This is a genomic window from Mycobacterium sp. HM-7 (assembly GCF_053852335.1).
In genome coordinates, this window is record NZ_CM132657.1 from 4192596 (window position 1) to 4250266 (window position 57671).

44 protein-coding genes and 12 pseudogenes (1 of these 56 only partly in view) are annotated in these 57671 nt (G+C 62.8%); 20 read left to right on the forward strand and 36 right to left on the reverse strand.

Annotated features, from left to right (window positions below; translation table 11 throughout):
* Window positions 1-341: 341 nt before the first annotated feature.
* The 3 pseudogenes from ACWW1C_RS20195 to istA (ACWW1C_RS20205) form a co-directional block, all read right to left on the reverse strand.
* Window positions 342-443 (reverse strand): annotated as a pseudogene (locus tag ACWW1C_RS20195) (ATP-binding protein); the annotation flags it as partial.
* 111 nt (window positions 444-554) lie between these two features.
* A pseudogene (gene istB, locus ACWW1C_RS20200) lies at window positions 555-1305 on the reverse strand (IS21-like element helper ATPase IstB); the annotation flags it as partial.
* Between the two features lie 49 nt (window positions 1306-1354).
* Window positions 1355-2916 (reverse strand): annotated as a pseudogene (gene istA / locus ACWW1C_RS20205) (IS21 family transposase).
* A 42-nt stretch (window positions 2917-2958) separates the two neighbouring features.
* On the opposite strand from istA (ACWW1C_RS20205), the pseudogene ACWW1C_RS20210 reads away from it, so the two are divergent.
* Window positions 2959-3223, forward strand: a pseudogene (locus ACWW1C_RS20210) (ATP-binding protein); the annotation flags it as partial.
* Between the two features lie 569 nt (window positions 3224-3792).
* On the opposite strand, the gene ACWW1C_RS20215 reads toward ACWW1C_RS20210, so the two are convergent.
* From ACWW1C_RS20215 to ACWW1C_RS20235, 5 genes and pseudogenes are all read right to left on the reverse strand, one after another.
* Window positions 3793-5397: a class I adenylate-forming enzyme family protein gene (locus ACWW1C_RS20215; RefSeq protein WP_061001026.1), complete on the reverse strand. Its 1605-nt coding sequence runs from the start codon at window positions 5395-5397 to the stop codon at window positions 3793-3795.
* A gap of 31 nt (window positions 5398-5428) precedes the next feature.
* Window positions 5429-6322, reverse strand: a complete 894-nt coding sequence (locus ACWW1C_RS20220; protein WP_061001030.1) for an SDR family oxidoreductase — start codon at window positions 6320-6322, stop codon at window positions 5429-5431.
* Window positions 6323-6620: 298 nt separating this feature from the next.
* Complete coding sequence (locus tag ACWW1C_RS20225) at window positions 6621-7763, reverse strand: thiolase family protein (RefSeq protein ID WP_110917514.1); 1143 nt, start codon at window positions 7761-7763, stop codon at window positions 6621-6623.
* Window positions 7763-8188 carry a Zn-ribbon domain-containing OB-fold protein gene (locus tag ACWW1C_RS20230; protein ID WP_061009849.1) on the reverse strand — a complete coding sequence of 142 codons (426 nt, stop codon included), beginning with the start codon at window positions 8186-8188 and terminating at the stop codon, window positions 7763-7765. Before ACWW1C_RS20230 ends, ACWW1C_RS20225 begins: the two co-directional genes overlap by 1 nt.
* Before the next feature lie 600 nt (window positions 8189-8788).
* Window positions 8789-9414: pseudogene (locus ACWW1C_RS20235) on the reverse strand (DDE-type integrase/transposase/recombinase); the annotation flags it as partial.
* Here ACWW1C_RS20235 and istA (ACWW1C_RS20240) point away from each other — a divergent pair.
* Window positions 9413-10484: pseudogene (istA, locus tag ACWW1C_RS20240) on the forward strand (IS21 family transposase); the annotation flags it as partial. The pseudogenes ACWW1C_RS20235 and istA (ACWW1C_RS20240) sit on opposite strands and share 2 nt — an antisense overlap.
* Window positions 10485-10957: 473 nt before the next feature.
* Here the strand turns inward: istA (ACWW1C_RS20240) and ACWW1C_RS20245 are convergent.
* Window positions 10958-11500 (reverse strand): PaaI family thioesterase, encoded by a 543-nt coding sequence (locus tag ACWW1C_RS20245; RefSeq protein WP_082761949.1) that lies wholly within the window; start codon window positions 11498-11500, stop codon window positions 10958-10960.
* Window positions 11501-11823: 323 nt separating this feature from the next.
* On the opposite strand from ACWW1C_RS20245, the gene ACWW1C_RS20250 reads away from it, so the two are divergent.
* The 3 genes from ACWW1C_RS20250 to ACWW1C_RS20260 are packed head-to-tail and all read left to right on the forward strand — an operon-like array spanning window position 11824 to window position 13846.
* Entirely contained in the window at window positions 11824-12366 is a 543-nt protein-coding gene (locus tag ACWW1C_RS20250) for an IS3 family transposase (protein ID WP_260939838.1), read from the forward strand.
* Window positions 12257-12562, forward strand: a complete 306-nt coding sequence (locus ACWW1C_RS20255) for a hypothetical protein (RefSeq protein WP_407667541.1) — start codon at window positions 12257-12259, stop codon at window positions 12560-12562. The genes ACWW1C_RS20250 and ACWW1C_RS20255 overlap by 110 nt, the downstream gene beginning before the upstream one ends.
* Window positions 12563-12613: 51 nt before the next feature.
* Window positions 12614-13846, forward strand: coding sequence for an IS110 family RNA-guided transposase (locus ACWW1C_RS20260; RefSeq protein WP_082762236.1), 1233 nt, complete (start codon window positions 12614-12616; stop codon window positions 13844-13846).
* A gap of 314 nt (window positions 13847-14160) precedes the next feature.
* On the opposite strand, the pseudogene ACWW1C_RS20265 reads toward ACWW1C_RS20260, so the two are convergent.
* From ACWW1C_RS20265 to ACWW1C_RS20275, 3 genes and pseudogenes are all read right to left on the reverse strand, one after another.
* A pseudogene (locus ACWW1C_RS20265) lies at window positions 14161-14640 on the reverse strand (CAP domain-containing protein); the annotation flags it as partial.
* Between the two features lie 4 nt (window positions 14641-14644).
* Window positions 14645-15082, reverse strand: coding sequence for a hypothetical protein (locus ACWW1C_RS20270; RefSeq protein WP_260973653.1), 438 nt, complete (start codon window positions 15080-15082; stop codon window positions 14645-14647).
* 254 nt (window positions 15083-15336) lie between these two features.
* Complete coding sequence (locus tag ACWW1C_RS20275) at window positions 15337-16020, reverse strand: hypothetical protein (protein WP_061003258.1); 684 nt, start codon at window positions 16018-16020, stop codon at window positions 15337-15339.
* Between the two features lie 771 nt (window positions 16021-16791).
* On the opposite strand from ACWW1C_RS20275, the gene ACWW1C_RS20280 reads away from it, so the two are divergent.
* From ACWW1C_RS20280 to ACWW1C_RS20290, 3 genes are all read left to right on the forward strand, one after another.
* Complete coding sequence (locus ACWW1C_RS20280; RefSeq protein WP_234785433.1) at window positions 16792-18150, forward strand: aldehyde dehydrogenase family protein; 1359 nt, start codon at window positions 16792-16794, stop codon at window positions 18148-18150.
* 504 nt (window positions 18151-18654) lie between these two features.
* A complete protein-coding gene (locus tag ACWW1C_RS20285) occupies window positions 18655-19065 on the forward strand; it encodes an SCP2 sterol-binding domain-containing protein (RefSeq protein WP_061003262.1) in 411 nt (136 codons plus the stop codon).
* 118 nt (window positions 19066-19183) lie between these two features.
* Complete coding sequence (locus ACWW1C_RS20290) at window positions 19184-20290, forward strand: NDMA-dependent alcohol dehydrogenase (RefSeq protein WP_260939843.1); 1107 nt, start codon at window positions 19184-19186, stop codon at window positions 20288-20290.
* 553 nt (window positions 20291-20843) lie between these two features.
* On the opposite strand, the pseudogene ACWW1C_RS20295 reads toward ACWW1C_RS20290, so the two are convergent.
* Window positions 20844-21557: pseudogene (locus ACWW1C_RS20295) on the reverse strand (NAD(P)/FAD-dependent oxidoreductase); the annotation flags it as partial.
* A 1113-nt stretch (window positions 21558-22670) separates the two neighbouring features.
* Between ACWW1C_RS20295 and ACWW1C_RS20300 the strand changes: the two are divergent.
* Window positions 22671-22901, forward strand: coding sequence for a hypothetical protein (locus ACWW1C_RS20300; protein ID WP_162563499.1), 231 nt, complete (start codon window positions 22671-22673; stop codon window positions 22899-22901).
* Between the two features lie 508 nt (window positions 22902-23409).
* On the opposite strand, the gene ACWW1C_RS20305 is transcribed toward ACWW1C_RS20300, so the two are convergent.
* The 3 genes and pseudogenes from ACWW1C_RS20305 to ACWW1C_RS20315 all read right to left on the reverse strand — a co-directional run bounded on the left by ACWW1C_RS20305 (window position 23410) and on the right by ACWW1C_RS20315 (window position 27466).
* Complete coding sequence (locus tag ACWW1C_RS20305) at window positions 23410-23772, reverse strand: DUF732 domain-containing protein (protein WP_260973475.1); 363 nt, start codon at window positions 23770-23772, stop codon at window positions 23410-23412.
* Window positions 23773-24156: 384 nt separating this feature from the next.
* Window positions 24157-25513: pseudogene (locus tag ACWW1C_RS20310) on the reverse strand (IS481 family transposase); the annotation flags it as partial.
* 777 nt (window positions 25514-26290) lie between these two features.
* The gene (locus ACWW1C_RS20315) at window positions 26291-27466 is read right to left on the reverse strand and encodes an acyl-CoA dehydrogenase family protein (RefSeq protein ID WP_260939849.1); all 1176 of its coding nucleotides are present in this window, start codon (window positions 27464-27466) and stop codon (window positions 26291-26293) included.
* A gap of 118 nt (window positions 27467-27584) precedes the next feature.
* Between ACWW1C_RS20315 and ACWW1C_RS20320 the strand changes: the two genes are divergently transcribed.
* From ACWW1C_RS20320 to ACWW1C_RS20340, 5 genes and pseudogenes are all read left to right on the forward strand, one after another.
* Window positions 27585-29186: an acyl-CoA carboxylase subunit beta gene (locus tag ACWW1C_RS20320; RefSeq protein ID WP_082763686.1), complete on the forward strand. Its 1602-nt coding sequence runs from the start codon at window positions 27585-27587 to the stop codon at window positions 29184-29186.
* A 5-nt stretch (window positions 29187-29191) separates the two neighbouring features.
* Window positions 29192-31222 (forward strand): acetyl/propionyl/methylcrotonyl-CoA carboxylase subunit alpha, encoded by a 2031-nt coding sequence (locus tag ACWW1C_RS20325; RefSeq protein WP_260939851.1) that lies wholly within the window; start codon window positions 29192-29194, stop codon window positions 31220-31222.
* A 56-nt stretch (window positions 31223-31278) separates the two neighbouring features.
* Window positions 31279-32433 carry an acyl-CoA dehydrogenase family protein gene (locus ACWW1C_RS20330; RefSeq protein ID WP_061003862.1) on the forward strand — a complete coding sequence of 385 codons (1155 nt, stop codon included), beginning with the start codon at window positions 31279-31281 and terminating at the stop codon, window positions 32431-32433.
* 25 nt (window positions 32434-32458) lie between these two features.
* Window positions 32459-34012, forward strand: a complete 1554-nt coding sequence (locus ACWW1C_RS20335; RefSeq protein WP_061003864.1) for an acyl-CoA synthetase — start codon at window positions 32459-32461, stop codon at window positions 34010-34012.
* Between the two features lie 202 nt (window positions 34013-34214).
* Window positions 34215-34808, forward strand: a pseudogene (locus ACWW1C_RS20340) (TetR/AcrR family transcriptional regulator).
* Between the two features lie 6 nt (window positions 34809-34814).
* On the opposite strand, the pseudogene ACWW1C_RS20345 reads toward ACWW1C_RS20340, so the two are convergent.
* The 12 genes and pseudogenes from ACWW1C_RS20345 to ACWW1C_RS20400 all read right to left on the reverse strand — a co-directional run bounded on the left by ACWW1C_RS20345 (window position 34815) and on the right by ACWW1C_RS20400 (window position 45849).
* Window positions 34815-35640 (reverse strand): annotated as a pseudogene (locus tag ACWW1C_RS20345) (SDR family NAD(P)-dependent oxidoreductase).
* Window positions 35641-35690: 50 nt separating this feature from the next.
* Window positions 35691-37322 carry an acyclic terpene utilization AtuA family protein gene (locus tag ACWW1C_RS20350; RefSeq protein WP_061003866.1) on the reverse strand — a complete coding sequence of 544 codons (1632 nt, stop codon included), beginning with the start codon at window positions 37320-37322 and terminating at the stop codon, window positions 35691-35693.
* Entirely contained in the window at window positions 37319-38131 is an 813-nt protein-coding gene (locus ACWW1C_RS20355; protein WP_061003868.1) for a TIGR03084 family metal-binding protein, read from the reverse strand. Before ACWW1C_RS20355 ends, ACWW1C_RS20350 begins: the two co-directional genes overlap by 4 nt.
* A gap of 1 nt (window position 38132) precedes the next feature.
* Window positions 38133-38900 (reverse strand): enoyl-CoA hydratase/isomerase family protein, encoded by a 768-nt coding sequence (locus ACWW1C_RS20360; RefSeq protein WP_061003870.1) that lies wholly within the window; start codon window positions 38898-38900, stop codon window positions 38133-38135.
* Window positions 38901-38945: 45 nt separating this feature from the next.
* Window positions 38946-39416 (reverse strand): hotdog family protein, encoded by a 471-nt coding sequence (locus ACWW1C_RS20365; RefSeq protein ID WP_061003872.1) that lies wholly within the window; start codon window positions 39414-39416, stop codon window positions 38946-38948.
* Window positions 39413-39904 carry an FAS1-like dehydratase domain-containing protein gene (locus ACWW1C_RS20370; RefSeq protein ID WP_204158393.1) on the reverse strand — a complete coding sequence of 164 codons (492 nt, stop codon included), beginning with the start codon at window positions 39902-39904 and terminating at the stop codon, window positions 39413-39415. The genes ACWW1C_RS20365 and ACWW1C_RS20370 overlap by 4 nt, the downstream gene beginning before the upstream one ends.
* Before the next feature lie 32 nt (window positions 39905-39936).
* Window positions 39937-40368, reverse strand: a complete 432-nt coding sequence (locus ACWW1C_RS20375; RefSeq protein WP_061003876.1) for a MaoC/PaaZ C-terminal domain-containing protein — start codon at window positions 40366-40368, stop codon at window positions 39937-39939.
* Window positions 40365-40820, reverse strand: a complete 456-nt coding sequence (locus tag ACWW1C_RS20380) for a MaoC family dehydratase N-terminal domain-containing protein (RefSeq protein ID WP_061003879.1) — start codon at window positions 40818-40820, stop codon at window positions 40365-40367. The genes ACWW1C_RS20375 and ACWW1C_RS20380 overlap by 4 nt, the downstream gene beginning before the upstream one ends.
* On the reverse strand, window positions 40813-41856 hold the full coding sequence (locus ACWW1C_RS20385; protein WP_061003881.1) for an LLM class flavin-dependent oxidoreductase: 1044 nt from the start codon (window positions 41854-41856) through the stop codon (window positions 40813-40815). The genes ACWW1C_RS20380 and ACWW1C_RS20385 overlap by 8 nt, the downstream gene beginning before the upstream one ends.
* Window positions 41853-42290 carry a Zn-ribbon domain-containing OB-fold protein gene (locus tag ACWW1C_RS20390; RefSeq protein WP_061003883.1) on the reverse strand — a complete coding sequence of 146 codons (438 nt, stop codon included), beginning with the start codon at window positions 42288-42290 and terminating at the stop codon, window positions 41853-41855. Before ACWW1C_RS20390 ends, ACWW1C_RS20385 begins: the two co-directional genes overlap by 4 nt.
* Window positions 42287-43453, reverse strand: coding sequence for a thiolase family protein (locus ACWW1C_RS20395; RefSeq protein ID WP_260939856.1), 1167 nt, complete (start codon window positions 43451-43453; stop codon window positions 42287-42289). Before ACWW1C_RS20395 ends, ACWW1C_RS20390 begins: the two co-directional genes overlap by 4 nt.
* A 1418-nt stretch (window positions 43454-44871) precedes the next feature.
* Window positions 44872-45849: a helix-turn-helix domain-containing protein gene (locus tag ACWW1C_RS20400; protein ID WP_276555457.1), complete on the reverse strand. Its 978-nt coding sequence runs from the start codon at window positions 45847-45849 to the stop codon at window positions 44872-44874.
* Window positions 45850-45979: 130 nt separating this feature from the next.
* Between ACWW1C_RS20400 and ACWW1C_RS20405 the strand changes: the two genes are divergently transcribed.
* The 3 genes from ACWW1C_RS20405 to ACWW1C_RS20415 are packed head-to-tail and all read left to right on the forward strand — an operon-like array spanning window position 45980 to window position 48906.
* Complete coding sequence (locus ACWW1C_RS20405; RefSeq protein WP_061004586.1) at window positions 45980-46300, forward strand: 2Fe-2S iron-sulfur cluster-binding protein; 321 nt, start codon at window positions 45980-45982, stop codon at window positions 46298-46300.
* Between the two features lie 21 nt (window positions 46301-46321).
* Window positions 46322-47710, forward strand: a complete 1389-nt coding sequence (locus ACWW1C_RS20410; protein ID WP_061004584.1) for a cytochrome P450 — start codon at window positions 46322-46324, stop codon at window positions 47708-47710.
* Window positions 47707-48906, forward strand: coding sequence for an NAD(P)/FAD-dependent oxidoreductase (locus ACWW1C_RS20415; protein WP_260939859.1), 1200 nt, complete (start codon window positions 47707-47709; stop codon window positions 48904-48906). Before ACWW1C_RS20410 ends, ACWW1C_RS20415 begins: the two co-directional genes overlap by 4 nt.
* 74 nt (window positions 48907-48980) lie before the next feature.
* Here ACWW1C_RS20415 and ACWW1C_RS20420 read toward each other — a convergent pair.
* Window positions 48981-49297: pseudogene (locus ACWW1C_RS20420) on the reverse strand (IS481 family transposase); the annotation flags it as partial.
* A 313-nt stretch (window positions 49298-49610) separates the two neighbouring features.
* On the opposite strand from ACWW1C_RS20420, the gene ACWW1C_RS20425 reads away from it, so the two are divergent.
* Window positions 49611-49760 carry a TetR family transcriptional regulator gene (locus ACWW1C_RS20425; protein ID WP_260940101.1) on the forward strand — a complete coding sequence of 50 codons (150 nt, stop codon included), beginning with the start codon at window positions 49611-49613 and terminating at the stop codon, window positions 49758-49760.
* Window positions 49708-49917 (forward strand): hypothetical protein, encoded by a 210-nt coding sequence (locus ACWW1C_RS20430; RefSeq protein ID WP_061002722.1) that lies wholly within the window; start codon window positions 49708-49710, stop codon window positions 49915-49917. Before ACWW1C_RS20425 ends, ACWW1C_RS20430 begins: the two co-directional genes overlap by 53 nt.
* A gap of 320 nt (window positions 49918-50237) precedes the next feature.
* Here the strand turns inward: ACWW1C_RS20430 and ACWW1C_RS20435 are convergent, their stop codons facing one another.
* On the reverse strand, window positions 50238-50363 hold the full coding sequence (locus tag ACWW1C_RS20435) for a hypothetical protein (RefSeq protein ID WP_267316129.1): 126 nt from the start codon (window positions 50361-50363) through the stop codon (window positions 50238-50240).
* A gap of 609 nt (window positions 50364-50972) precedes the next feature.
* Between ACWW1C_RS20435 and ACWW1C_RS20440 the strand changes: the two genes are divergently transcribed.
* Window positions 50973-52253 (forward strand): PucR family transcriptional regulator, encoded by a 1281-nt coding sequence (locus ACWW1C_RS20440; RefSeq protein WP_260939860.1) that lies wholly within the window; start codon window positions 50973-50975, stop codon window positions 52251-52253.
* A 102-nt stretch (window positions 52254-52355) separates the two neighbouring features.
* Here ACWW1C_RS20440 and ACWW1C_RS20445 read toward each other — a convergent pair whose 3' ends face one another.
* The 6 genes from ACWW1C_RS20445 to ACWW1C_RS20470 all read right to left on the reverse strand — a co-directional run.
* Entirely contained in the window at window positions 52356-53414 is a 1059-nt protein-coding gene (locus ACWW1C_RS20445; protein WP_260939861.1) for an acyl-CoA dehydrogenase family protein, read from the reverse strand.
* Between the two features lie 30 nt (window positions 53415-53444).
* A complete protein-coding gene (locus ACWW1C_RS20450) occupies window positions 53445-54551 on the reverse strand; it encodes an NDMA-dependent alcohol dehydrogenase (protein WP_071289738.1) in 1107 nt (368 codons plus the stop codon).
* Window positions 54552-54706: 155 nt separating this feature from the next.
* Entirely contained in the window at window positions 54707-55117 is a 411-nt protein-coding gene (locus ACWW1C_RS20455) for a sterol carrier protein (protein WP_071289739.1), read from the reverse strand.
* A 76-nt stretch (window positions 55118-55193) separates the two neighbouring features.
* A complete protein-coding gene (locus tag ACWW1C_RS20460) occupies window positions 55194-56273 on the reverse strand; it encodes a BtrH N-terminal domain-containing protein (RefSeq protein ID WP_071289740.1) in 1080 nt (359 codons plus the stop codon).
* A 42-nt stretch (window positions 56274-56315) separates the two neighbouring features.
* Window positions 56316-57437: an acyl-CoA dehydrogenase family protein gene (locus ACWW1C_RS20465; RefSeq protein ID WP_204354881.1), complete on the reverse strand. Its 1122-nt coding sequence runs from the start codon at window positions 57435-57437 to the stop codon at window positions 56316-56318.
* Between the two features lie 66 nt (window positions 57438-57503).
* Window positions 57504-57671, reverse strand: the final stretch of a protein-coding gene (locus ACWW1C_RS20470; RefSeq protein WP_110797519.1) for a fatty acid--CoA ligase. The gene runs 1446 nt beyond the window's last position; only the last 168 of its 1614 coding nucleotides appear in the window; its start codon lies off the right edge, out of view; its stop codon occupies window positions 57504-57506.

The following is a 57671-nucleotide window of genomic DNA, read 5'->3' on the forward strand; positions in this document are numbered from 1 at the left end:
GCACCAGCTTTTTCGGCGTGGGCGGCGCAACTACGGCGTTGGGCTCGCGAAGTGGATCAGGCGGGAGTTGCGGAATTCGGTGTAAATGGCCCAACACGCCGAGCGTGAGCTTGGCGGGAAGTGTCCACAGTGACCGAAACGATGAAGGCTGTGTCCTCTGCAGCTGATACCCACGATGATGTGTCCATGGCCAGCTCACCCACACCGGATGAGCTGGCGACCGCGCGGGACCTGGTTGTAGCCTACCAGGGTGATGGGACCACTGGTTTGCCATTCGCATGGGACCGGGTTGTTCCGATTTCAGGCCGTGTGTCGATGGTGACCGATGCGATGGTTGCCGGTCAATCCGACGAAGTCGGAGGGACCGGTTTTGACTTTCCGGGTTTCTGGCGTTGCCAGTAGGACTCGCCTTCCACGACGAGTTCGTAGGCTGCTGATTGCAGGTGTCAACGACGGACGAATGTCGTCCGTCACGCAATTCCCCGGCCTGCCGTCACGGAATTCCTCCAGGGCGGGCCTCGGTGTTGAGGGTAGCGCGGGCCTGAACTTGGGTCGGCTGTTGGGGCGGCCGGTCGTTTCCGGGGTCGGAAAGACGGGCCGTCCATGAGGACCTGGTGGCTGGTGTTGATCAGCCGGTCGAGCAGACTTTCGGCGACCACGGGGTTGGGAAACAGCGGGTACCAGTCTTTCGGGGCGCGGTTGGAGGTCAGGATCAACGGCTTGCCGTTGATCGCTCGGTCGCTGATGAGCTCATAGAGATTGTCGGCGTGCAGGGCGGTGTGCTCACGCATCGCGAAACCGTCGATGATCAGGACGTGGGGTTTGGTGTACTCGCGTATCCTTTTGCCCCAGGACCGGTCTGCGTAACCGCCAGCCAGATCGGCCAGCACCCGGCTGGTTTTGGCGAACCGGATGTCACCGCCGCGGCGGGCGACTGCACGCCCGAGTGCCTGTGCCACATGGGTTTTCCCACCCCGACCGGGCCATACAGAATCACGGATTCGCTGGCGTCGAGCCAGCGCACGGCTGCCAGGTCGCGGATCATCGCGGACGGGAGTTTCGGGCTGGCGGCGAAGTCGAAGTCTTCGAAGGTCGCTTGTTCCTCGAAGCGCGCGCGGCGGATTCTCCTTGCGAGAGCGTTGGTTTCACGGCGGGCGATCTCGTCTTCGCAGAGCACTTGCAGGAATTCCAGGTGCCCGAGCTCTCCCTCGCGGGTTTGGGCCAGGCGGGCGTCGAGGGTGTCGAGCATGCCGGTGAGTTTGAGGGTGCGCAGCGGTTACGCAGCGCGGGGTCACTGATAGACATCATGATTCCTAAAAGGTGCGTTGGGAAAGTGTATGGTGGGCAGCAGCTTTCAGGCGGCGCCGCAATCACCGAACTCGTCGGGGCCGCGCAGGAACGCCGGGACCGCCGCGATCTTGCGGCCACTGGTGGTGCTGATCGGGTCATCGGTGTCGGTGCCGGCGAACAGGATCCCTTTCACGGTGCGATAAGTCGGGATCGCCAGCGTCGATGGCGCGGGCGCAGGCAGCTTCCAGACGGTCCATGCCGTGCTTTTCGCGGAGCCGCGGTGTCCCCTGAGCGGCGCGCAGGCGGTGGATCGCATTGGGTGACAACAACTCACCGATCACCAGTTCGCAGGCCGGGCCGACTTCGGCGGCGATCTTGCGGCACCAGGTCGGGCCTTGCAGGTGGAAGGCGATCTTCTCCGGAGGGTAGTGCTCCAGGTTGGTTGCCCGCCTCGACAGGTGCAGCACGTGGGTGGCCACGACGTTCTGGTCACGGAAGATTTGCACGATGTCGCCGCTGGTGCGGGCGTGCCGCCGTTGCCCGATCAGCCGACATGGCACCGAATACAGGGGCTTTGCCGATTTTCATGTGGGTGTCCGAGCCCACCACCCCAATGGACCATACCGATAGCGTGAACGGCGCCGCCGGTAGCGGTGCCAGCTCACCTGCTTCGAGGCTTCGAATACCCGCACCGGCTGCCCACCATCGAGAGCCCACGAGTTCCGCATTCCGGCGACCTGCAGACTCCACCGGATCGCTTCGGCTTACATCGCCGTGATGCTGGTGAATTCCCTTCCCCGCCAGAAAGACGCGCACGTACTGCATGGGGCGTTCGACCCGGGGTTTGTTGTTGGGCTTGCTGGCCCGTGCCGGATCGATCAGCGTGCCGTAATGCGCCGCCAGTTCGGCGTAGGTGCCGTTGAGCTTCGGGTCGTAGAGATCGGGCTTGTCGACCCCGGTCTTGAGATTGTCGATCACCAACCGGGCCGGGACCCCGCCGAAGAACTCAAATGCCGCCAAATGCGATGCGCACCATGATTTTTGGTCCATCTTGAGCACCGGTTTCAGGAACAGATGCCGCGAACAAGACAGCACCATCACGAACGCCCATACCGCCACCCGCCGGCCGCTGCCCGGATCGAGCCACATCCCGAGCTTGCCGTAATCGGTCTGCGCTTCGCTACCCGGATCCACCGGACCACGCGGCACCGTCACCTTCTGTCGTGCCGCTTCCTCTGCGAAATATGCTGCGACCCAACGCCGCACCGACGACTCCGACGCGGCCACGTCATGCTCGTCACGCAGCCGTTGGGCGATCCTGGCCACCGTCACCTCAGCGGCCAGCCAGTCCATAATCTGCTCGGCGTGCCCGGCGATTGCCGGCCACGTAACTGCGCGGGCGGTCGGATCTTGAAGTGCCGGAAACCATTGCGCCGCTTTGACTGCCCACTGCTCCATCGATAGCTGTCAACGACGGTCGAAAATTGACCCCGTAGCGTCGATAGGGGGTCAGTTTTCAGGCGTCGTCAACAATAGCGGTGGCCCGCCCGGTTTGATGCCCTCAGCGATCGCCGGGGCGGTGTATTTACGGATCGTTTTCCGGTCGATCCCTAGCGATGCGGCCATCTCTCACGCCCACACCTGGAGGAATTACATGACCGCTGACACATCCTCGACGAGATCAGATTCGCCCCGCTCGATGACACCGGCACCAAACTGTTGTTCAGAATCGTAGCCGCCGGCTATGAACGCCGTTCGCTGGCCGTCGCCTCACATTGGCCGTGGGAGCAGCGGGGCCGCTTCCTGCCCAAAACACACCACCGCAGCCAGCATCCTGGACCGCCTGCTGCACCACGCCAGCATCGTCATCACCTCCGGCCAGTCCTACCGGATGCGCCACGCCGACCACAGGAACGGGACCCTAAAAAGTTAGCCAATCACCGCAACTGAGTGGGGACTTTCCCCGGCCAAAAACGAAGACTTCTACATGGCCGTTGCCAGCCGGCAAGCGGTTCCGCCGCGTCAATGGCCACCTGCACCTCGCGGCACTGCGCACCGCTCGTGAGCATCAGTTCGCCGAAACTGTCGGACCCGTCGTGCACAATGACAAGCTGAGCGCAGCCTGACGCTCACCGGGCCGCAGCCGCAGTTCCACGGAACTCGGGACAACCTCGTGTGGTAACCACACCGATACCGGAGGTCCTCACCTATCTGCGCTCACCACGCCGTTCACAACCTGTATGGGAACTACATCTAGGTCAATCCCGTTGCTGTGCAATGGATTACGCAGTGTTCTATCGGGTGACCGATTCTGGTGAAATTTCTGATCACGTCACAGCCCCGATGCTTCAAGTGGCCCAGTTCCACGCCTTGCTTGATCGCCGGCCGGCTTCGCTGTCTGGCTGCACCCAGGGCTTATGGGGACAACGCCACGCCGATTGCCGCCGCTCTGTCAAGAGACTACTGAAGTTAAGACGAATCACCTGTCCGGTCTGCGGCGATTCACCGTCGGTCGAGCACGTACTCACGGAAGCGTTGTCGGAGTTCGGCCTTCATTACCTTGGCCATCGCATTCTTCGGCAGTTCGTCCACGACAACAACGTGGCGTGGGCACTTGTAATCAGCGAGGTGCTGCCGGCAGAACTGGTTGACCCGTTCGGCGCTGACATCATCTTCGCCACCGAACCCCGCCTGGGGCACGATGACCGCTAGAATATCCTCACCCAGGTCGGGGTGTGGCACCGCAATGACGGCGGCTTCCAGGACCTCGGGCATCTCAAGCAGCACGCGCTCGACCTCGATAGCGAAGATGTTGTAGCCGCCGCGTAAGACCATGTCCTTCTTGCGGTCGGTCAGATAGACGTAGCCGTCCTCAGCGACATACCCGACGTCACCGGTGTGCAGCACGTTGCCGCGCCAAAGCTCTGTGGTGGTCTGCTCACCCTTGTAGTAGCTGCGCCGCGGGGTCTCCGACCTGAAGCAGATCTCGCCCACCTCACCTTGCGGGAGCGGGTTACCGTCATCGTCGGCCACGACGACCTCGCAACCCAGAGGTCGGCCGACGGAACCCGGACGGGCAAGTATGTCTTGCGGGTCGGGACCGAGCATGCAGGCCGCACCGGCACCTGCCTCGGTGAGGCTGTAGCCGTTCAGCATCTTCACTGTCGGCCAGATCTCCAACATCTTGCGCACCGTGTCGGGTTGAATCGGTGCTGCTCCGAAGAAGACGAACTGAAGCGAGCTGTAGTCGTGATCCTTCACCTTGGGGTGTTTCATAGCCAAGTTCAGCATGGTGGGCACCCCCATGATCGACGTCGCTCGGTGTTTTTCGATCGAAGCGAGCAACTGTTCCGGATCAAAGCGGGGCAGCACGATCTGCGTGATGCCTGCACGAACGCTGAGGAGCATCAGTCCGTGGCAGCCCGTAAAGCCAAACAGGGGAACGGCGTGGAGCAGGCTGTCGCCGAAGAGCGCACCAAGAAGCGCACTGAGATTCGCCTGTCCGGGCTCATCTGCGAGATTGCCCTCGGGCACCAACACGCCCTTGGGCATCCCCGTCGTACCGGATGTGTAGAGGAGGTCTGCCGGGTCATCGGCCCCAGGGGGAGGTTCGAGGGCAGGCACGTCCGTCGACCCCTCACCCGTCACGTCGCCGAGGGGATGAAGGCCGTCCAGTGCTTCGCCGCCCGTCACGAAGAAATGTTGGAGCTTGAAGCGGCCGGGACGACCGCCGAGCTCGACCTCTCGCCCTGCGGCGAGTGGGACTAGGACGTCACGGTGGGCGGGTCCGCTGATCACCGCCACGGCGTCGCTGTGCTCGAGCACATACTGTTTCTCCGGCGCAGCCCACCTGGTATTGAGCGGCACCGGCACGGCACCTAGTTTGTGGATTCCCCAGTACGCGGCGTTGAAATGCATGGCCTGGTCGTTCGCGAGAAGCATGGCCACTTTCTGACCGCGGCTAACACCGACGGCGTGCAATCGGTGGGCGACCCGACTGCTGGCGAGATCGAGTTCTCGGAAGGTCACTGCGCCGTCATCGGCGATGACGGCGGGCTTGTCCGGTTGGAGCTCGGCGGCCCGGCTCAGCAAATCGATCACTGCCATGAGGTAGCCCCTTCTCGTCGTGCGTTCATCGTCAGCCGAGCGCCTTCATTACGAAGCCGATCTCGTCATTAGCCTGCGTCGGAGTGATGTAGCCGTCTCGGTCGCAGATCGCCTCGAGGTTGTCGTGGACTGCTTCGATATCGAGCGTCGGCGATGCGAACCCCTTCGTCACACCAATGAAAATCTCCGCTACTCGCCCGCCCCCAACGGAGAAGATCCTCGACGTGAGATCACACGACTCATGGCATAGATAGGCCACAACCGGGGCGACAAGTGCAGGATCGAGCTTCTCTGCGACCGGCCCCAGAAGTTCCTCGGTCATCCGCGTGCGCGCCATCGGTGCGATCGCGTTAACCTTGATGTTGTACTTCGCGCCCTCCTGTGCAAGCACACGCGTGAAGCCGACGATCCCCATTTTCGCGGCCCCGTAGTTTGCCTGACCGAAATTGCCGAAGATGCCGGCGGCCGACGAGGTGTTGACGATCCTCCCGTAGCCTTGATCACGCATTCTCGTGAACGCGGGTTGCGTCACCCATATGGTGCCGTAGAGGTGGACGTCTATCACCGGGTCGAGCAACTCTGGCGTCAGATGATGGAATGACTTGTCTCGCAAGATGCCGGCGTTGTTGACGAGAATGTCGACTCGCCCAAAGGCGTCGATCGCAGTCTGTACGATTGCCACCCCGCCTTCTTGGGTCGCCACGCTGTGACCGTCGGCGACCGCGACACCGCCGGCTGCTTCGATCTCCTTCACGACGGCCTCCGCGGGGGTCAAGTCGGCACCCACACCGGCGACGCTGCCGCCGACATCGTTCACGACGACGCGCGCGCCGCGTGATGCCAGCAACATCGCATGCTCTTTACCGACGCCGTTTCCAGCCCCGGTGACGATGGCGACCTTCCCGTCGTAGCTAAAACCATCCATGCCAATTCCTTTCATTTCGTTGCCCCGCGGGGCGGGTTCTCTAACGTCGTCGAACAAAGACAGCACCATTCATGCGGGTGGTCCGATCAGCGACGACAGACTTCACCCGACCGAACGCCCGTATACCCTCGCGGCTACCTGAGCGATCGAACGCGAGCCACATTCCAGTGGGAAACGCGCTGAACGGATTGCCGCGGCGGCTCCATCTGCGCTCCCGTCCCCGCTGCGAAGCTTGCGGTGTTAGTCGCAAGCATGGTGTGGCCCTCCAACTCGAAGGTCTGCGCTACCGAGCCGCCGGCTACGCGGTGGACTGCAGAATGTGAATTACGCAGACCGCGCCAGCACCCATCATGTGAGCGAGCCCGGTGCGGGCTCGTTCGACCTGCAGCGGCCCCGCCTCGGCCCGGAGCTGCCGCGTCACATCCCAGATCTGAGCCAGGCCGGTCGGACCACCGGGGTGTCCGCGACCGATTAGCCCGCCGTCGGTGGAGAACGGGATCCGACCACCCAAACTTGTCGCCCCCTCGGCGACGAGTTTGTCCCCCTCCCCTGCCTCACACACACCCAGAAGCTCGTAGTACATCAGTTCCTCGATCGGGAAAGCGTCGTGCACGTGGGCGAGATCAAGGTCAGCCGGCCCTACGCCGGCCTCCTCATAGGCGGCCTTGGCCGTGGTCTGGGTGAGTTCACCCGGACCGACGACCGCGCCCATGAAGATGTGGCCGTCGACGTACTGCTCGGACTGCTGCTGACTGGCGACCACCCGAATCAGGGGACGTGAACCGGCCAGTCGCTCTGCCACCTCTCGGGTTGCGACGATGGCGGCCGCAGCTCCTGAGCCAGCGGCACAGGCCATCTTTGAGGTGTGTGGGTAGGAGATCATGCGTGAAGCGAGAATCTCTTCCACGGTGACCTCATGATCAGCCCGCCGCTGCGCATATGGATTGAGGCGAGCGTGATTCCAGTTCTTTGCGGCGATGGCGGCATAGGTCTCGACCGTCGTACCCACGTCGTACATCCGCCGCGTCGCCCACATGGCGAAGAACGCGGCCGGAAGAATCACTTGGCCAATACCCGGCTTGTCGCCCCCGATAGCCGGCGCAGCTCGGTTGAGGTCGTCGAAACCCAGCGCCATCGCAACATCGACGCTACCCCCCGCCACCACCTGGACCGCCTCGTGGAAGGCGCACGATCCGGTTGCCGAAGCATTCTCCACGTGAGAGATGGGGATGCCGGTGAGACCGAGATCCTTGGCGAGTGTGACACCAGTGAGCAGACCGGCGCTGATGTACCCGTTGTACAGATAGCCCACGGCTTCGAAGCCGATACCTGCATCTTCGAGCGCGTTTACCGCCGCCTCAAAGCCCAGGTCAGCGGCATTGGCGTCCGGCTGGCCGAACGGCACCATCCCGACGCCGATCACATAAACATCGCGAGCCATCACTGGGGTGTCTCCTGTCCCGCCGGGCCGAATCGGAACGAACACAACTCGGTGCCGTCGGCTTCGGTGACGAGGGGATACACCTCGAGTTGCATGGGCATCCCGATCTCCCAGTCACCCATTCCGCCCCGCAGGATGGACTGCACACGGACGCCTTCAGGCAGTTCAATCTGGCCGACACCGTGGCCGTCGCCGGTGGAGCTGAAACGCGTTTTCCCCATCCACGCCGACTCTACGAAGGTCCAGGCGTACAGCTCACCGGTTGGCGACAGCAGGACATCCTCCACAGCCCCTGCCGTCAGCGGACAGCGGCGCCGACGTGGAAAGAAGTACTTGTCTGCGGTTTGGCTGTAGGAACCAATCAACCGCGGCTGTTCGTGGCCGTCGGGCATCGTGAAGTAACCGTCTTCGAATGGTCGACGCATCGTGTGGGGTCTCCGGTCGTGTGGGATTGAGGTTGGACAATTCATTTGTCTCATTTGTCGTGGCGAATGCTGGACGACCCCTCGCCTTGCGGCGTTCCGAAGGATCGATCGCCTTAACTCTTGCTTCGCGTGCAGTGGCTATAAATTGGAATCGCGTTGTTTGGTCATCCCTGAGTGTGTTGGCGTGGTCAGTAAGTGCGCCGAAGACGGTTGCCACTTGAGGGAGGACCGATGAGGCACGGCAGAAGCGGGCGAACATCAGCAATTCCGCACCGGATCAGCTACAGCGGGCTTCGACGCCGAAGGTGAGATTGCCGTTGCCACAACACCTTTGAAGTCAAGGTGGTGTCTCATGTTGTTGTCCCTGCGCCATGAGGAAGGGTACCCGCGCTCGTTTCTCCGTAAGCTCCCCGGCCGGGCCGAACGTCGAATACTCGGTCCGCGGTGCATCCGACAGCGATCGACTCACCTCCACCTCCCCACTCTCAAAGTCATCTCCGCAGCGCCCAGGTTGAGCCGAAGTTATTGGTCGTTAACATACTATCAAAATAGTTCCGTGAAGGCATAGTGTGAGGTTGCCCCCGGATGGTGGACACGGGGTCAGGCGGCTTGTGCCGTCTGATGATGGCGGTGCTCGAAGTCGATTGGGCTGATCATGCCGATCTTGGAGTGCCTTCGTCGGCGGTTGTAGATCCGTTCGATCCAGTCGCCGACTGCGAGCCTGGCAGCGTGCTTGGTGGGCCAGGCGTATCGGTGGCAGAACTCCGATTTCAGTGTGCTCCAGAAGGATTCGGCCTGGGCATTGTCCCAGGGTGTACTGCGTGCCACGGTCAGCGTGGAAGATGACCTGTGCGGGCAAGGCCCCACGCAGCGCCACTGCCATCGACGGTGCGGACTCCACCAGATCGGTGCGCATGTGGTCCTCGACTGCCCAACCCAGGACCCGCCGCGAGCACCCGTCGTCGAACCGCGCACAGGTACAGCCAGCCCTCACCGGTGGGCAAGTACGTGATGTCCGAGGTCCAGACCTTGTCGAGCTCACCGCGGTCGAATCGACGGTTGACCAGGTCGTTGGGGCGGTGTGCGTCGAGGTCGACCACGGTGGTCACCGGGGTGAACTTCCGCGGGCTGATCCCGGCCAGGCGTTGGCGGCGCATCGAGGCCGCCACCGTCTTGCGGGAGATCACCTCCCCGTCTTCACGCAGATCGGCCAGGATGCGCGGTGCGGAGTCGTCGGTGCGGCGTTGGGTCGCAGCATATTTCGCAGAGGAAGCGGCACGACAGAAGGTGACGGTGCCGCGTGGTCCGGTGGATCCGGGTAGCGAAGCGCAGACCGATTACGGCAAGCTCGGGATGTGGCTCGATCCGGGCAGCGGCCGGCGGGTGGCGGTATGGGCGTTCGTGATGGTGCTGTCTTGTTCGCGGCATCTGTTCCTGCAACCGGTGCTCAAGATGGACCAAAAATCATGGTGCGCATCGCATGTGGCGGCATTTGAGTTCTTCGGCGGGGTCCCGGCCCGGTTGGTGATCGACAATCTCAAGACCGGGGTCGACAAGCCCGATCTCTACGACCCGAAGCTCAACGGCACCTACGCCGAACTGGCGGCGCATTACGGCACGCTGATCGATCCGGCACGGGCCAGCAAGCCCAACAACAAACCCCGGGTCGAACGCCCCATGCAGTACGTGCGCGTCTTTCTGGCGGGGAAGGGAATTCACCAGCATCACGGCGATGTAAGCCGAAGCGATCCGGTGGAGTCTGCAGGTCGCCGGAATGCGGAACTCGTGGGCTCTCGATGGTGGGCAGCCGGTGCGGGTATTCGAAGCCTCGAAGCAGGTGAGCTGGCACCGCTACCGGCGGCGCCGTTCACGCTATCGGTATGGTCCATTGGGGTGGTGGGCTCGGACACCCACATGAAAATCGGCAAAGCCCCTGTATTCGGTGCCATGTCGGCTGATCGGGCAACGGCGGCACGCCCGCACCAGCGGCGACATCGTGCAAATCTTCCGTGACCAGAACGTCGTGGCCACCCACGTGCTGCACCTGTCGAGGCGGGCAACCAACCTGGAGCACTACCCTCCGGAGAAGATCGCCTTCCACCTGCAAGGCCCGACCTGGTGCCGCAAGATCGCCGCCGAAGTCGGCCCGGCCTGCGAACTGGTGATCGGTGAGTTGTTGTCACCCAATGCGATCCACCGCCTGCGCGCCGCTCAGGGGACACCGCGGCTCCGCGAAAAGCACGGCATGGACCGTCTGGAAGCTGCCTGCGCCCGCGCCATCGACGCTGGCGATCCCGACTCGGTAAACCTTCACTGACAGCCGCTGCGTGCGGAGGCACTGGAGTTGGCAGAGCCCCGCAAAACCCGAGCCGAAACGAGCACGTCGACTTTCTCCACCTCCGGCGCTTCGTGCGTCTTCGGTAAGGATGCGGCCCGGATTGATGTCATTCGACGCCAATCAGCGTTGTTAACCGTCGATCGCTACTGATGGAGACGATAGACCAACGAATGCGATCGGAAAAGGGCCACTAACAACTTCTAGCGCTAAGTCCCCTGGGGCGATGGGGGTTTCGGGGTTTTCTAGGTTTATATGCGCCAGCCGCTAACGGAGCACCGATGCTAGGGTACCTCAGCGACTACGGCGATGCGTTCGCCGTAGTGGATGGCAGTGAACTGCGATCCGGGTACGAATGGCAGATCTAGCCGGGCGACGTGCTTTCCCGCGACCGCCGCGCCATGTCCGACAGCTTCCCGCACCATGAGGTGCGTTCACATGGGATTCGTGACAGGAACGACAGCCTGCTCGCCGCCAGATGGGCCGGGCTCACCATTGAGCCACCGCCGGAATCGACCATAGTGCTCGACGGGGTCCCGTTCGACGAAGCGTGCCCGCGCGTGGCACAGCAACGTGTCTGTCTCGGGCAGTAGGATCTCGGCACGAATAATCCAGTGGCCGCGCTCATCGCGCGATTCTGGCCAGGCGTGGATACGCAGTTCACGCTCCAGGGGAACCGGGCGCCGGAACTTGACCTCCATTTCGGCGGTAACCGCCAAAACCGCCGCAGCGATCGGCACCGCACCGCATGCCTCATCCAGTGCGCCCATCACTGACCCGCCGTGCACGACGCCCCCGGCTCCCTCGTGGTCTGGCGCGAACCACGCCGTACCTTCAACCGCGTCGCACTCGGCGACGCGGTGCAAACGCATGCCGAATCGACAACGGTTCATCGCACGGCAGCCCGCACAAAGGAGCTTCCCGAACTCGAGGCTGAACAGCGGCTCGTCGTCATCGGGCCCCATCGGAGTACTCATTGGGGCAGGCTATCAAGCAGACCATTCGGAAGCCGCGGATTCGCGTCGTGATGTTAGTCACGGATAACGTCTGTCCGCAATGCGCAGAAACGCCACCCGGCCGACCCCACCCCCGTGGACAACATCGGCGTCGGCATCCGATCATCCCGAGGTGCTCGACGATGATGAACGCAAAGAGTGAGAACGGTTGCGCACAGAGAACGCCGAATTGCGTTTGGACCGTGCGTTTTTGAAAAGGACGCAGCCTTCTTCGCCTCCGAACAGAACTGGTAGAGATGTACCGGATCATCGAAGCGGAGAAGGCCAACTTCACGATCGTGCGGATGACTGGACTGTTGGAGGTGTCCCGGTCGGGCTTCTACAAGTGGCGCACAGCCCGTGCGGCGGGGCCCACGCCGGCCCAGCAGCGCCGTGAGGCGATCGACGTCAAGGTCAAGGGTTTCCACGACGCCTCCGATCAGGTGTACGGCGCACCGCGCATCCTGGCCGATCTGCGTGAAGACGGGGAGGTGATCTCCCGCAAGACGGTGGCGGCCTCGATGCGCCGCCAACGCCTGGCCGGGATCAGCCCGCGGAAGTTCACCCCGGTGACCACCGTGGTCGACCTCGACGCACACCGCCCCAACGACCTGGTCAACCGTCGATTCGACCGCGGTGAGCTCGACAAGGTCTGGACCTCGGACATCACGTACTTGCCCACCGGTGAGGGCTGGCTGTACCTGTGCGCGGTTCGACGACGGGTGCTCGCGGCGGGTCCTGGGTTGGGCAGTCGAGGACCACATGCGCACCGATCTGGTGGAGTCCGCACCGTCGATGGCAGTGGCGCTGCGTGGGGCCTTGCCCGCACAGGTCATCTTCCACGCTGACCGTGGCACGCAGTACACCCTGGGACAATGCCCAGGCCGAATCCTTCTGGAGCACACTGAAATCGGAGTTCTGCCACCGATACGCCTGGCCCACCAAGCACGCTGCCAGGCTCGCAGTCGGCGACTGGCAACGACGGTTAGCGCCACTCTGAACCTGGGTCGTGACCCGCGCTCGCGCTCAGCTGATAGGCCATGAGTAGTCGCTGGGCGGATCCTCGATGGAGGTTCGGTTCGGAGGAGGCTACTGATGGCGGTGTTAGGAGTTGCGCTTGATCCATCGACGGTGATCGTCGCCGTAGATCCGGGCAAGGTGTTCAGTCGGGTGTGGATCAGCAACGGTTCGGGGTTGCTCGCCGATCCGATGTCGCTGTCGGTCTCGCGCGATGGCATCGCCCAGCTCGAGCTGGTACTGAACAAGCACGGTCCGGGCGTGCCGGTGATTGCGATCGAGGCGACGGGCAGTTTGCATCGGCCATGGGTCACTGAACTGGAACGTCGGCATCCAGGTTCGGTACGACTGTTTGCTCCCTCGGAAACGAAATCGGCTCGTACACAACTGGGTTCGGGCAGGTTCAAGACCGATGATCGTGACTGCGCAGCCTTGACGTACATGGCACGCCAAGGTGGTGGTCGACGATACGGCCAGCTGTTCGGGGTCGAAGCGCTCCGCACCGCCGTGCGGCATCGCCGCGGGTTGGTGGCCGACCGCAAGGTCGCTCGACAGCGTCTGCACGAGCAACTCAACGCCCTGTGCCCTGGATTGTCGGCGCCGTCGGGCCACGGCCGGTCCCTGGCGCTGGAGACCTCGACTGGCTTGGCGGTGCTGGCGTGTGCTGCCGCATTTGCCGGACGGCCACCGCAACTTCGGTCATTGATGTGCCGGGCACCTGGGCCCTTGACAACGACGACCGCTCGCTACTGGCTGCAACGATGGCACCGATGTCTGCCTCCGCCGGCCGATGCCGAACAACGCGCTCGTCGGTTGACCCGCGACTTGGATCGTTATCGCCGTCTGCGCGAGGACATCGATGCTATCGACCTGGAAATCGGGGCATTGCTTTCCGAAACTGACGGCCAGATCCTGACCACACTTCCCGGCGTCGCCTCGATCCGCGCGGCGGCGTTCGCCGCACACAGTTTGCCTATCGAAAGGTTCCCTGATGCCGATCATCTTTACTCGGCAACGGGTTTGGCGCCTGCTCTCTACCAGTCAGCCACCCTGCACCGACGCGGCCGAATCTCTCGACAAGGACTGGCAGAGCACCGCGATGCCCTGATGGGTATTGCCTGGGGCCTCTCGCAATTTTCGCCGTCGTTCACCGAACGCGACGCCGAACTACGAGCGCGCGGCATGGCCCCGATCCAGGCCCGCGTCGCGCTCGCACGCCATGCATGCCGCCTGGCATACCGACTACTTCGAACCCAACAACCCTTCGATGAACAGCGCTATCGTCAAGGAAGGCTCAGCGGCGAACGGTGACGGCCACGATAGCTATGCCGCACGACGGCGCAAACTAGCTTGCCGCCCGCTCGCCCTGGGCCGCCATCACGGCGCACACGAAAGCCTGCCGCTCACGGCGACTAATCAGCCTGCCGGAACACGACGGCCCCCGCCAACCAACACCGACGCACTGTTCATCGCGTCAAAAGCCGAGCGACCCGCCCGGCCAATCAACAACGCGCACACTCACCCTTGACTGCCAGCGCGAAAGCTAGGTCGCGGGAAGCCGTCGTCGGATGTCTTGTCCGCTCCAGGGTCGCGTGCAGCCGTCATTGACGGCTAATCGCCGCAGCGGGCTGACCGTACACGGCGACGACGACCGTTCGATCGAGGCTGTTCTCCGACCAGACACCGATTTCCGTGTTCGCGCAGTTGGATATGGTCGACATCGCGGTGGGATCGTAGTACCACCGGTTGAGAATCTCTAGTCCGCTGATTGCGAGCGCCGGATTGATCGCGACGGTTTCGGCTACGACACCAGCATAGCCAGCGTTCCGCGCGCGGTCCGCGACGGTGGAGCCGTCGGATCCGATATCACCGTCGAGACCGCGGTTGTTGAGGACGTCAATGGTGTGCCACTGTGCGGCCAACCGCAGTTGCGGATTGATCACCACGTCGTTGGTACAGCCGGCCTGTCTCTGAATGGTGTAGACGTTGGCCGCAACGCCGTTGTTGAGGCGCTGATTGTCCGCCCATGCAGGCTGCGCGAACGGCATCGCGCACATCGCGATTAGGATTGCCCCAGACGTGTAGGCGCACGCCGTATTTCTCATAATGTCATTTCGGCTCGAAACCGGAGATCAGCCAACGATCCCCGGACTTGTCCAACGTCACCTCGACTGCGGATGCGGTTTCCGATGGCGCATCGTGGCCGATCACCACGGTCTGGTTGATGAAAACCAGAACGACTGCATGGGTGGCAGTGACTGAGGTCGTGGATGCCGCAGGCACCTCAGCGGTCGCCGAGATTCGCTTCTGTAGTGCTCCAGGTATGACGACGTCGTTGGTGAGCGACGTGTAAGTGTTTCGGAAGTCGCCGGTCAGGAGATCCCGCGCCGCAGTGAGCTTCGCCTTCACATTATCGGGAGTGTAGGACAGGAGTTCCACGGTTCCGTCCTTCGCTGCCTGCACTGAGGATTGGGCCGCGCTTTGTGTGACCCGCGCCGTCCGATAGTGGTAAGACAGTAAACCAGCCGTGACAGCAAGTGCCAGCATTACAGCGGGCATAAGTACGAACGCCACTAGCTTTCGGAAACTTTTCGGACACCGCCTAACTTCGACCACTGAAGTCTGCGATCCCGGATCCAGTTCGTTCCCAGTTTCTTCACCGCATTCTCGATCTCCGGGCTCGTCTCGAATATCCGGCGCGCCGTCTGCTGCAGGAGCTTCCGGTACCGTGTGGGCGTAGTCGGCGGCGTCCCCTTCAACGGCGAGACTGTTAGCGGCCGCCGGCTTTCTCCGCTGCCGGATCACGGAACGAAATCCACGTTCGCTACTTTGACTTCGTTATCCACCTTTTGAACGGCGATCCGAATCCTCCAGGTGCGTGGGTCCGACTCCGGCGCCATCGCGCTAGATGTTCGGACGCTCACAGCGACCATTACCTGGGCTGTATCCTTTGTCGCCGACTCTAAGCCCGACGCGGTGACTGTGCCTGTGGTCACAGACTTCGAGTCCTTCACGGCATCGATGAACGGTTTAGATTGCGAAGCGAAGTCGTCGCGGAAGGTTCCGGTCGCGGCGTCCAAGATGCGCTTGACGTCCGCGTCCGCCTGGCGCCAGTCAAGAGTGGTCAGATCGATTGCCCCCTGCCGAGCCGTTTGCTCGAAGATCGCGCGCTGATCGGCTACGCGGTCATTGCGGTTCACCTCGAATCCGAGCCAGCCAACGAGGGCGCCGAGGGCTACTACGATTGCGATTCCCACGTTGATGGCCATGCGGTACACATGCAGCACCGCGCCATCGTCATCCGGTGCGGCCGGAATCGACTCCGCGTCGCTAGGCTCGAGATCGGTCTGTGTGGCCGCGTTCGTCGCGGTGTCACCCTCCACAATTTCGTCGTCGCCGTTCAGCGTCTGATGTTCATCCGCTTCAAGAGGACCGTCCTCTTCGGGGAGTGACGATGCGGATCTCTTCGTAGTGCGGCCGAGCACGCGGTTTCCCCTATCGCATTGGTGGCAGCGAAATGTCCTGCCACGTTCGGTGTTGTGTTGCGTTTGGCGAGAGGTCGGTCGGCAGGTAGGGCTTTCCGTCGAGACCGACGTACCGTTTTACGAAGCCTACTTTGTTCGTGCGTGCGGTCCGTACCGTGAACGGGAACAATCTCGCCTTAGGCGGCACCGAGACCGGCGCCGACAGCAGTGTCTGGCATGGGTGTACGCAGCCCGCGACCGGGTGGTGCAGCATACGGACGAACGTGCGCAGCGTCATCGCGCACGACCGAGAGTTCACGAGCTGGTATCGCCTCCAGCGTCGCATGTAGGACGGTTGCACAGTGGCCATCTCCGCAAGGTGGGTTCAGTTACTACCTGGGCCCGAAGGCCATGACTCAGTAGCGTCGAGTGAACTCAAATTAACCTAGAAGCTCGACCCGAGCAAGCATCGATGCCCAACAAGTAGACGTCTTGACGAGTCGCGACAGCGTTTAAGGGCGGAATGGGCCGCCGTCTATCCGCACCCTTCGTCACTGATTGCACTGATTGTCGGGCGGACGCCTGGGTTTTCAAGCAATCTCCTCATCCCGAGCGGCATCGTCGGTCGTCGGCAAGACGATGCGCGCCGTCCAGCCCGTAACTGCTGCTAACAAACTGGTGTCGACGTTCATACCGCGGTTGGCTACCATACAGATAACGATCGGGAGGTTGAGGACCTAAGTGACAACAATCAGGGTATCTCCAGAAGCTACTTCATCTGCGGCCGAGAGGATTTCGCTCTCCGTTGCCGGGGTGCGCAAGGCCTTCGCCGACGGACTCACACGTGACGTGGGGTGGCGCAAGCGGCAGTTACTGGCTCTTCACGCGCTTGTGGCAGACAACGAGCAGGCGATTTCCGCCGCGCTCGACGAGGATCTCGGCCGTCCGCCGTTCGAAGCCTGGCTCGCCGATGTCGCGAGTGTGTCGGCCGAAGCGACTGACGCCGCAAAGAACGTGGCGAAATGGGCTCGCCGCAAATACCGACGCCTCGAGCTTTCGCAGCTACCAGGTCGCGGATGGATCGAGTACGAGCCCTACGGCACTGTGCTGATCATCGGCGCGTGGAACTTCCCATTCGCGCTAACTCTCGGGCCGGCGGTCGGTGCCATCGCCGCCGGCAACACGATCGTGCTCAAGCCATCCGAATTGGCGCCGGCGTCATCGACCCTCATGGCCGAACTGGTTCCGCATTACCTAGATCCGCGCGCGGTCGCAGTCGTGGAGGGCGACGGCGGAGTCAGCCAGGAGCTCATCCAACAGGGTTTCGACAAGATCTGTTTCACCGGTGGTACCGAGATCGGACGCAAGGTCTACGAAAGCGCGGCCGCCCAACTCACTCCGGTGACCCTCGAACTCGGTGGTAAGAGCCCGGTGATCGTAGCTGCTGATGCCGATCTCGACGTGGCGGCTAAGCGGATCGCGTGGACCAAGCTGATTAATTCGGGCCAGGTCTGCATCGCGCCGGACTATGTGCTGGCCGAAACCAGCATCAAAGACGAGCTGGTGGATCGAATCAGACAGTCCGTCGAAGCGTTCCAGGCCGAATCTGTCGGCGGCAAGCGGATCGTCAACGGGCGTCACTACGACCGGTTGGCGGGCGCGATTGCCGCTACGACTGGCGATGTGGTTATAGGCGGCGGCTGCGACAGGGACGCGTTGGAGATCGAGCCGACCGTTGTCGTCGATCCCGCGTTGGACGAGCCTCTAATGACCGAGGAGATCTTCGGGCCCGTATTGCCTGTCGTTTCCGTTCGTAATCTCGATGAAGCGATCCGCTTCGTCAACGCGCGGCCCAAACCGCTTGCGGCCTATCTGTTCACGCGATCCCGGTCCATCCGCGAGCGGGTGATCCGGGACGTGCCCGCCGGCGGCATGGTGGTGAATCATCTGCTCTTTCACTTCGCCACTACTCGGTTGCCGTTTGGTGGAGTTGGACCGTCTGGGATCGGGGCTTATCACGGCAAGTTCGGTTTCGAGGAATTTAGCCATCGCAAGTCGGTCCTCACCAAAACGACCCGTCCAGATCTGTCCAGGCTGGTCTACCCTCCGTATTCGGACTTGGCTTGGAAACTGGCCCGCAAACTCTTCTGACGCTTCCGCAACGAACACCGATTCTGAGCTGCACAGGTGTTGATAAAACGGCCGCGTTTCCGCACCGTGGCACCGGCAGGTGAGTTTCGGCCCCGGCGCAGCGAATAGGCGAGATGATGACCAACTATGGTATCGACCGCACACGTGGCTTCCAAGAGTGCCGCACTGCGTCCTGTCTGGTGGCAAGCAAGGTTCCGTGATTGAGGCCGGCGATCGGCGATACCGTTCAAAGCATGGACGGCGAATGTGCTTGCGCCCTTGCCATATTCGCATCGCAGGTGATTGACTTAACTGAATTTGAGCGGTATCCGAGAAGTAGCGATCGAAGTGTGAGGGCTCTGGTATTTGAGCGTTCGCCTCTGATCTCAGATCCCGATTGACATCGACCACGACGGAGTGACGACTCCGGTCACGTGACCTTGTCAGCTGGGGTTTCCCATACGTCAAGTCGTGCTGAAGCATTGCGCGACAGCGCATTTAACGAACGACAGAAGGAGTTTATCGATGGCCGTTTTTGTCGATGAGGATGAAGTCTATACCTATCTGGGTGGAATATTCCGGCGTGCAATGGAACAGGACACCCTCGCCAGCAAGCTCGCTGAATCGGGTGTAATACTCCGGATTCACTACACCGACCCTGACGCGAAGATCACCGTGGATATGTCCAACAAACTTGTCGAGACCGGTTCGCACAGTTCGGTCACTCCAAACGTTGAGTTGTTCATGACGGCCGATACCGGCAACCGATTCTGGCTCGGCAAGCTCAATCTGGCGATGGCGATGGCTAAAGGCACGGTCCGCGCGAAAGGACCGGTGCCGAAGTTGATCAAACTGATTCCGCAAGCCAAGAATCTGTTCCCGGAGTACCGATCGATGTTGGACGGCGCCAACAGGCAGGATCTTCTCGACGCGTAGGAGCGGTGCGGCAACAAACTTTTCTGGGGCGTCACTGAAACCAATTGGTCTGACTATCCGATTTTACTTCGAAGCGGTTTTACATTTCAAAGAATCTACTTGTACAGGAGGTCGACGGATGAAAACACGTGCTGCAGTACTTTGGGGCCTGGGACAGAAATGGGAGATCGAGGAGGTCGATCTCGATCCACCCGGGGCGGGTGAGGTTCTAGTTCAACTGGCGGCGACCGGATTGTGCCATTCCGACGAACACCTCGTCACCGGAGATCTCCCGTTCCCTCTCCCAGTTGTCGGCGGCCACGAGGGCGCCGGAACGGTGGTCGAAGTTGGCGCAGGGGTCGATGATATCGCCGAAGGCGACTCGGTAATCCTCACGTTCTTACCGGCCTGCGGCACATGCTCTTACTGCGCGCGCGGTATGGGGAACCTCTGCGACATGGGCGCGGCGCTCATGATGGGTCCGCAGATCGACGGTACGTACAGATTTCACTCGCGCGGCGAGGATGTCGGCCAGATGTGTCTGCTCGGTACGTTCTCCGAATACACGGTGGTTCCGAAGTCGTCAGTGGTCAAGATCGATCAGGGCACCCCCTTGGACAAGGCCGCCTTGATCGGATGTGGCGTAACGACGGGATACGGTTCGGCGGTCCGAACAGGAGAAGTGCGCGCGGGCGATACGGTCGTGGTCGTGGGAGCCGGGGGCATCGGCATGAATGCCATCCAAGGTGCCCGGATCGCCGGCGCCCTCACGATCGTGGCGGTCGATCCGGTCGAATTCAAACGGCAGCAAGCGACGACGTTCGGAGCGACGCACACCGCGACGTCGATGAACGACGCGTGGGATCTCGTTAGTGATATCACCAGAGGCAAGCTCGCCGACGTGTGCGTGCTTACGACGGATGTCGCTGAAGCCGCATACATCAGCGAGGCGTTGGCTCTCGTGGGTAAGCGCGGCCGGGTCGTCGTCACCGCCATCGGGCACCCCGAGGAAACGTCGATGTCGGGATCTCTTCTAGAATTGACACTGTACGAGAAGCAAATTCGAGGCGCACTTTACGGTTCGTCGAACGCGGCGCACGACATTCCCCGCCTGGTCGAACTCTACAACGCCGGATCGCTCAAGTTGGACGAGTTAATCACGCGCGACTACACGCTCGACCAGATCAATCAGGGCTACGAAGACATGCGATCGGGCCGCAACATCCGAGGTCTCGTCAGGTTCTGACGACGGAGCGGACGCCAATGTCGTGGCGCTGTGTTTCGTCTTTGGCACGAATACGGCGGCAGTCGGCTCGGCTTCAGCGCGCGGTGAAATCTGGTCGGCCGCAGGTCGCTTCGAGAAATTGTGGGGCGATCTGACGTGTCACGCTCACAAGCAGACTGGTGAGGACTCTTCGCGGTTGTCGGCCTTCCAATCGCTTGCGTCCGGCGAGTGGTGTTGGTGTACCAGTCGGACATAAATAGCGGTTTTGGCCGCAAGGACACCCGTCGCCGACGGCGATGCGGGGTGGAATGCGAGACCGACTTCGGCTGCCGGGGTACGCTCACCGATACAGGTGATGGTCGGTGCCGGGTGTACGCGTTGATCGTCACCGCCGTGTAATCCGGTTGACACGTCTGCCTTCGTGATCACGTCACAGCCAGCTGTGCCACACATTGCGATGCGGCGGCGGCCAAAGCACAGAGCCCGGCCTGACGCGCTATGCGCGTAGCGTACCTGACTGCGCGCAGATGCCCACCGAACACGTGGGTCCGGTAGTTACGCGCGATGTGGTTCATTAGTTCCCGCTGGCCGAACTTGTTTCCGAAGCGGCCAGGAGTTCGGCGCGGTCGGTGGGAAGACATTTGGTGATGGCCCGTTTAGCAAGCATGAAATCGCGTGGTCGATTGACGCAGTCGGCGGCGATGAGTTCGCCATCACGGAAGTAAAAGCAACTGAATTCTCTATGGCGCGACGGATCGCCGCTGAGCACGACTTCGTCGTATCCGGTGTTCAGACCGGCGATCTGGAGTTTGAGATCGTACTGGTCGGACCAGAACCACGGTAGCGCAGCGATGGCGCTGCGCTTCCCGCAGATGGTCGCCGCGGCGATCTTGGCCTGCTCGCCGGCGCTCGGCACCGATTCCAGCCGAATGCGTGAACCGTATCGGGCCATCACGTGGCTGGTGCAGTCGCCGGCGGCCACGATGTCCGGATCGCTGGTGCGGGCCTGGTCATCGATCACGATGCCATTATCGACGGATAATCCTGCGGCTGAAGCGAGTTCGGTGTTGGGTACCACGCCGACACCGACGATCACCACATCGGCAGGAAGTAATGCGCCGTCCGCCAGCACTACCTCTCGCACGTTGCCGTTGCCGGTGAAGGCTTCGACGAGGGCCTGAGTCCTAATGTCCACGCCCGCGTCGCGGTGGATCCGCGTGAAGAACGCCGACACCTCCGGCGCGATAACCCGTTCAAGTACACGATCCGTCGCCTCCAGCACAGTGACCTGCGGCGAGTTGGTCGAGGCCTTCGAAGTCGTTGGGGTTGATGGCCTTTCGTTGCAAGATTGAGAAGTAGATTTCGACTTGGTTGAGCCAGGATGCGTGGATCGGTAGGTGCACCAGGTCGCGGTCGGCCAGGTGGTGTGCATGCGTTCGATCGAGCGTGTCCCGTTGTGCGATGAGCCGTTGTCCACGACCCAGAACACCCGCCGGGCCGACGCATAGGGTTCGGTGGTCATGACGTGGGCCACCACTTTCTCGAAGAGGTCGATACCGGTCTTGGGGGCGATCTGGCCGAGCACCCGGGCGTGGTGGACGTCGTAGGCGGCGAAATAGGCCAGGGTGCCGCCGCGGCGGTACTCGAATTCCACGCGCCGGGTCCGCCCGGGTGCTGATAGTTGTCCGCGGTGGCGCCGGTGTAGGGCTTGCAGATGGGATTTCTCGTCGGCGCTGATCACGTAGTCGCCGGGTCCGAGGGGTTTGCCGTGCCACGACCGGGCGTACAGGTCGAGTACCCGGGCGGCTTTGATCGCGAAGTCGGGGTCACGCGGGTAAGTCCAGGATCTGTGCTGCCAGGGTTTGATCGCGTCAGCGGCCAGCCAGCGGCGCACCGTAGCCGGCGAGATCGTCTCGGCGATCCCACGACCGATCACCTCGCCGGCTAATTCAGTGCTCGACCACCGCGACAACGGCGCACCGGTCTCGGCGGGCAGCGTGCACGCTAGTGCCTTGACCTCGGCGACCTGCACCGGTGTGAACCGTTCGGCGCCGTCCGCTGCGGGGCAGGTCATCGAGCCCGCCCAGACCTGTCTGGGTGAACCGGCGGCGCCATTTGCGCACCCGTGTCGACGTGCACACCTACCCCGGCGGCGATCGCGGAGTTGGTGGCGCCCTTGCGCTGCCGCGAGTACCATCGGTGCGCGGATCACCTCACGGTGCGCCGTGGTCGCCGACCGGGACCTGGCCTGCAGAACAGACTCGTCCAACGAGCTCAACTCGATGATGAACGCACTGGCTATCGTCATGGTTCCGTTGTCCCGCAATCGCGTTCGCTACCCGGACGCGACACGCCGTCGTCGTTGACATCACCATTCGCCCAGGTGGTCCACGATGAGCAGATGGCGACGATCCCCGACTCGACCAAGGCCTCCTTCCATCAACGGCTGACCGAGCATTCCCGCCGACGGTGGCCGCAACTGCGTGAGATACACCTGCGCTACCGCGCCGGTTTCGCCTACATCGACGGTGTCCTGCCCGACGGAGAAGTGTTGCGACTGTGCCGATTGCGCTACGGCGGCTCAGCACGAAACTGGGGCTTCGCCATCCGTCTTCTGCTGAGCCGCTCATGATTGAGGTGGGCAGAAACGAGTCTTGTAGTCGTCGTGACTGGCCCGGTAGAGCGCCACCCGATACCCCTTCACTTCCTGACTCCAGGATCGCGCTGCCGGGCACGCGGGGTCAACCCCAAGTGCTGACCTGAGAAGTTGGGAACACAGATGGCTGGTGGCTGACCGCTGGGTGCGGTGTGGTCGCGGGCTCGGTGCAAGTCTCCGCAAGGTTGGTAGAGGTGATGGGCAGGACAGCGCCTGAGGCAACGTCGGATCTCCTTGGTGGTGCGCCCTTCGGCGCGACACCGTTCGACGTAGGCCCGTGTGTCTGAGATGAAGCGTCTCACCGACGGCTGCTCCGGCTGTGAGAGATCACGCATTTTGCCCGAGAACGTGACAACAATGCAGAATCGGCCTCGGTCTGACACAACTGACCCTGGCGGGAGTGAAGCCGAGAAAGTCGAGCTTCTCGACCGTTCGGCGACGCTCTGGACTGTCCATCTGACGCGATGGGGCTTCTCGTCGGGCGCTACCGCTCCGGCCGATAGCCGGCCGCTGATTGACGCAGCTCCCAGATCTGGGCTGGGCAAAGAATATCGACTGCGTTACTTACAAGGTAGTTCACCGATTCCTCGTCATTGGGTGTGATCTCATTCCGCACATCGGCGACGACCACACCGTAGGTATCGCCTCGTTGCATAGCATCACAAATTGTGCGTCCATATCCAACTGCATCGTTGTTCGGGAACTGATAGTGGCGTCGAAACGCAACGTTGTACGTGAACTCGATCTCCGGTGCCGGTTTAGCGGCAGCCGGCTGAGCAAACGCCAAAAACGCTAGGGCCGCAAGGACTGCCGCGCCGATCGATCTCTGCACCGTTCCCGTCACCACCGCATCGCCCTTTCACTCGTGATCCTGACTTAGTAGCCTTCGTGACCCGTCCAATTATCCGAACGTGGCCGCTGCATATGCAGCTTGGCTGGACACCCGTCCTGTAGTGTCGGGGCGACAGGCCACCTTCGGGTTCGTCGCGGATGGCTCTTCTGCGCGACGCCGCCCATCACGACGGAAGTCATCGGGAAAGCATACGCCGAATGGCCGGTTGATTCGGCCGTCTCGGCGGGTGTGATGCCGGCAGGGCCGCCTGGACCTAACCCCCGACGAACTTACGACCGCGACTACTAGTCTGCTGTCAGGGCTCCGCACCTGGTAGCCGCGGTACAGACAGGCCTCGTCTTCCCCGAAATGTCTTCCACGAAATCGACCTCCACGGAACGTGCGGTGCACTTCGATGGCTGTACTGGTGGTGAGCATGGCCATGGAGACGGCGCCTCGGGCAGGTTCGGCTCCGGCGAGATGTGCACCGCGGCGTACGGGCTCACGCAGGTCGTGTTCGGACAATCGCGAGGGGCCGTTCCGGATCAGCGTCCGTCGAGCATCACGTGGATGCTCCGGTCGTTGGCCCAGATGGTGACGGTGCGCCGCGCCAGGGCTGCTGTGAACTTCATCTGTTGGTTGCCGGGCAACACCAATCGCGCGCGTGGGGTGAGGTCGGCTTCCCATTCGACAGCGTGAATATCGTTGTCGACCAGACTGTCTGAGTGCACCACCGACGCCGGTGCCGGCACCGGCTGGGGTGGATCACACGATCGACCACTGAAGACGTCAGTGGGTCCACCAGCGTCGGCAGCGCAGCGACGGGTGCGATGGGAGCGGGCCAAAACAGCGTCGCCGGGGCGGCCATGGCCAGTGACTGATGCGGCCGGGGTGTGGTTGAAGCCGTTTACCCACGCGTCGATCGATGCTTGTGCGGTCTCGACGTCGGAGAACGCTCCGGCGGCGTCGAGCAGTTCACGGCACAGGGTCTTGTGCCAGCGTTCGATCTTGCCCGTCCTTGTCGGTGAGCGTGGTTTGGTCAGCCCGGTGGTGATCCCGTTCTCCCGGCAGATCCGTTCGAACAACACTTCGGCGGGATAGGGCTTGGTGAACCTGCCGGTGAACTGTTTCCCGTTGTCGGTCAACACTTCCGACGGAACACCATGACGTGTCATCGCTGCGGTAAGGCTTGGCACACCGCGCGCGCCGAGGGCTTGGTCACCACCGTGGCAATCACCACGAACCGGGAGTGATCGTCGATCCCGGTCACCAACTTGCACTCACCTCCATCGGCCAGAAATACCCCGCCCATGATGTCGAGCTACCACAGCGGCATCGCGCTGCCAGCGCCGGTACTTGCGCTTGTGGTTCTGCTGCTGGGCGGCCACGAAGCCGTGACGTACCAGAACCCGATGCACGCTTGATCGCGAGGGTGAAGACTCAATGTCACGGAGTCCGATCTCATGGGCGATCCGTTGCGGCCCCACCGTGGGTAGGTCCTGCGCAGCTCGCAGATCATCGCCACCATGCCGGGCGCGAGCTCATTCGGCGAGCTATGAGGCCGGCGTGAACCGTCTACCAACCCAGCCAGCCCGCCGACCCGGTACCGGGCGACCCAGGAGTGCACCGATTGGCGCGAGGTTCCAAACTCCCGAGCAACCTGAGCTTTCGGCGCGCATTCAAGAACCTGCAGAACGGCGCGGTATCGGTGTTCGGTCACCCAGTCGCCGGGACTACCCGGCAGCTCATCAGTCACAAAATCAAGATCAAACCAGACCCGTCAAGCAAGTCCTGAACCCGTCAAAGATGTCTAGAACCCATGGCGTCCAACATGTTCTTGAACCTTTCCATTGACAGGGAGGTGACGGGAGGACGGCTCGAAGTGGCTTCATCTGACGGTGATCACGGATCCGGATGGTCTGGATTGGTGATCTCGAAGGTGAGGGTTCGAAAGGGTGCGATCAAAAGTGGAGCAGTTCGTGGCGATCCGCCTGGATCATCGGGTGGAGGGGCTATCGATTAGGGCGCTGGCCGACAAGCACGGTGTGCACCGGAGTGTCAGCTCCGGTTGAATTCTGCGCAGCCTGCTCCGGGGTGGTTTCTAGGGGCGGTCGCAACCCCATTTTGATGATCCCGGGTTCGTGCACCGTGTGTTCACCGCCGATCGGCCAAATCAGTTGTGGCTCATCGATATCACTTAACACGTTACGACCGAGGGCAAGCTACATCTGTGCGGTCAACGGCGTGTTTTCTAATCGTATAGTTGGTTACTCGATCGATTGCCGATGAAATCGCAGTTGGCGGTCAACGCGTTTGCATCTGGCCATCATTCTTCGCAATCCCGTTGCGACAGTGGTTCATTCCGATTGAGCAGCTAATTTCGGTTCCACATCGTCCCAGAACTCCTCCGGATACGCCTTCGCCATGATCGGCATCCTTCCACCGAGAACCCCACGATCCTCAGATATCAGGCGTCAACCGAACCTTCAAGACCCCTCAGACACACGATGGTGTGCATCGAACCCTGGGCGGTTCAAAGACCGATCTGCTTGGCGATGATCTCCTTCATGATCTCGGTGGTGCCGCCGCCGATGCCGAGAATGCGCGAATCGCGGTAGTGGCGTTCGACTTCGGTCTCACGCAGGTAGCCCATACCGCCGTGCAACTGAACGGCGGTATCGACCGCGAGGTTGCATGCGGCGACGGCCGCATTCTTGGCCATTGACACCATACGCACATCGGTGTCGCCCGCAACGATGCGGTCGACGGCGGCACGGGTGTAGGTGCGTGCCACGTCAACGGCGGTAGCCATGTCGACGACCTTGTGGCGAATGACCTGACGGGTTGACAGTGCTCGCCCGAACGTCTCGCGCTTCTTCACCCACTGCAGGGTGAGGTCGAGGCAGCGCTGCGCCGTGGCGTAGCACTGCACCGCAATGAAGGCACGCTCAACTTGAAACTGCTGCATGATCTGGATGAAGCCGCTGTTCTCGGGGCCGACGAGGTTGCCTGCGGGGACACGCACGTCGGCGTAGCCCAGTTCGGCGGTGTCCGAGCACCACCAGCCCATCTTCTTCAGCTTGGTCGACACGGTGAATCCGGGTGTGTCGCGCTCGACGACGAGCAGCGAAATTCCGCCTGCGCCAGGGCCGCCGGTGCGCACGGCCGTCGTCACGAAGTCGGCGCGCACCGCCGATGTGATGAACATCTTCGCTCCGTTGACGACGTAATGATCGCCGTCGCGAACTGCGGTCGTGCGGATCCCCGCGACGTCGGAACCGGTGTCGGGTTCGGTCACGCCGAGGCTGCCGATCTTCTCGCCGGCGAGAGTGGGCGCGACGAACCGGCGGACCTGGTCCGGATCTCGGTGGGCGGCCATGTGCGGCAAGGCGATGTTGTGTGTCAACAGGCTCGCCAGCACCCCCGACGAGCCGCCGGCCTCCATCACGCCCTCGGTGAGAAGGACGAGGTCGCGCAGGTCGCCGCCGGCGCCGCCGACTTCTTCGGCGAAGCCGATACCGAGCAGGCCCGCCTTAGCCGCGCTGCGGTGCAATTCGCGTGGTAGTTCTCCGGCCTCCTCCCATTCGGTGACGTACGGGGCGATCTCCTTGTGTGTGAAGGCCTGCGCGAGATCGGTCAGGGCGCGGCGCTCAGGGGTCTCCCACGGGCTGACCACCGCGGTGCCCGACTGCTCGTCCAACTGGGTCATCGTGATGCTCCTCCTGCTCGACCCGAGGCATGTTCTGCCACGGTTGTCACCCGACGTTAATTGTGGCTAACATTACCGCGTAAGCAGATCGGCGTCGATGCTCGCTCGGAGGAATACCTTGGTTCACGTCCTACCCGATCACGTCGATGCAACGGCGCCCGGCTACCTCGAGAACCGCGACGGCCTGAGCGCTCAACTCGACGCCATCGCGGAGCAGCTGGCGCAGGCCAATGCCGGTGGCGGACCGAAGTACGTTGCGCGGCATCGTAAACGGGGCAAGTTGCTCGTCCGAGAACGCATTGAACTCCTGCTCGATCCCGACACGGCGTTCCTGGAACTGTGCCCCTTCGCCGCATGGGGCACCCGGTTCCCCGTCGGAGGCAGTGTGGTGGTCGGCATCGGCATCGTCGAGGGAATCGAGTCGATGATCATCGCTCACGACCCCACTGTTCGTGGGGGCGCATCGAACCCGTACACGTTCCGAAAAGTGTTCCGCGGCATGGCTATCGCGCGGGAGAACCGACTGCCCATCATCAACATCGTCGAGTCCGGCGGTGCCGACCTGCCCACACAAGCGGAGATCTTCGTGCCCGGCGGGCAGCTGTTCCACGACCTGACACAGCACAGCGCAGCAGGGTTGCCGACCGTGGCGTTGGTCTTCGGTAATTCGACCGCTGGCGGTGCCTACATCCCTGGCATGTGCGACTACGTCGTGATGGTGCGCAATCGCTCCAAGGTGTTCCTCGGCGGTCCGCCGTTGGTGAAGATGGCCACCGGAGAGGTCTCCGACGACGAATCGCTCGGCGGCGCCGATATGCACGCGCGCACTTCGGGGTTGGCCGATTTCATGGCCGAGGACGAGCAGGATGCGATCCGCATCGGCCGGCGCATCATGGCGCGGCTCAACTGGCGGAAGTGTGGCACCGGGCCCACATTGCCGCCGCACCCGCCGGTGTACGACCCCGATCAGCTGCTCGGCATCGCGTCGGTTGATCCGAAGGTTCCCTTCGACCCCCGCGACGTCATCGCCCGAGTGGTCGACGGATCGGCCTTCGACGAGTTCAAACCGCTGTACGGCACGTCGCTGGTCACCGGCTGGGCCTCGATCCACGGCTTTCCGGTCGGGATCCTCGCCAATGCGCGGGGCATCTTGTTCAGTGAGGAGGCCGAGAAGGGCTCGCAGTTCATTCAGCTGGCGAATCAGATCGACACGCCCCTGATCTTCCTGCAGAACACAACCGGATTCATGGTCGGCGCCGAGTACGAGCAGGGAGGCATCATCAAAGACGGCGCGAAGATGATCAACGCCGTGTCGAATAGCGCTGTCCCGCACGTGACCATCACCATGGGTGCGTCGTACGGTGCCGGGAACTACGGCATGTGCGGTCGGTCGTACTCGCCGCGGTTCCTGTTCGCCTGGCCCAACTCGAAGTCGGCGGTCATGGGTCCGGCGCAACTGGCCGGAGTGCTGTCCATCGTGGCGCGCGAGTCCGCCGCCGACCGCGGGCTGCCCTTCGACGAGGACGCCGACGCCCAGATGCGCACCGCGGTCGAGGAACAAATCGAGCGGGAATCCGTCGCCCTGGCCAACAGCGGTCGCCTCTATGACGACGGAATCATCGATCCTCGCGACACGCGGACGGTTCTCGGTTTCTGTCTGTCGGTCATCCACAACGGCGAAGTTCGTGGCCAGCGCGGCTACGGCGTCTTCCGGATGTGATGACGATGCCCAAGATCTCCAAGGTACTGGTGGCCAACCGTGGTGAAATCGCACGGCGAGTGTTCCGCACTTGCCGCGACCTCGGGATCGCCACGGTGGCCGTCTATTCCGACGCAGACGCCGACGCGTGGCATGTCGCCGACGCGGACGAGGCGGTGCGCCTCCCCGGCTCGTCCCCCGCCGAGACCTACCTCGACATGCGACGGATCATCGCCGCGGCCTCGCTCACCGGCGCCGACGCCGTTCACCCCGGTTACGGCTTCCTGTCCGAGAACGCCGCGTTCGCGCGGGCCTGTGCCGCGGCCGGCCTGGTCTTCGTCGGCCCACCGGCCGAGGCGATCGACGCAATGGGCTCGAAGTTAGCGGCCAAGAAGATGATCTCCGACGCAGGCGTTCCCGTACTCCCCGGTGGCGACACGACGGGGTTGTCTGCCGAACACCTCGCGAAGTTGGCGTCCGACGTCGGCTACCCGGTTCTGGTGAAGGCCAGCGCTGGTGGCGGCGGCCGGGGTATGCGCGTGGTCACCTCGCCGGATGAACTCGAGGAGGCGGTGGCCTCCGCCTCGCGTGAGGCTGCTGCCGCGTTCGCCGACGGCACCGTCTTCCTCGAGCGATACATCCAGCGCCCGCGACACGTCGAGATCCAGGTCATGGCCGACACGCACGGAAACGTCGTCTCTCTGTTCGAGCGCGAGTGCTCCGTGCAGCGTCGACACCAGAAAGTCATCGAAGAAGCGCCGTCCCCGGTCGTCGACGAGGAGTTGCGTGCACGGATGAGCGAGGCCGCCGTCGCTGCCGCGCGCGCGGTCGGGTACGTAGGCGCCGGCACGGTTGAGTTCGTCTACGACGTGGGCCGGGACGGCATGGGCGGCTCCTTCGCCTTCCTCGAGATGAACACCCGGCTGCAGGTCGAGCACCCCGTCACGGAGCTGATCACGGGCCTCGACCTGGTGCGGGCCCAGCTGCTGGTTGCGATGGGCCGCCCTCTGCCCGACGAGATGCACAACCCGCGAATTCGCGGTCACGCGATCGAGGCCCGTTTGTGCGCCGAGGATCCAACCGACGACTACCGGCCCTGCACGGGCACCCTGCGCACCATGGATGTTCCAGCGCTTACCGGCGTGCGGGTCGATTCGGGATTCCGCGCCGGTTCAGTCGTCGGTCACCACTACGATTCGCTGCTCGCCAAGGTCATCGCGTGGGCACCAACGCGCGACGAGGCCCTCTCCAGTCTCTCGGCGGCGCTGGCCGGCGCCCGTATTCACGGCGTCACCACCAATCGCGACCTGTTGGTGCGAACCCTGCGCCACGACGAGTTCGCCGGGTGCGGCACCGACACCGGATTCCTGCAACGACACGACGTGGCCGAACTCGGCGCGCCCCTGGCTGACTCACACGCCGAGAGTCTGCACGCCATCGCGGCGACCGTGGCCGGTGTGGCCGCTCGGCGTGCCGTCGCGCCCCTGCAAGCGTCACTGCCCGCCGGTTGGCGCAACAACCCCTCGCAAGCGCAGACCACAACCTGGCAAACGCAAACCGGGCGCGACATACGCATCGGATACACCCTGCATCCGACGGGAACGTCGTTGAGCGTCGATCACCAACCGTCGGCCGACCTCGCGGTCGTGGTGGGGAGCACCGAATCCGTCGTGTTGAGCGTGGGCGGAGTGCGCCGAACGTTCCACGTGCTCATCGACGGCGATCTCGCCCATGTCGACTCGGTCCTGGGCTATACCGCCTTACGAGTGGTGCCGCGCTTCGTCGACCCGAGCACGTTGACCCCGCCGGGTTCCCTCACGGCACCGATGCCCGGCTCGGTGGTCCGACTACCAATCGCCGAGGGCGAGACGGTGTCAGCCGGACAGACGCTCGTCGTCCTCGAGGCGATGAAGATGGAGCACACCGTCGCCAGCCCGATCGACGGCGTGTTGAGCGCCCTGCCGGTCGAGGTCGGCCAGCAGGTTTCCACCGGCGATGTACTCGCCGTGGTCGAGGCGGTGGACGGCGGCGAGGCGGCCTGCGCCATACAGCCCTAGGTAAAGCCAGCGCGCTGCCGACCGGCCGCGTGCTACCGCACGACGTCAGGAATGTCATGGAATTACACGAGACTGAGGAACGCCAAGACCTGCGCAAGGCGGTCGCCGAGATGGCCAAGGACTTCGGCCACAAGTACTACCTCGAGAAGTCACTCGCCGGCGAGAAGACCACCGAACTGTGGCGGGCCGTAGGCAAGCAGGGCTTCCTCGGCGTGAACCTGTCCGAGGAGTACGGCGGCGGCGGCGGCGGCATCTACGACATGCAGATCGTCGGTGAGGAACTCGCCGCGGCCGGATGCCCGCTGCTGATGACCGTCGTTTCGCCGACCATTTGCGGCACCATCATTCAGGCCTTCGGCAGTGAGGAACTCAAGCAACGATGGCTGCCCGGCATCGCGAGCGGCGAAACGATCATGGCCTTCGCGATCACCGAGCCGGATGCGGGCTCGAACTCGCACAACATCTCCACGACCGCCAAACGCGACGGTGACGACTGGGTCGTCAACGGCACCAAGTACTACATCTCCGGCGTCGACGAGGCCGAAGCCATTCTGGTCGTCACCCGGACGTCCACCAACGACCGTGGTCGCGGCCTTTTGAGCCTGCTCGTCGTGCCCACCGATGCACCTGGATTGACCAAGTCCCTCATCCCGGTGCAGGCCGTCACTCCGGAGAAGCAATTCACCCTATTCTTCGATAACGTTCGTGTGCCAGCCGCCAACCTGATCGGCGCAGAGAACGAAGGGCTGCGCCAGGTCTTCATGGGCTTGAACCCTGAGCGGATCATGGGCGCAGCACTAGGCAACGGCATCGGCCTTTACGCGCTCGACAAAGCCGCCAACTACGCACGTGAGCGGCACGTATGGGGAGCGCCAATTGGCTCGCACCAGGGTGTATCGCACCCGCTCGCCCACGCCAAGATCCAGGTCGAACTGGCGCGCTTGATGACCCAGCGCGCCGCCTCCCTGCACGACGCAGGCGACCCCGGGTCGGGTGAGGCGTCCAACATGGCGAAGTACGCCGCGGCCGAGGCAGGCATCCTGGCGCTCGACCAGGCGATTCAGACCCACGGCGGCAACGGCATGGCCACCGAGTACGGCCTCGCCACGCTCTGGGGCCCGGCCCGACTCATGCGCACCGCCCCCATCAGCCGCGAGATGATCCTCAATTTCGTGGCGCAGCACAGCCTGCGTCTTCCAGCGTCCTACTGAGCCGGCGGAAACGGAAAGAGATCACATGCAACGCGGCATCGGTCATTGGGTCACCCGGCGTTCCTTCCTCAACGCCGGGCGTACCGCGCTGATCAGCAACGGCGAGCACATCACCTACGCCGACTTGGATCGGCGCACCAACCAGCTCGCCGCCGCCTTGATCGCGCTCGGCGTGCGAAAAGGCGACAGGGTCGCAGTGCTGCTGGTCAATTCGGCCGAGTTCATCGAGGTGCTGCTGGGCTGCGCCAAGATCGGCGCTATCACCGTACCGCTCAACGTGCGGCTTGCTGCACCCGAGATCGGGTACATCCTGGCCGACTCCGGGGCCGACGTCCTCATCTTCCACGAGCCGTTGGCCGCACAAGCCACGACAGCCGTCACCGAATCCGGAGCCCGCGTGCGCCATATCGTGCGCGCCGGTGGGGTGCCGGCGACGGGTGAGCTCAGTTACGACGACCTCGTCTCAGGCGGAACGCTCGACGCGATTAACGGCGATGTCGAGGGCCGCGACCCGGCGTTCATCATGTATACGTCGGGGACGACCGGCCGACCCAAGGGCGCGATCCTCACCCACGACAACCTGCTGTGGAACGCGATCAACGTCCTCGGCACCGATATCGGCGTGCGGGGCGACGACGTCACGGCCGCGGTGGCGCCGATGTTCCACATCGGTGGCTTGGGTGTGCACACACTGCCGCTGCTCTACGTCGGCGGCACCAGCGTCATCATGCCCGCCTTCGACCCGCGAGCAACGCTGCAAGCGATGGCCGACCACCAAGTAACGATTCAGTTCATGGTGCCGGCCATGTGGGCCGCGCTCATGAAGGTGCCCGACTTCGACTCCTTCGACCTGTCCGCGCTGCGTTTCGCTATGGGCGGCGGGTCACCCGTTCCCCTGACGGTGATCGATTTCATGCGCGAGCGTGGTGTGCCCTTCACCGAGGGCTTCGGCATGACCGAGACCGCCCCGTTGGTGACCGTCCTGGACGCCGAGAACACCAGCACTCGGGCGGGGTCGATTGGCCGCGTGGCGATGCACGTCGACGCTCGCATCGTCGACGACCACGATCGCGAAGTCGCGATCGACACTGTGGGTGAGTTGATTGTGCGTGGCCCCAACGTGTTTACAGGCTACTGGATGAAGCCCGAGGCGAGCGCTGAGGCGTTCCGCGGAGGCTGGTTCCACACGGGCGACCTCGGACGCATGGACGCCGAGGGATACATCACCCTCGTCGACCGCAAGAAGGACATGATCATCTCCGGCGGCGAGAACGTCTACCCGATCGAGGTCGAGCAGGTTCTGTTCCGTCACCCGGCGGTACTCGACGCCGCTGTGATCGGAGGCGCGGACGCGAAGTGGGGGGAACGCGTCGTCGCGGTCGTCGTCGCCCAACCCGCGGTGGAAGCGCCGAGCGCCCAAGAGATAGTGGACTGGTGTCGTGAGCGGCTGGCACATTTCAAGTGCCCGCGCGACGTGCACTTCGTCGACGAACTGCCACGCAACGCCACCGGCAAGCTGCTCAAGACCGAGCTGCGTACGCAGTTCACAGGCATCGAGGCCGGAGTCGTTCTGCGCTGAGTGGCCTGCGCAGCGCCTCGCGGGTTCGGGGCAGGGTCTCTCAATCGACGTGCTGATGCGAGAATTTGGCAACAACGGCCGAGTTCAGCAGTTGCGTTGTCCTTTTCGAAGACGGTGCGGTGGGTGTCGACGCAGGAAACCCGGGCGTCGATAGGACTATCGTTCTGCGGAGCACTCCACACGTAATGATCGCGACGAACTGATAGGAGGCACGAACGCGTCTGGCTTGCGCCGCAAATTGCTTCTTGAGGCCGCCGCCGACCTGTTCGCGCGCCAAGGCTTCCACTCGGTGGGTATTGATGACATCGGTGCCGCAGCGGGGGTGAGCGGGCCAGCGGCCACTTCCAGAATAAGGATGCAATCCTGCGCGAACTGTGCGACTCCGCAATGACTGAGCTGTTAGCCGGCGCGCGACGCGCCACGACGGCCAAGACGCCGTCGGAGGTCCTGCGCACCCTGGTCGAGCTGCATGCGGCTTTCGGCGCTCGGCACCGTGGCCTGCTGGCCGTCTACGCCCGCGGGCACCGCTCACTATCGCCGCTTGCCACCCGTGCCCTTCGGGTGCCGACAGCGCAGCTACGAGGCCATCTGGGTCGACGCGCTGGTACTGGCGCGCGACGATCTGGACGACGTACGCGCACAGGGCCTAGTTGTCGCCGTGCTGTCTTTGCTGAACGCGGCCGCGCACATGCCCGCGTCGCTGGACGACGCGACAGTCGAGGCAATGCTGAACAGCGCGGCAGCTGCCGCGCTGTTCAGCGCGAGCAATGACCGGTTACGCTCGACGGCCGGCTGAGATTGCTCAGGTGTTGAAGCCGCCCCCGCAGATCAAGACCTGGCCGCTGATGTAGTCCGACTCGGGAAAGCACAGGAGGTAGACGGCACCCGCGCCGTCGGCTGGCGTTCCGGCCCTACCAAGTGGGATGGCGCATTCCATGGTCGCGAGAAGATCGGGGTTGACGCCGACCGCTAGTTCGCGACCCTGGATGTCGATCGTCCCGTCGCCACCGGCGGGAGCCTCGGTAAGGCGGGTGCGGATGAGCCCGAACGCGACCGCGTCGAGCGTCACGTTATAGCGGCCCCACTCCTTCGACATGGCCTTCGTGAGCCCGAGGACGCCGGCCTTTCCCGAGGAGTAGTTCGCCTGACCGGCGTTGCCCCCTGTACCCGCGATCGAGGAGATGTTGACGACCTTGCGGCACGCGACGTCACCGGCCTCGCTCGTTCTTCACCGCCGCGCTGATCACCGGCTGGGCCGCGCGCAAGGTCCGGAACGGCGCTTTCAGGTGCACGTCGAGGATCGCATCCCACTGTTCGTCGCTCATCTTCTGCACCACCGAGTCCCAGCTGTAGCCGGCATTGTTGACGATGATGTCCACTCCGCCGTACTCATCGACGGCCGTCTGCACGAAACGTTCGGCGAAACCGTCCTCGGTGACACTGCCCGCGCACACGACCGCAGTGCCACCGGCAGCTTCGATCGCAGCCACCGTCTCCTTCGCCGGCCCGGCGTCGAGGTCGTTCACGACCACCTTGGCGCCGTCGCCTGCCAGCTTCTTGGCGATGGCACGTCCGATGCCGCGCCCCGACCCGGAGACGAGCGCGATCTTGCCGTCCAGCTTTCCCATGCTGGGTTCGACGTTTTCTTCGTGGGTACCACCGGCGTCGTGCCGGGCGTTCAGCGTGCGTCGAGCAGCGATTCGGGAATGTCCACCACGCGGGACCGCACGTACTCCCCGAATCCCTTGGCTTGCGCGTCCGGCCGGGTCGATGATGCGACACCATCGCCGAGCAGGCCGAACACCACCACGTTGAGGGCGCGCAGGTTCGGCAGCTCGAAGCGCTCGATTCGCAGGTTCGCCGCTTCTGGCCCGAGCAGCGTGCGCAGACGCTCGACGCTGAGATACTCCCGTGCCCAGGCGTAGCCGCGGTCGTCGCGGGCCCACAGTCCTAGGTTCGCGTTGCCGCCCTTGTCCCCGGACCGCGCGCCGAGGACACTCCCGAGTGGCGCACGCCGCGTCGGCCCGGTGGGTGCGGGTGGAGTGGCGGGCGCGGCGGGCACAGCCGAAGGCGCTACGCCGGTGGGCGGGTCGGCGATCGCGTGCCGATTTCCAGCAGCATCGACGAGGACGTGCGTCAGGGCCGTGCGCGGCACGAGTGCCGGTCGGTAGATGCCGAACGCGGTCTCCGAGGACGGCGGCGTGGTCGTGTGAAAGCCAGCGAAACCGGCCAGTGCGATCTCCATGATTCCGCCGGAGAACGCCCGGCCGACCTTGCGCGGGTCCGCGTCCTTGACCGTGACACGCAGGTGCGCGCACGCCTGCTCGTTCGTCGGTGCATCGGCGACGTCGAAACGCAGCAGCCGCACATCGACTTCGTCGAAGGCGTCGCGTCCGCCGAGAACGTCGAAAAGCTGCTGTTCGGCGAAGGCCGCCTTCTCCTCGATGTCGAGGCCGGTGAGCACCATGGTCATCGAGTTACGGAATCCGCCCAGCTCGTTCAGCGCGACTTTGAGCGTGTCGGGTGGGTGGCTGCCTTTGGTGCCGCTGATGGCGACACGGTGCTCACCCCGTTGGCTCAGGCGGATGGTGTCGAAGTGGGTCACGACGTCGGGGCCGAGATAGGCCGGTTCGGCGATCTCGGCGATCGGAAACCCCGGATAGCGGCGGTCGGTGACCTCGCCCAGGAACGCGTAGTTGCCACCTGTCGCCTGCGGGCCACACTCGATCACGTGCCCGGCGACCACGGCACCCGCGAGCCGATCCCAGTCACCTGGTGCCCAGCTGTGCCACCAGGCGGCAGGACCGACCACCAGTGAGGCGTCAGTGACGCGGCCAGTCACGACGACGTCGGCGCCCGAGCGCAGCGCCTCGGTGATGCCCCAGGCGCCGAGGTAGGCGTTGGCCGACACCGGTTTGGTCTCGCCGACGGGCGGCGTGATCGCGTCGAGGCTGCCGCGCAGGTCGTCGCCCTCGACGTGTGCGACGCGCGCGGTGAGGCCGAGACGTGCGGCCAGCTCCCGCAACGCGGTGGCCAGGCCAGCGGGATTCAGCCCGCCCGCGTTCGCGACGACCTTGATGCGACGGTCCAGGCAGGTGCCCAGCACCTGTTCCATCTGGGTGAGGAACGTGCGAGCGTATCCGCCGTTCGGGTCCTTGGCCTGGGCCTTGGCCAAGATGAGCATGGTCAGTTCGGCCAGGTAATCTCCGCACAGAACGTCGATCGGGCCGCCCTCGACCATCTCTCGGGCCGCGGCCATGCGGTCGCCGTAGAAGCCGGAACAGTTGCCGATGCGGATCGGGCCGCTCACCGCGACACCCCTGCGAACTGGCCTGCGGAGCGCCCTCCGCCAGGGGGCCCGGCGAAGGCCTGCGCGATGGAGAGCCATTGATCGGCGATGGAACCGTCGGCGATCAGGGACATGTCATCGCGGTGGCGGCGCTGAGTCACCAACAGGCAGAAGTCCAGTGCGGGTCCGCGCACCCGATCGTGGGCGTCAGCCGGCCCCCACGTCCAGACGGTGCCGTCAGGGGCTGCCAGCTCGACGCGTATCGGGTCGGTGAGGGGATCCAGACCGTTGGCCAGGTAGCTGAACGCGCGCGCACCCACCCCGATGTGGGCCACGTGCCGCAGCCGTGCCGTGACCTCCCTAGTCGCGCCGAGCGCGTCGGCGACGTCCTGGCCGTGCGCCCAGGTTTCCATCAGCCGCGCGGTGAGCGACGAGACCGCGCTCATCGGCGGGCCGAACCACGGCAGGCGCGTCGCCGGTTCGATGCCTGCGAAAGTGCTGACCAGTGCGGCACGCGACGCGTCGAACCAGGCGAGGACGTCCGCTGCCGGCATGAATTGGTAGCGCGCCGCGATGACGTCGGGAGAGATGCTGTCGTCGGCCATCATCGGGAGGTACTCAGTGCTGAAACCCTCGGGGTCGATCGCCGAGCGCACCGCCACGTCGTCGAAGAAGGCCAGATGACTGATCTGGTCGCGGATGGTCCACCCAACGGCCGGAGTCGGCGCGTCCCAGCCCTGCAGACCTTCGGGCAGCGGCGCGACCAACTCGCGTATGGCGGCCGTCTCCGCTTCGATGTCGGTGATAACCGACTGCATGGTCACCGCCATGTCAGCGTCCCTTCCATTGTGGTGCGCGCTTCTCTCGGAACGCGGTCGGGCCCTCCTGCGCATCGTCGCTCAGGTAGACCGGCTCCCAGATCTCGTCTGCCAGGTCGTAGGCCGCAGCGAGGTGATGCTGTGCCGAGAGGTACACGGTCCGCTTGGATGCGAGCACCGACAGCGGAGCGTTCGCGGCGATCCCAAGTGCCAACTGCTGAGCACGCTCACACAACTGCTCGGCCGGTACCACCTCATTGACCAGGCCGACCTGGTGGGCGCGTTCGGCGGTGATCGGGTCGCCGGTCAGCAGTATCTGCATGGCGATGCGGGGCGGCACCAGCCACGACAGGGGCGCCGCCCAGGGCGACCCGCGGCCCACTTTGACCTCGCTGACCGCGAACGTGGCGTGTTCGGCGGCCACCACCAGGTCGCACTGTTGTGCGAGCAGGAAGCCGCCGGCGAACGCGATACCGTTGACCGCCGCGATCGTCGGCTTCTCGACGTCGATGTTGCGGCCGAACTGCGGAGCGAAGTCCTTCGGCGGCACTCTGAGCGCGTTGTGCGCCATCTCCTTCAGGTCGCCGCCCGCGCAGAACGCCTTCTCACCCGCGCCCGTGAGGACGAGCACCTTCGCCGCGTCGTCGTCGTTGAAGCGGCGCACCGCGTCGAACAGACCTGTGCGTACGGCATTGTTGAGCGCGTTGCGCGCCTCGGGACGGTCAATCGTCACCCAAGCCACCCCGTCGACGACCTCGTAGCGAATCGGTTGCTCGCCCACTGGTCCTCCGCTTCTCTTAACGTTGCTGCGGACGCGTTCGGTGGTTCACGTCGGCGCCGCATCGGATTCGGCGCTCAGTTCGACGGTGGCTTCGCTGGGCACGCAGGGGCCGTCCTCGCTGGAGACCACCAACTCGAGGTCGACAAGGCACCGCCCCCCGTCCTCCCGTTTGCCGACGACCTTCCCGCTCAGGATTGCGGTTTGGCCGGGATAGATCGACCGGATCATCGAGATCGTGCGACGCCGGATCAGAGCGTCGGGACCGGCCCACTCGTTGAGGCCGCGGTCGACGAAACCGTGAAAGAAGAGGGTCGACAGGTAAATCGTGCGCTGGCCCTGACTTCGGGCGTATTCGGGGTTGTGGTGGCCGGGGAACCAGTCCCACGTCGAGGCCGCGTTCATGCAGATCCGCTTGTAGGTCACCTCGATGGACACCGCGGGCAGCGAGTCGCCGACGGAGACGTCGTCGAACCGCAAGGCGGGACGCGCGGCCGCTCCCGCATCGCTCGAGGTCACGACGGCTCCCCCACTGCGTCGGTGTCGTATCGGAACAGCACGTTGGTGTTGCGCCCGATGATCTCGCCGTGCTGATCGGAGAAGGTGCTCACCGTCGTGATGAAAACGCCGATTCCTACCCGCGTTGTCTTCGGTTCGGAGATCGAGGCCACCTCCTCCACGATCGAGACGTGATCGCCGACGCGGGGCCGTCGTTCGAATTCCGTCGTCGTCGAGGCGTTGATGATGTGGTGGCCGGGCAACGGCACGCTGAGCGCCAGCAGCATGTCCGTGCGCGTGAGATGCTCCGGCACCCACTGCGGCGCGAAGCCGAGGGTCATCAGCAGCCCTGGCGGGCAGTCTTCCCCCTCCCAGTAGCTGGGGTTGGCATCTTCGACGAGCGAGCAGTAGTACAGCACCATCGAGCGGTCGATCGGGAACCATGCACGTCGCGGTTCCGTGCGATGACCGACCCATGCCCGGCCCTCTTCGACGGTCCCGAACGTCATGCCCAGGCCGGTGACGTCGGTCGTCGGCGCGCTCACAAGCCCACCACCACAACGGCGTTCGCCCGTATCGCGGTGTCGCCGGTCTGGCGCGTGACGTCGAGTTCGACGTCCGCTAACTGCTGGCCTTGGGCTTCTCGCACGCCGGTCACCTTGCCGGCGAAGGTGAGCACGTCGCCGGGCCACACCTGCCCGGTGAAACGGATCCGGAACGATCGGATGTTAGCCAGTCCCACCCAGTCAGTCAGCCGTTGGGCCAGCATGCCGCCGTGCAGCAGTCCCATGCCGAACACTCCGGGCATGCCGGCGGCACGGGCGAACTCCTCGTCGTGGTGGATCGGGTTGAAGTCGCCGCCGGCACCGGCGTAGCGGACGATGTGTGAGCGCGTCAGCGGACCGAATCGTGAGGTCGGAAGCTCGTCGCCGTCGGCCAACGCCACCGGCATGGAGGGCATGGACGTCGTCACTGGGAGGCTCCCGTCTCGATCAGCACGTCGGTCTGGCGTACGACGAGTTCGTCGCGCTGATTGGTGAAGTCGGTCTCGATCGTGATCATCGTCATGGTGCCGCCGCGCTTGCCTTCGCGACGGGTCACATCCGAGACTCTGCGTGTCTCGGTGAGCTCGTCGCCGACGAGTACCGGCTCGAAGTACTCCCAACGACACTCGCCGTGCAGCACGCGTCGGAGATCGAGGCCGAGGGCGGCGATCATGTCATCGTCTGTGCGCCAGTGGGCAGAGGAGACGACGAAGGTCGCGGGCGCGGGGATCGCGCCGAAGCCGGCGGTGCGCGCGGCCGCGGCATCCTGATACACCGGGTCGTGGTCGTCGAGGGACAGCGCGAACTCGCGCACTTTGGAACGGTCGACCGGGAACTTGGTGGTGCCCAGGTGCGTCCCTATGAGCGAGGGGTCAGCCATTGTGTTCGCCTTTCCCGCCGGCGATGGCCGGCGCGCAATCGCGGATCAGGCTGCCGAGGTTCTCGGCGATCCGTTCGGGTGCGAGCCCGATCGAGGGTGAGTAGAGAATGATGTGGTCCAACACGCCTTCGTACCGGCGCAACCCGTCGCGCACCTCGGCTGCGGTGCCGGCGACGGCCATCGCGTCGATCATGTCGTCTGTGACGGCGGCGAACATGGCGGGCAGGTCGCGCTGTGCGAACGCCTCGCGGATCGCCGCCCCCTGCCTAGCGAAGCCGCTCACGTCAAGCACGTGCTGGTAGCTTTTCACGGACGAGTAGAACGCGATCTGCTGCGCGGCCTCACGACGTGCGATCTGAGCGTCGTCGTGCACCGAGCAGATGACCATGGAGACGATCTCCACGTCGGCGGGATCGCGTCCGGCGCGTTCGGCACCGCGGATGACAGCGGGGCGGGCGACCTCCTCGACGTAGGCCGTGGTGAATAGCGGATGACCGGCCAAGCCGTCGGCGACGCGTCCGGCCACCTCGCACATCCGCGGACGCACGCCCGCAGTGATGATCGGGATCGCTCGCTTCGGCGGCGTGAGGTCTCCCGTGGGAACAAGGTTGAGCCGGTAGAAGCGCCCCTCGTGGTTCACTGGGCCTTCGTGCAGGTTCCAGATCCGTCGGATCAGCGGGACCAGCTCCTCCATGCGCACGGCGGGTGACGAGGTGTCCGCGACACCATGCCAGTCGCTCATCATGCGGCGTGTGCCGTTACCGAGGCCGAGGACAACACGCCCGTCTGAAAGCTCGTCGAGGTCGCGCGCTTCGGTGGCCAGCACCATTGGACTACGCCCAACGCCGTACAGGATCGACGACCCCAGGCGGCAGTGCCGTGTTCGCGCGGCCATCGCGGCCATCGAGATAGAGCCGGAGCGCGAGTAGAACTCGGATGCCCAGGCGGCGTCGAATCCGGCGCGGTCGGCGGCCACGGCTGTATCGACGAGGGTCGCCAACTCCGCGCCGAGCACGGAGACGCCGTACGTACTCAAGACGCCGCCGGCCGGAATCGCACCAGCCCTAGGTCCTCGCTCACGCGCTCGAACACTGCGCGCACTCGCGCGCCGATGACGACGTCGTCGGGTGCCACGCCCTCGAGACTTGCCAACAACTGCGGCCCCTCGTCGAGTCGGACGAGCACGACCACGTACGGCTCGCTCCGCGGAAACGAATCCCACGGACGGCGGTACACCGGCGCGAAACTGATGATCTCGCCGGTGCCCGCCGCAGTCTCCCAGGCCAACTCGGCTTCATAGCAGACCGGACACACCAGCCGCGGGTACAGGAACGGGTGACCGTTCGCGCACCGCTGGAAGACAAGTACCCCGCAGGCCGCCGCGGCGAAATAGCGTCGGTTGACGTCGGTCAGCGGCGGCAATGCCTCCGGATCGTGCAGACCGTCGAGGAAACTCGAAACCGTGGTCATGACGCCCCCTCCATCACCATGCTGACGTGACTGCACAGCATCGAGCCGTAGCTGTGTACGAACGCAGTATCCGCGCCGAGCACCTGACGGCCCTCGGCGCGACCGGACAACTGCCAGTAACCCTCAAGGATCTGCGAAATGCCAGAGGAGGTCCCGGTGTGCCCGAACCGGATCAGACCCCCGTCGGTGTTCACCGGCAGGTCGCCGCCCGGATCGGCGCGCCCGTCACGGTAGAAACCGCCCGCCCCGCCGGGCTTCACGAAGCCCGCCTCCTCCAGGATCATCGCCGGGTTGGAGGCGAAGGCGTCGTAGAGCAGAGCGATGTCGACGTCGGCCGGCGCCCGTCCGGAGCGCTCGAACGCCATCGGACCCGACCTAGCGGCCCCGGTGCGACCCGGCCGGGCCAACGACGTCAGGAAGCCGTGAGTGTGGCCCTCTCCAAAGCCCAAAACATGGACGGGCCGGTGCTTGCCCTCGCGGGCTCGACGGGCAGAGCCCAGCACCAGCGCGCCACCACCCTCGCAGGGAATCGAACAGTGGTAGAAGTGAAACGGTCCTGCGATCGGCCGGGACGACATCACGTCGTCGACGCTGAGGCGCTCAGCGTCATGAGCGATCGCCGCGGGGTTCAACGCAGCCCAACGGTCTTGCGACACGGTTACCTCGGCGATGTCGGCCTTGCCCTGGCCGGTTTCGTGCATCCACGCCTGCGCGATCAGGCCGTAGAGCGCGGGAACTGATGGCCCGTAGGGCATTTCGAACGCGTGGTCGCACACCAGCGACATGAGTTCGCGTCCGCCGTCGCGTATCGGCGGGAACTTGCCCGCCGATACGACGAGTACCGTTTCAGCCTCGCCTCGGGCGATGACGTTACTCGCCACACGGGTCATGGCGAGATGGGTCCCGCCGCCGAGTTGACAAGTCATCTGGAGCTTCAGATTGTGCAGACCAAGGTAGTCCATAAGGTCCTCGGACAGGAAGATCGAGCCTTCGTTCGTCATCGGCCCAGCGCACACGAGTCCGTCGACCTCATCCGCCGAAACACCCGCATCGGCAAGCGCCGCCACCGCGGCGCGCACGTGCATTTCGGTGGATGTGTAAGGGACTTTCCTGCCCGGAGTGAGCTCGGCGGCGCCGATGATGGCCGGCTGATCGTAAGACACCCGCACTCCTCTCAACCCCCGCACTCAGCGACGGTCCCAATGTTAACAATGGTTAGCATAGCGTTCTCAAGTCGTCCAGGTAAACCCTTCTCGCCTCTCGCATGCCCAGCAGCGGATTTTTGCGAAAATTGTTGCGCCCCTTAACTAAGGGGCTCGATGAGGACTCGGCTCACGCGCGGGTTCAGTGTGTCTGAAAACGTGCGCGGCCCGGGTCCGTGGTCAGCCATCTTTCAGATCGACGCGGACAAGTGCGGGGCCCGAAACTGCCGGAAGTGCCGGCTAGCTAGCGAGAGATTCCCCAGAATGTGAGCTGCGTTTAGCTGCGCCCAGGTGCGGGGAAACGCAATACCCATGCCGATGCTGAACCAGCACATCGCTTCGCGACTGACAGCGAGTCGAGAGCGCTACTACTGCCGCGTACTCAGTTCCGAGCCAGATGAAATTGGGACATTTCGCGGTCGTCAAAGTAGGTGGCGACACCACGCTCGACTTGGTCGACGCGAGTATCGATTTCAACGGGCAACACGATGGGTTCCTCGTGACCAAAGAGCAGTTCTACGAGATCCTTATCTCTCGTCCAGGCTCGCGACCAACCCTACCGGTCCGAGCCGATGCACGACGATCCGAATTTGACCGATCGCTGCGACAACTGAAGGGCGGCTACTTCGACGACTGTACGGCCACAAGCTCGAAATCCTCACGCACTCGTACGGCGGCGGCGGCGCAGAAGCCGACCAGGTGCACTCCTCCTCGCGTCAGTCATCGAAGACATCTGCCGGGACGCCGATCTAAACTAGGGCGGTTTGACGCTGAAAATCGAAACGGGAGCGGATGCTCACGCACAGGGCACGGGTGTCCCGGCCGGCGTGGATAGGCCGGGACTCGTCACCACTTTCGACCTTGCGGCGCCGTTGTTTCCGAGGTGCGCCCGCTACTTGGGTGACGAGCACTCAATGGCCATTTTCGGGTGAAACGAGTTCACGCCGCGACTCACAAGGCGCAGCGCGAACCGCCGCCGAAGGGGGCCAGATAGCCGTCAACATCGCTGAATCCCATTGACAGGCATAAGCCATTGGTCAGTTCGGTGAAGTCTCCCGCCTGTTTGCGCCCACCGTGGTTCTAGTACTTCGGAACGCCTCCGGACTCGGCCATTCCGTCGTTGGTTACGCGGCGTTTCCTGCCGCGGCGGAAAAGGGGGCCGTGACTCGCCGATGCGGCCGTGGTCGACGAACGGGCCGGACACAACGAACTGGGCATCAGGAGTGCACCAGATGTCCACTGGCTCGTCCGAGTCGTTTGCCTGGGTGAGGCAGCTGTCCCGCAAAACGGACCATTGCCTCGAAACCGTTGCGATGAAAGGGAAGTCGCTGAGAGCCGCGTTCCCGTCGGGATCGGCGAGCATGTGGAAGCCAAACAATTCAAGGGCGTCTGAAATAGCTCGGAGACCGACCGGTCCAGCGTTTGAAGGCGTGTGTGAAGTTTGTGAGGTCGTTATAGCCGAGCTCTGCAGCGACCTCGCTGATAGAGACCGATCGGTCGAGGAGTCGCACGATCGCCCGCTCCTGCATGAAGGTCTGACGCAACTCGCGGAAGGTGGTCCCCTCCTCCGAGAGGCGCCGTTTCAAGGTGCTCGTGGACATCGAGAACTCGCCTGCGGCACGGCTGCTGCTCGCCTGTGCGGGATCCTTCTCCAGAAGCTGCCTTATTTGCTCGGTGAACGACGCGTCACGTCGCCGCTCTAGAACTCGCCGCAGATCGGCGACGGCAATCCGATACGCAACAGGATCCGAGAAGCGACAGACCTCGTCAAGCGTATCCACGGGTACGTGAATAAACGAGGTAGGGGCGCCGAAGAAGAGGCGCCCAGTCAGCGTTTCCGCGTCCAACACCCGCCCAGCCGGGGCTGAATGACTTAGATGCAGTTCAACACTCGGTACAACACCGGCTAGCATGTCGAGCATGCGCAGCAATGCGAGTCCGCCGTAGGTGACGGCCAGACAATTCAGGCCAACGTCACCTGTGCGGCCCGTGAGCCCGATTGTGAGTCCGCGTTGATTCGAGTGGAACGACGGGCTCAGGGCTGTTGTGATCACCGGCAGATAGGCCAGCAACTCGACGACCTCGGCTACGGAGCCCGCACTGACCAGTGGAACGCTGAGTGCCCCGAATGACGTCAGTTTGGCGTGTTCAGCGAATGCGAAACCCAGACGGGTGCCGTGATCAACGTTGAAATCGGGATAAATCTCTTTAAACCATCTTAAGGGGACCTGCGCGTCGGGTCCGACCAACATCGACTCGTTGACGTGCTCTCGAACCATGATGTCACGGAGAGCATCGACCGCGTCGCGCCCCAGCGCCTCACCGTCGAGCATCTGCAGGAAGGCCAGTGCCGGCATACCTGCGTCACCGAACTCCACGTGTCCCCTTACATGAGCCAAAAACACAACTCTTTGACTCGTCCGATCCTAGCGACCCCGGTTTTTGCCGACAACACTCGGAGAGGTCCGATATGGAGGAGAGCTGATCATGGCAGTCGTAACCTTTGTCTCTCACGATGGTGAGTCGTACGAAGCGACCCTTGTCGAGGGTCAATCGTTAATGCAGATCGCGCTGAACAACGCGGTACCCGGAATCGACGGCGATTGCGGCGGGGAAGCCGCCTGCGGCACGTGCCACGTGATCGTGGACCACGAGTGGTCAGACAAGGTGGGTAGCTCGGGAGCGATCGAAGAAGACATGCTCAGCATGCATCCCGAGCGTCAACCAACTTCGAGACTGTCGTGCCAGATGGCCGCGTCTGAGGTTTGGGACGGCTTGACCGTCGAACTGCCCGAATTCCAACTGTAAACCACGAGAGCGGAATAAAAGATGAGTATTTCCTCAGCAGTCACCGCGAAAGTACAGTCCACGCTGCCCGTGAAGATGCAACTGAGGGGCGCTCACGGCTACGACAAGATGCGCCGGTTGATCACCGGGACGAACGGCCAGAAGATGTTCACCGAGACCCCCATCCCGCCGGTCGAGGACGTCGACTTGGCTGATATCGATCTCAGCAACCCGTTCCTCTACCGTCAGGGTCGCTGGCAGTCCTACTTCGAGCGGGTGCGCAACGAGGCTCCGGTGCATTACCAGGCGAAGAGTCCGTTCGGTCCGTTTTGGTCGGTGACCCGGCATGAGGACATCATCGCCGTGGACAAGAACCACGAGGTGTTCTCGGCGGAACCGTTCATCATCATTGGCACTCCGCCCCGCTTCATGGACGTCGCGATGTTCATCGCGATGGACCCGCCGCGCCACGACCGCCAGCGCGCCACCGTCCAGGGAGTTGTGGCGCCGAAGAACCTGCGTGAGATGGAGGGGTTGATCCGCTCACGCGTTCGGGAGGTGTTGGACGACCTGCCGGTGAACGAGCCGTTCGAGTGGGTACAGAACGTCTCTGTCGAGCTGACCGCACGCATGCTGGCGACGCTGTTGGACTTCCCGTACGAGCGGCGCCGCAAGCTGGTGGAGTGGTCGGATCTGGCCGGCTCCATGGAGCAGGCCAACGGTGGTCCGTCCGACAACGACGAGATTTTCCGCGGCATGGTTGATATGGCGCAGGGGCTCGGTGCGCTCTGGCGCGACAAGGCAGCTCGAACGGCCAGCGGGGAAGAGCCCGGATTCGATCTGATCACGATGCTGCAGAGCAACGACGAAACGAAAGATCTCATCGACCGCCCGATGGAGTTTCTGGGCAACCTGCTGCTGCTGATCATCGGGGGCAATGACACCACGCGTAACTCGATGAGTGGAGGGGTGCTGGCCCTCAACGAGTTCCCCGACCAGTTCGAGAAACTGAAGGCGAACCCCGACCTGATCCCCGGAATGGTTCCCGAGATCATCCGGTGGCAGACCCCCTTGGCGTACATGCGGCGAGTCGCGAAGAAGGACACCATGCTGAACGGGCAGTTCATCCGCAAGGGCGACAAGCTGGTGATGTGGTACGCCTCAGGCAATCGGGATGAGCGTGTCTTCGAGCGGCCCGACGAGTTGATCATCGATCGAAGCAACGCCCGCAATCACATCGCCTTCGGGTTCGGCGTGCACCGGTGCATGGGCAACCGGCTCGCCGAGCTTCAGCTGCGGATCCTGTGGGAGGAACTGCTCCCACGCTTCGAGAACATCGAGGTCATCGGCGAGCCTGAGTACGTGCAATCGAATTTCATTCGGGGCATCAGCAAGTTGATGGTCCGCCTCACCCCCAAAGAGAGTGCATGACGACCGAACGGGCGGTGATCGTCGGGGCCAGCCACGCCGGCGCGCAGCTGGCGGGCAATCTCCGGCGTGACGGCTGGGCCGGCGAGATCGTCCTGATCGGGGATGAGGGGAAACTGCCGTATCACCGTCCGCCGTTGTCGAAGGCCTACCTGGCCGGCAAGAGCAACCTCGACGAACTCCTGATCCGCAGTGCCGATTTTTACCCCAAGCAGGACATTAAGCTTGTGCACTCGACCGTGGATTCGATCGACCGGGCTGCGGGGCGCGTGTTATTGGATACCGGCGACACGGTGAGCTATACCAAGCTCGCGTTGTGTGTCGGCGCGAGGGCTAGGCAACTGCCGATTCCGGGGGCGGACCTTCGCGGGATTCACTACTTGCGCACCGCGGCTGACGTCGAATCGATCCGAGCAGCTGCTGTACCCGGCCGTCGGGTCGTAATCGTGGGGGGCGGCTACATCGGGTTGGAGACAGCGGCCTCGTTGTATTCGCTGGGCATGCAGGTCACCGTGCTGGAGGCGACGGATCGTGTACTTGAACGGGTTACCGCGCCGGAGGTGTCGGCGTTCTTCACGCGGATCCACCGCGACGCGGGCGTGGACATTAGGACTCAGGCCCTCGTCGAAGCCTTCACCGGCAACGGCAACGTGCGAGAGGTAGTGCTGGCGGACGGCGCATTACTTCCTGCCGATGTGGTGATCGTCGGTGTCGGCGTGGTACCCAACACCGAACTCGCTTCAGCCGCAGGATTATCCGTCGATAATGGCATCGTGATCGATGACCAGGCCCGCACCAGCGATCCGGACATCGTGGCCGCCGGCGACTGCACCAGCCACGTGATGGCCCGATACGGTTCACGCATTCGGCTGGAATCGGTGCCGAGCGCCGGCGAGCAGGCCAAGATCGCCGCGGCGACCATCTGCGGGAAGCGCAGCGCCATCGCTGCGCTACCGTGGTTCTGGTCCGACCAGTACGATCTCAAACTCCAGATCGCCGGTCTGAACACCGGATACGACGAAGTCGTGCTCAGCGGCGATCCGTCGCGCCATAGAGAATTCAGTTGCTTTTACTTCCGTGATGGCGAACTCATCGCCGCCGACTGCGTCAATCGACCACGCGATTTCATGCTTGCTAAACGGGCCATCACCAAATGTCTTCCCACCGACCGCGCCGAACTGCTCGCCGGTTCAGCCTGAACCGCCAAACGTCTCGGAACGGGGGTTGATCAGCTCAGCAAGGACGACTCCTCACAGATGGGGAGTCAACCAATCCGGGGGGCGGTCCCGGTCTCCTTATACGTCACCCGCGAGTGGTCATCGACCGCGTGATTGATGTTGGCGTATTCCACGCCGCTGTGGTTGCGCTGACCTGGCGGCCGGCTTTTTGATCATCGAGATGCACCAGGTCCCGGGCTCGGAGTGCTCATAGCGATGTGGTGTGGTTCGGCGCACCACCAAACCTGGTGTTCTGGTCCGGAGCCATCCGGTAGCGGCCAAGGACCGCTTCGACCGTCGAGCGCTACATGCCTAGATGTTACGGCGATGTGATGCGGTCCCAGCGACATCTGAAACGCACCTTGATGATTCGCGCTGGCCCGTCCGCGAATTGCAAGTAGCGCGCTTCTGACAGACGAGAAAGACTCGCAGGCCAGTCTTTCGGAGCACAATTCACGTTCGGTGCTGATGTCGGGAGATTCAGCTTGAGTAAGTGAGTCAACGCTAACATCACGGGCTGTGCTTCGACTCCGCAGGCGTCGTGCACGGTCCAGACAACCACCCTTTTCCGCGAAAGGAAGGTCGGCTATGAGTCCGACGGTCGCAGAAGAGGCGGTGAACGTCGAGCGCGGATTCTGACGGCGGCCGCGCAGATTATCGCGGACCGCGGATATCATTCCCCATCGCTGGCCGATATCCGCGATTCCGCCAGCGTCGTCGGTCCAGCGATTTACCGACACTTCGAAAGCAAGGCAGGCTTGCTGGCGGCGCTATTCGAGCAAAGTGATCGACACGCTGCTGCAGCGTGCTTCCTCGATCGTCGAACAGAGCCGTGACGACGCCGAGGCACTGACCGCCCTCGTCGCGGACCATGTAGCGCTCGTTTTGGACCAACGCGAGCTCGCCATCGTCTACTACCGCGAATTTCACAATCTGGCCGCGCAGCAGCGCAGTCAGTTACGTCGCAAACAGCGTCTATATCTCGAGGAGTAGGTGCACGTCCTCAGTGAGCTCCGCCCCGAACTTGACGAGACAGGATTACGCGCTGTAGTCCACGGCGCAATTGGAGCGATTCAGTCGACGTTGCCATACCGCGAAACCGGTATGGCCGCCGAACGCATTTCGGTTCTACTCGCCGATTTGGGGCATGCCGTTCTTGGTGTCGCTCAAGTTTAGATGATGAAAGCCATTACTGCGTGCCCGAACCGTGATGCTCAATTTTCCCGACCCGCCGGAAGTTCTTGCAACAGCGGCGATCGTCGGCGAAGCAACGAGGGTCTACTTCACCAAATGAGTTTATGTCAGTTGATCGATCACCCGCTGGTAGGCTGCGGGTGCGAAAAGCGATGTCGCGCGACATAGTTGATGAGCATGGCCAGACCGGTCAGTGCCAGCTGCACCAGGTGGGCGAGCCAGAGCGTTGCTTTGCGTGAAATCATTGGCTGAACCGTGCGGCCGTAAATTATAGCGATGCGAGTCGGCGCGGGAACGCCGTGCACCAGCTGCCGCATACTCGGCCGTGACCGCACGTCGGGTCATCACTGGCACTAATTCGATTTCAGATTCAACGCATGTCAGAGACCACCTGGCACTGCAAGTAGCCCGGCGCACGGCTCAGATGGTGGCGAAGGCGCACTCGCTTGACGCTGCGCAAGAGCTGACTACTACAAGCCGATTGCCGGCCGTTGATCAGTGGGCAGTCTCCGTCTACAACGGTGGGTTGTCCCGAGCATGGTCGACTGCCAACCAGTCGTCATCGATCGAAGCGAGTGCTCGCCCGACATCCGGACGCGAGCCAACATAGGCAACAACAGGCCGACTTATGCCGGCAACGCATGCCAACACAGTGAAAGCTGCGATGAATGACATAAAGGTCCTCCTACGATGAGGCGAGCCGCACGATATCGATTACTGAAATCCGCCGGTCACCGCCGGGAACAGCGATTTCCACATTAACGCGGTGGCTCAACTAGAGCTACGTAGGTTATCGATGAATGCCGAGGAAATGTTTGTCGCCAGTAGACAAAGGTAGCGCCTACCATGGACCCATGGTGGTTCACCCCGCTTCTGACAGGGCGATGCCCGTTCACGTCGCCGAGGTACTCGGTGGCCTGGGGCAGCAATTGCGCGATCTACCGGATCTGATCCAGAGGCTTCTGGCGGCCGAGGTCGCAGAGCTAAGTGGGGACGGTCAGCTCGAAGATCTTCTCATCGAGACTGTCGCGGCGAACGTCGAAACCTGGTTTTCGACCCTCCGTTACGACATCCCGATCGCAATTGTGGAACCACCCGCAGCGGCGCTTGAACATGCCCGCAGGATGGCACAGCGTGGAGTACCGGCCAATTCCCTGCTGCGGGCTTATCGACTGGGTCATCAGCAAGGACTGCGATTCGTGATCGACGAGATCAGACGGTCGAATCTGTCACCAGAACTGAAGCTCGATCTCTACGAACACATCACGCGAGTGTCGTTCGGCTACATTGACTGCGTTTCCGAACAGCTACTGAGCACGTATCAAGAAGAGCACACGGTGTGGGAAGAGCATCGTCGCGGAGCTCGCACACAGGTAGTACGCGACGTTCTCGCAGGCATGGACGTCAACATCGCCACGACGTCCGAGATGATCCAGTATCCACTGGACGCCCTGCATACCGCGATCGTCCTGTGGTGGGATCGCCCGCGAGAGGACCACGATGCACAACCGGAGACGACCAAGAGACTCCTGAAACGTGCATCACGTGCGGTGGGGGCCGTGTCCGCCCTGCATCTGTCCGTGGACCGTTTGGTGGGGTGGGCCTGGATTGCGGTGAACGACGAGACTGCGGTGGCCCACCTCCGCAGGTTCATAGAGTCAGAGCAGGACGTGCCCAACGTCGCCGTAGGAACACCGCTCGCCGGTATCGACGGATTTCGGCGATCACATCGCCAGGCGGAACGGGCTCGTCTAGTCGCTATTGCGGCCGAAGGTGCGGAGCACCGCTTCATTAGCGCGGCCGATCCGGGGGTTGCGCTTGGCTCTCTGCTCGTCAATGACATTGATGCGATGAGCATGTTCGTCCGCGATACCCTCGGGCCCCTCGCTTGCAACTCTGTAGCCGACCTAAAACTCCGTGAAACAGCCAAAGTCTTTCTCCGTTCGGGAGCTAGCCTTAAGTCAGCGGGAGAAGAACTGCACCTGCACAGCAATACGGTCAAGTACCGAGTAGGGCGTGCAGCCCAGCGACGGGGCCGACCCCTAACCGACGACCGGCTCGATGTCGAGATCGCCTTAGAAATGTGCGAGTTGTTCGGAGCAGCGGTGCTCAACTCGGATGGTCATACCCATTAGCTTGGGAGTCACGCGATTCCCTTGAGGTCATCTGTCTCCAAGCTACAACCGCGTGGAATCACGTTTGTCTGCCCGGCAAACATCGCGACGCGGTGGCCGCACCTATGATGTAAATCCCGGTAACGGATGGGCGCCGTTCAACACATGATTCCCCACCTCGGCGATCTTGTACGCCACCGGATCGTGCAGGGTGTGGGTCCTGATGTTGCGCCAGAAGCGATCGAAGCCGTAACGCGGATGCGTCCCCCTGGCTCCGATGACCTCGAAGATCCGGCTGGTGATGTCAAGTGCGGCTTGCGATGCCAGCGCTTTGGCGCCCACCGCCAGAACCATCAGTTCTCCTCGATCCTCCGCCGACAGTTGATCGCCCTTGTTCCACACCGTCTCAAAAACTCGCGCGGCCTCGCGCGCGGCGGCATCGGCGCCTTGCAATGCGATGCCGAACTCGCCGTAGGTGCGGATAACGTATGGATCCTCAACGGCTTGGGTCACGCCCGCCGGCGTCCACGGCCTGGCCTGTGTGCGCGTGTACTCAGCGGCTGCGTCGAGAGCCCCTCTCGCGATGCAGAGATAGACGTTGACGAAGACGAGCTGGACGAGCGGTCCAAACAGACTGCCTCGCTGAAACTGGAATAAGGCGCTCAGCACGGCGTTCGGACCGCCGAGCACCTCGTCTGGGCGTACTTCGACGTCATGGAATTCGGTGGTGCCGCTGTCGGTTCGGCGCATGCCCAATGCTTGCCAGTCATCGTTGATGACGACACCGGCCCGGTCGGTGGGGATAACCGCGGTGATGATCGCCCCCTTTTGGTCGGAGTCGTCCTGAACGACGCCGAACACGAGGAGCAGGTCGGACCCCTTGGCCCCGCTGCTGAAGTGTTTTATGCCATCGAAGCGATAGCCACCGACTTCGGTCGGGGTGGCGTGGACCTTCCAGTCCAGGACGTGACTTCGAAAACCCGGCTCCAGATAGCCCAGCTTCTGCGCCTTTACGTGCAGGTTGCGCGGAATTTCACCTTGCGCTCCGAAATGGTGCGCAGACATGCCTCCCGCGAACGGTGGGTTGCGTGAGTGTTTACCCGCTGCGGCTTCACCAGGCCAGTCGTGGCGATCTTCACCGAGCCCGAGACCAAGCCCTTGCGTGAAAATCCGCAGCGGCAACGACGTGACCCAATCCCGTACGGTCAGATGTCAAAATCGGATCAGTCCGCGAATATTTGTTCCTGATCGCATGTCATCGTACCCATCGTTAATTTGATCCAATGAGTATTCCCGGGTAATCAGCTCATCAAGCTTCAGCTGCCCGGCGGCATAAAGTTCAACCAACTGCGGAATATCGTGGGGCGCGTTTGATGAACCATAGAGCGCACCACGAATTTGCTTCTCGTAGAGCGTGATCTCAAGCAGGGATCCACTTATCGACGTGTCGTCAGGGTGCCCGATGGCCGTAACCACAACGCGCCCGCGCTTTCCAACCAAAGCGAGCGCCTCGCCCGTGTAGGATACTTCGGCGATGTCCGTGGTGAGAATACATACATCGGCCAATTTGCCGAACGTGATGTCACTAACGACTGACCACGCTTCGTCCATTGAAGCTGCGGTGTGTGTCGCGCCGAAATCCCGGGCCTGCTGCCGCTTAAATTCCACGGGATCGACCGCCACGATCGTGAGCGCTCCAGCGATGCGCGCACCCTGAATCGCATTCATTCCGATACCGCCTGCACCAACGACCACAACCGTATCGCCGGCGCGCACCTCTCCGGTCCGTACAGCCGAGCCATAGCCGGTCGTAACGCCGCAACCGATCAATGCTGCCTTGTCAAGGGGAATTCCACTGTCTATTTTTACCAGTGACGATTTCGGCACCACGGTGTACTCGGAAAACGTCCCCAGCAAGCACATTTGTCCGACATCTTCGCCTCGAGCATGGAACCGGTAGGTGCCATCAAGTTGCGGCCCCATCATCAGCGCTGCTCCGAGTTCGCAGAGATTCCCCATACCGCGGGCACAGTAGGAACACCGACCGCACGAGGGCAGGAAGGTCAAGATGACGGAATCGCCTTCGGCGAACTCATCAACGCCCACGCCACACTCAATAACTGTGCCGGCACCTTCGTGGCCACCGACAACCGGCAGCGGGATTGGCAGATCACCGGTTACGAGATGCTCATCAGAATGGCACAGTCCCGTGGCCGCAAGGCGCACAAGTACCTCGCCAGCACCCGGAGGGTCGAGCTCAATCTCTTCGACCTCCCATTTCTGACCCAGACCCCACAAAACCGCAGCACGTGTCTTCACGTTGAATATGTCCTTTCGGTGGTAAAAATGCTTAGTAAATACAGAATTTAACGTTGAGCACTACCCTAAAGCGGGGTTACTATGCGACGGCGATCACGGCGAATCTCACCGAGGAATACGGTTGAAGCTACGACAGCGCCGATTGACTTGCCATATCAAGCACTTAAAAGATCTCGACGTCTCTCCGCCTCCAGCATTGCACGGTACTCCGGAAAGAGATTCTTGGCCTGCGGTATTAGTCTCACCAACTTGGCTACAGGGCCTTTAGCCCTGACATTCCCTTTAGCCATGGCCACCGTCAGATTCACCTTGCCCAGCCAAAACCTATTGCCAGTGTCGGCAGTCATGAATAGTTCGACGTTCGGCGTAGCGGCGCTGGTGGCTCCAGTCTCGATCAATTTGTTTGGCATATCCACGGTTACTATCGCATCAGGATCGGTGTAGTGAATGCGCAATACCACCCCGGACCGAGCAAGCTTTGTCGCAAGCTCTGCGTTTTCTAAACCTCGCCGGAAAATTCCACCCAAGTAGCGGTAGACCTCATCCTCATCAGCGAAAACGGACATTGCTTTCCTCCATCTATTGACATATTGACTAAATGGTTGTTCCGCGAATCCTCACGCGACCATATTTGCCGCAGCCTTATCCGCTCGTGATTCGTCTTCGACGAAGCGAATTTCCCGCAGCCCTCAGCGCGGTCGCCAACTCCCATTCGGCACTCGGCAGCTGCGCCGCCAAAGAAGCAGCATCTGCGGCCCTACGGCGGGGGTCGGTCTCCGGGTCATAAGCGATCGCCGCCAAGCCCGTCCAAAGTCGGGATGCGGCCGCAGCGGCGTCGGCAGCTTCTTGTGCAGGTTCGAAATCGAGTAGTTCCGCCACCTTTTGGCAACCCTGCGCCTGGAGGCTCCGGAACAGGCCGCCTCCCGTTCCAGCCTTTTGAATAAGGGCGCTTAGCGCAAACAATGCCGCTTCGAGGCAATCATCATCGAAAAGGTCCGACCACCGGTTCAAATCCTCAACGAAAGAAGAAATTCCAGCCAGTCCGTTCACCTGCATTTCGGAACTGGAAAGCGACGCAATGGGCGCGCCAATGTAGGCGCCTTCCATGGCTTCAGCGCTGCGAAGAAACGCCGAGCACGCAGCTACCCTGAGGTCGGGTGCAGACTCCGGCCACTCGACGATGTAAGTCGTATTGCGGGTCGGGACTGGAAATCCAGTCGAAGCACGGGCGCGCCGTAGATTTGCATACGGAACCGCCTGGACAGTATCGCGATCATTATCTACGACATAAGCGACTTCCCGGGCATCATCATACCCGACGACCACGACGTCATGCCGACTCATGTTCAGCCGCGCGCGCAGATAAGGCAATTCGGCGATGTCCGTCCACACCATGACTGGCGTGCCCGCGTCGAGCTGCTCGGTCACCCATTTCCATCCAAGGTCAGCGTCGTCGGTCGCGCGAGTCTCCAACTGCGCACCCAATCGGTTCAAGTATTCGTCTTCAAGATCGGCGCTACGCCCAACGAGATAGACCGGCGGTTGAAGTTTCGCTGATCGGATGTAGGAGAAGTCCAATGCGCCGCCAAGCACAAAAACCAATCCTTCATCCGGTACGTGTCCGGCGAAACGAATACCCGCCCACTCAGTCAAGTCACGTAGCGCACCCGAACCACAATGGCCCGCAACTTCATGTCGATAGGGCAGAATCACCGTTGCCATTCGAGCTCCTAGATTTGTTTAGAAAAGTCAATTATCGGTCGATCACAGCGATCGAGAGATGATTTCCTTCATAACCTCGTTCGTGCCGGCATAGATTTTTTGCACGCGCTGATCCACCCACAATCTCGAGATGGGGTACTCAGTCATGTAGCCATAGCCGCCGTGCAGCTGCATACAGTCATCAAGGACCTTCATAGCCCGTTCCGTGGTCCACCACTTCGCCATAGCGACGGTCTGCACGTCGAGTTGACCCGCAAGGTGCAGGTCGATGCAGTAGTCGAGGAACACTCTTGCGATGCGCGTTTCGGTCGCAGCTTCAGCCAGGACGAACTTGGTGTTCTGAAAGCCAAAGACCGGCCGACCAAACGCCTCGCGCTCACGCGTGTACTTAAGCGTCTGCTCCAGGGCAAGCTCCATCGCCGCGACTGCACCCACCGCCACGATAAGTCGTTCTTGGGGCAACTGGTTCATGAGCTGAATGAAGCCCTGACCCTCGGTCTGGCCCAGTAGATGCGAGCGCGGAACCCTCACTTCGTCGAAGAACAACTCAGAGGTGTCCTGACCGCGTTGGCCGATCTTGTCGAGAACCTTGCCACGCCGGAACCCCGCCCGGTCAGCTTCGACTACGAAGAGAGATATTCCGGCCGCGCCCTTACTGGAGTCGGTTTTGGCAACGACAATTATCAGATCGGCTTGCTGGCCGTTGGTGATAAAGGTCTTCGAGCCCGAGATGACGTACTCGTCTCCGTCCAGTACAGCTTTGGTTTTGACACCCTGCAAATCCGAGCCGGTACCTGGTTCAGTCATGGCTATGGCTCCAACGAGTTCGCCGGATGCCATCTTGGGCAACCATTCTCGTCGCAGCTCTTCAGTCGCGTACTGCAGGATGTAGTGCGCGACGATTCCGCTGTGCAGCCCAGCGCCCCATGAACTGTCACCGATGCGGGCCTGCTCTTCGAGCACGACCGCTTCGTGCGCGAACGTGCCACCGCCCCCGCCGTATTCCTCAGGTATAGACATGCAGAGCAAGCCCAGCTCACCCGCCCGGTTCCACAGTTCTCGGTCGACGTGGTGCTGGTCGGCAAAGCGCTGCGCATGCGGCGCCAATTCGGCCGAGAAGAACTTCGCTGCGAGGTCACGAAGCTCTACCAATTCGGCATTCATCCATGGGGACATTGAGATGGACACAATTTCCTTTCAACAACTCGAGTTTGCAACTATTCAGAGGAATCAAACGTACTGAACTTTGTAATGTCCAGACGCATGTTTCGCACGGATCGCTTTTTTGTCATACTTTCCAACACTTGTACGTGGTATGTCAGCAACGAAACACCATCGCTCCGGAATCCACCACTTTGCAACCTTCTGCGAGATAAAGACCTGGAGTTGGTCAATGTT

What these genes read in the sequence shown, in the direction of transcription:
- ACWW1C_RS20215 (WP_061001026.1), bottom strand. Translation starts at nt 5,397, where the DNA reads ATGGCAGTGATCGATTTGCTGAGCCGGGCCGCCGAGCTCCAACCGGAC.
- ACWW1C_RS20220 (WP_061001030.1), bottom strand. Translation starts at nt 6,322, where the DNA reads ATGGATGGTTTTAGCTACGACGGGAAGGTCGCCATCGTCACCGGGGCT.
- ACWW1C_RS20225 (WP_110917514.1), bottom strand. Translation starts at nt 7,763, where the DNA reads ATGGCTCGCGATGTTTATGTGATCGGCGTCGGGATGGTGCCGTTCGGC.
- ACWW1C_RS20230 (WP_061009849.1), bottom strand. Translation starts at nt 8,188, where the DNA reads ATGCGTCGACCATTCGAAGACGGTTACTTCACGATGCCCGACGGCCAC.
- ACWW1C_RS20245 (WP_082761949.1), bottom strand. Translation starts at nt 11,500, where the DNA reads ATGAGTACTCCGATGGGGCCCGATGACGACGAGCCGCTGTTCAGCCTC.
- ACWW1C_RS20250 (WP_260939838.1), top strand. Translation starts at nt 11,824, where the DNA reads ATGACTGGACTGTTGGAGGTGTCCCGGTCGGGCTTCTACAAGTGGCGC.
- ACWW1C_RS20260 (WP_082762236.1), top strand. Translation starts at nt 12,614, where the DNA reads ATGGCGGTGTTAGGAGTTGCGCTTGATCCATCGACGGTGATCGTCGCC.
- ACWW1C_RS20270 (WP_260973653.1), bottom strand. Translation starts at nt 15,082, where the DNA reads ATGCTGGCACTTGCTGTCACGGCTGGTTTACTGTCTTACCACTATCGG.
- ACWW1C_RS20285 (WP_061003262.1), top strand. Translation starts at nt 18,655, where the DNA reads ATGGCCGTTTTTGTCGATGAGGATGAAGTCTATACCTATCTGGGTGGA.
- ACWW1C_RS20290 (WP_260939843.1), top strand. Translation starts at nt 19,184, where the DNA reads ATGAAAACACGTGCTGCAGTACTTTGGGGCCTGGGACAGAAATGGGAG.
- ACWW1C_RS20300 (WP_162563499.1), top strand. Translation starts at nt 22,671, where the DNA reads ATGGCGACGATCCCCGACTCGACCAAGGCCTCCTTCCATCAACGGCTG.
- ACWW1C_RS20315 (WP_260939849.1), bottom strand. Translation starts at nt 27,466, where the DNA reads ATGACCCAGTTGGACGAGCAGTCGGGCACCGCGGTGGTCAGCCCGTGG.
- ACWW1C_RS20325 (WP_260939851.1), top strand. Translation starts at nt 29,192, where the DNA reads ATGCCCAAGATCTCCAAGGTACTGGTGGCCAACCGTGGTGAAATCGCA.
- ACWW1C_RS20330 (WP_061003862.1), top strand. Translation starts at nt 31,279, where the DNA reads ATGGAATTACACGAGACTGAGGAACGCCAAGACCTGCGCAAGGCGGTC.
- ACWW1C_RS20335 (WP_061003864.1), top strand. Translation starts at nt 32,459, where the DNA reads ATGCAACGCGGCATCGGTCATTGGGTCACCCGGCGTTCCTTCCTCAAC.
- ACWW1C_RS20355 (WP_061003868.1), bottom strand. Translation starts at nt 38,131, where the DNA reads ATGGCGGTGACCATGCAGTCGGTTATCACCGACATCGAAGCGGAGACG.
- ACWW1C_RS20370 (WP_204158393.1), bottom strand. Translation starts at nt 39,904, where the DNA reads ATGACGTTCGGGACCGTCGAAGAGGGCCGGGCATGGGTCGGTCATCGC.
- ACWW1C_RS20380 (WP_061003879.1), bottom strand. Translation starts at nt 40,820, where the DNA reads ATGGCTGACCCCTCGCTCATAGGGACGCACCTGGGCACCACCAAGTTC.
- ACWW1C_RS20390 (WP_061003883.1), bottom strand. Translation starts at nt 42,290, where the DNA reads ATGACCACGGTTTCGAGTTTCCTCGACGGTCTGCACGATCCGGAGGCA.
- ACWW1C_RS20400 (WP_276555457.1), bottom strand. Translation starts at nt 45,849, where the DNA reads ATGCCGGCACTGGCCTTCCTGCAGATGCTCGACGGTGAGGCGCTGGGG.
- ACWW1C_RS20405 (WP_061004586.1), top strand. Translation starts at nt 45,980, where the DNA reads ATGGCAGTCGTAACCTTTGTCTCTCACGATGGTGAGTCGTACGAAGCG.
- ACWW1C_RS20410 (WP_061004584.1), top strand. Translation starts at nt 46,322, where the DNA reads ATGAGTATTTCCTCAGCAGTCACCGCGAAAGTACAGTCCACGCTGCCC.
- ACWW1C_RS20415 (WP_260939859.1), top strand. Translation starts at nt 47,707, where the DNA reads ATGACGACCGAACGGGCGGTGATCGTCGGGGCCAGCCACGCCGGCGCG.
- ACWW1C_RS20435 (WP_267316129.1), bottom strand. Translation starts at nt 50,363, where the DNA reads ATGATTTCACGCAAAGCAACGCTCTGGCTCGCCCACCTGGTGCAGCTG.
- ACWW1C_RS20440 (WP_260939860.1), top strand. Translation starts at nt 50,973, where the DNA reads ATGGTGGTTCACCCCGCTTCTGACAGGGCGATGCCCGTTCACGTCGCC.
- ACWW1C_RS20455 (WP_071289739.1), bottom strand. Translation starts at nt 55,117, where the DNA reads ATGTCCGTTTTCGCTGATGAGGATGAGGTCTACCGCTACTTGGGTGGA.
- ACWW1C_RS20460 (WP_071289740.1), bottom strand. Translation starts at nt 56,273, where the DNA reads ATGGCAACGGTGATTCTGCCCTATCGACATGAAGTTGCGGGCCATTGT.
- ACWW1C_RS20465 (WP_204354881.1), bottom strand. Translation starts at nt 57,437, where the DNA reads ATGAATGCCGAATTGGTAGAGCTTCGTGACCTCGCAGCGAAGTTCTTC.